Source organism: Arthrobacter sp. NPDC058130 (genome assembly GCF_042884475.1).
Classification (GTDB): Bacteria; Actinomycetota; Actinomycetes; order Actinomycetales; family Micrococcaceae; genus Arthrobacter.
Genome location: NZ_JBHVTV010000010.1, coordinates 57,672 through 115,342 on the forward strand (window position 1 = coordinate 57,672; position 57,671 = coordinate 115,342).

Genomic DNA, 57,671 nt, shown 5'->3' on the forward strand with positions numbered 1-57,671 from the left:
TGGCCACCGGGTCAAGGGCCATGCCCGAGACGGAGCCGGCACCGGTCGGAACCTGGGCCGCGTAGGCTGCGCAGCCGGGGCCGACCAGGTTGGCGGCCGGATCCATGGCTGCGGCGGAGGCGCTCGTGGACGGGGACGGTGCCATGCTGGATTCCGACGGCGCGGCGGACGGTGCCGCAGAAGACGGTGCCGAAGAAGCGGAGGAACCGCCACAGGCGGTGAGGCCGAGCATGGCGGCAGCTGCGATACCTGCGACGGCGAACGTGGTGCGCTTGATGTTCTGCATTTTGGTTTCTCCTTTATTGTGCCGATTGTTGCCTGCGGCGAACATTGCCGCTGTGGCCCTTTCCCGACTGTTGGGCACCGACCCTTGGTTGGTGTCTCAATGGGTATTCGGCTGCTCGGAGGAAGCGGATGGGTGGGGAATTGAAATTCTTTTTGAACCCCGATGAATCCCTGGAAACCGCTGGAAAACACGAGAACCCCGGTCCGAAGACCGGGGTTCTCTCTGTGTGTGCGCAAGGGGGGACTTGAACCCCCACGCCCGAAGGCACAGGAACCTAAATCCTGCGTGTCTGCCAATTTCACCACTCGCGCGCGGCGCCGTCGTCGTCCGGGGATGGAACCCCGGCGGCTGACGCCAGGCTCCATTGTACCTATTACCGCACGGTTTGCCGGTACGACGCACGGCGGGAAATCAGGCGTCGAGCTTCAGGTCCCGGCGGAGTTTGGCGACGTGCCCGGTGGCCCGGACGTTGTACTGCGCGACGGCGACACGGCCGTCCCCGTCGACGACGATCGTGGAGCGGATGAGGCCCTGGTAGGTCTTGCCGTAGTTCTTCTTCTCGCCCCAGGCCGCATACGCCTCGGCGACCGAGTGGTCTTCGTCCGAGAGCAGCGGGAAGGTCAGGCCTTCGGCGGCCGCGAACGCGGCAAGCTTCCCGACCGGGTCGGGGGAGATGCCGACCACGTCATAACCGGCGGTCTGCAGCGAGGCGAGGGAATCCCGGAAATCGCAGGCCTGCTTGGTGCAGCCGGGCGTGGAGGCCGCCGGGTAGAAGTAGACCACGGTCTTCCGGCCCCGGAAATCGCGCAGGCTGACGTCCTGTCCTTCGGCATTCTTGAGGGTGAAATCCGGTGCTGTGGCACCGGCGATGAGTCGCTCAGGCACGGGGGTCTCCTTGATGGGGTGGGCGCGATACGGTCTGACTATCCAGCGTAGTGAGGCGATCGGCCCACGACGAATCCGCTGCTCGCTATACTCTTGGGTATGCCTGATATGGATCGCTGGCCCACGGGCCGCCTATTGTCCACGGCAGCACGTCTCGTAGAACACTCCTGGAACGAAAAATTGGGGGCCATTGGCCTAACCCATGCCGGGGTGATCGCCATGGAGGTGCTCTCGGCGAATGGGCCGATGACGCAAGCCCAATTGGCCCAACTCGTGCGGGTCCAGGCCCAGACCATGGGCAAGACGTTGAGTCGTCTGGAAGCGCACGGCCACATTTCGCGGCAGCGCAGCGCCTCTGACAGGCGCAGCCATGTGGTGTCGCTGACTGACCAAGGACGCCAGGCCGTTACCGCGGCCGCCGACATGGAACGCTCAGTGCTCGCCGCGACGCCCATTGACCCCGACGTTCTGCGGCAGGAGCTCCAGACCGTGGTCAGGGTGCTGGCAAACAGGTCCGCCTCCGTGGAGGCCAAGGCCATCGTCACTGCCGCGGACCCTGCCCAGGCTGCCGAGCCAGGCGTCGCCGCCGAGACTGCCCCGCTGAACTAACTGCCCCGCTGAACTAGCCCCGCTGCTGAGGCTGCCGCGCTTAGATTGTCGCGGCCTGGTTCGCCAGTGTGGCCACGATGGCGGACATCTTGAGGCCGGTGAGCACCACGGTGAGCAGGGTGACGCCGATCATGGCCCACACCGGGGCGAGCCCGCGCCGCGGGGCCACCTCGTGGACGATCACGGAGCGGCCAATCACGTAGAGCGCAAGACTGAGGAATACCCACGCCCAGTGGAACGGCCGGATCACGCCGTCCTTGCGCAGCCTGTCCCAGTCCAGATACGCCAGGAGTGCGGACACGCCATAGATGACAAAGCCCATGGACACCAGGAGGAAGTACGCCGGTGTGAAGATCGACGCCGGATCGAGCGTCTGGATCTGACGCGGGCCCACGGTGCGCAGCCGGAACACCGGGTTCCAGAACATGAACAAAACGAGCGACACGAGCGGAAGGGCCACCATGGTCCAGATGTACGCGTTGTAGACCGGTGTCCTGTCACTGATGCGCCTCCGCGGTGCCACCAGGCGCTGGGGCGGCATCGCCTGGAACTGGGGTGCGCTGAACTGTTCCGTCCACGCCGCCCCATTCCACCACCGAAGCCGGCCGGAGCCTGCGGGGTCTTGATACCAGCCGGGGCCTGGGGATGAGGCATTGGGCGGGACGGTCATGGCTGTTCATCCTTTGCGGCGCGGCGCGTTCGCTCATTCAACGCACTCTTCGGTTCTAGGCGTACATCTAGGACAGAGAGTACATGGGAGCGGCTGGGGCAACTGGTGAAAGGCCGCTCACGCGGAAAAGGCCAGCCCCGGAGTATCGACGCGCCACCGCATCGGGAGGACGATTAAAGGGCCACACCATCAAGGAGGTCAATGATGTGCTACCCGTACAACAGGGATTTCCGGCGGGATACCAGGAAGGATGCCGCGCGGGATACTGAGGAACGCCCGGAGCCCCGGGTGGAGGCAAAGGAATCCAGGTTCTGGGACTTCCCGCGCCGCAGCAAGGAGTTCACAGTCGAAGAGCCGGAGACAGTAGTTGACCGGCCCCGCGAGAAGGTCTAAAGACACGATGTGACTCGAACGGCCGCCGAACCACACAGTGAAATGTGAGGTTCGGCGGCCGTTTCACGGCCGGGCCGGCCGGCGGAGGCCGATCGCGGCGGAGAGCCCGATCAGGAGGCCACTTAGCGCCAGCAAGGGTCCGGCGACGCCGATCTGCCCTTTTGGTCCGGGGCCACCCGGGCCGGCGGCGTCCAGCGGCTGCTCTGCTGAGGGGTCCGGGCCCTGCCCGGCGTCCTGGGACGGGGACGCGGACGTCCCCGCCGCTGCGGTGGCCGTGGCAGTAGCCGGGGCAGACTTCGTTGCCGGTTGGGCAGTGTTGCCTTCGCCCGCCGTCGGATCATCGGGACCGGAGGTCGGCGTCGCGGGTACCTCCGTGGGTCGCCCGGCGGACGGTGTCTGTGACGGCGCTTGGGACGGCGCCGGAGGCGGCGGGGCCCCCGAAGGTGACGGCGCGGCACTGCCGGGACCCTTTGGGCTGGGCGCAGGGGAAACGGGCGCAGGGAAGGCGTGCGGCGGGCTCGGCGTCGGTGAAGGTTGGCAGAATTTCACCGGGAGGAGGCCCGCCGGCCCACAAGGATCAGCCACTGCGGGCAACGCCAGGACGAGCGGCGATGCCGCGAGCACCAGAGCCAAGGCGGATGTGTATGAGGCCTTCCGGATGGAGTTCATCCACACCATCGTATGGTTCCACCGCCGGCAGGCAGGGAATCTCAGCCCGGTGAGGCTCCTTTTCGCCAACAAAATAGAACGGCAGAGGCCCGGCCACCACGGTGGTCGCCGGGCCTCGAATGGCGTTGGGCGTCAGCGCTGTCCGGGCTCTCCCGGCGCCGGGTACGGTGGCTGCACTGGCGGTGCCTGGGGCGGGTACTGACCCTGCTGGGGATACTGCCCCTGCTGCGGCGGGTAAGCCTGCCCTTGCTGTTGCCCCGGCTGGGCGTGCTGCGTGGGGTACGGCTGGCTCTGGGCGTAAGGGAACGGAGCCGGTCCCTGGGGCTGCTGTACCGGGGCGTAAGGCGACGGCTGCATGGGCATGGGCATCCGGGCGAAGGCGGCCTTCCTGTCCTCCTCCCGCGCCTTGGCGCGGGCTTCGACGGCCCGCGCGGAGAAGAAGCGCTGGTGCCCGAGGTAGACCACCACGATGAGGCCCACGGCGACGGAGAAGAACGCCACTGCCGTCACCCCGGACGTCAGGCCGCGCATCAGTCCGTAAATGAGGGTCAGCAGGCCGCCCACGAGGAACCCGCCGGCGAACAAAGGCTTCCTCGACTCCGTCCAGATGCTGGCCCCGAGGATCAGGAGAGCCGAGGCGAGCGCCGCGATGGTCACATTGCGGTTGTAGTCGTGCACCGCGGACTGATGGGCATCGATGGCTGCCTGCCGTGCTGCGGAGTCGAGATCAACCATGGAGGACAGCTCCGGCGCCGGATAGAAGGTGGCAATGCCGAGGCCAACGAAGAGCACGATGATGATGCCCAGGCCGATCGAGTAAAGGACGCGCAGGGATTTTTCGGTCATACCCCTATCATGCGTAGGCAATCAGGCGGAGCCCGGAAGGCGCGCCTCTCGCTGGGGCTTCCTTAGTTAGCTGGAAACCAGTAACGACGCCTGGATGAGCGCGGCCCCGACCATTCAGGCGCGGAGCTGAGCTACCGCACGGGAGGCTGCCTGTATACTCAGCCAACCGCGGACGCCGGCGGCGGAAGCCTGCAGCTCGAGGTCGACGCCCTTGTTCTGCAAGATGGCCACCAATGTTGCGTCGATGACATCTTCGCGGAGCTCGGCCGGCCAGGCGCTACGAATGTTCGGCATGACCGGCACTCTGGCGTGGACGGTGATGAAGTGCCCGCCAGCTAGAGCCACGGCGATGCAGACGACGCCGACCAGGACAAGCTTCAGCAGGTTTTCACGATCGGTGGCCACGATGTAGGACGGCAGCGCGATCAGGGCTCCCATCAGGACCAGGCGCAGCATGAGGATCTCCCTGGCGCTCCCGGAGGCCCGGCGCCGTGCCATGGTGCCGGCGAGCTGCTTGTCGCGCACCACCTGCGCCTTCAGCCGCCATTGACGCTGGGAACCCCAGTGAAGCTTGACCAGGGCGCGGGCCGCGTTCAGCTCCTCCGGGTGGTCCTTCCGGAGCCCGGACACGAGTGAGTCGGGGCCGTCCGCCCAGGAACTGGCGAGCCGGCGGTCGATGGCCGCCGCCAAGTCGTCCAGGCCCAGGCGTGCCGCAGCTTCGGCAGTTTCTTCGACCCTGGCCGCATGCTTGAGCCGGGGCGTCGGTGTTGCCTCGGCGTCGGGCACTGTGTTGCGTGAACCGTACCGTGGCGAGCCGTCGGCGAGGTGGTACTCGTTGCTCATGATTCCCCCCGATGTGATGGCCTGGCGTGCTGCAGGTTGGTCGCGCAACCGGACCGGACCGCCCGCCTCGGCCGGCCCGGATTCAGTGTGCAGCATGGCGGGCCGCACAGCGTGAACTAAACGGTTGCGTTACGCGCTGGCCGGGGTGTGGTTGACTGCGGCCGAGGCTGACGGCGCCCGAGCGACTACCCGGCAGACACCAACGGGATTCCTCTCACCTACACGACCGCGCCCGGGGACACCGAGGGCCAGGTAGCGTTCCGGTTCAAAACACCGGACCCGAGATCCGCGAACCGCCCGCTCACCGGCATCTGGTACGACTTCACCGACCTGCCCTCCGGGGAGTCGGCCCCGGGCCAGACCATAAGCCTCGCCCTGGACAAGCCGATCAACAAGACAAGCCGATCAACAAGACAAGCCGATCAACAAATAGGCGCCCCTGGTGTGGGCCGGCCTGCTTAGACGCCGGCCGGGAAATTGAAGGCGGTGGGCAGCGGGTCCGGTGCCGTCCCATGGAGCAGGACGACTTCGTCATGGGCTTTCAGCACAACGTCCCGGACCGGCCCGTCCTGCTTCGCTCCGTTCACGACGACGGACCAGTCCGAAGCGCCTGAATGCGCGGTCCCCGGCTTCTCGGCGCCGTCCAGGACGCCCCATTCGGTCAGAAGCTGGCCAAGCGTGTACGTGTCGCCGACGACCGGCGCCTCAATGTGGATGATGCCTGACTCGTCGTGGGTGTGCAGCGCGGAGATGCCGTCGGGCTGGCCGGTCGCGGAGAAACTGAAACCGATGTTCGCCGGGACAGCGACGGGCCTGCCGTCCACGAAAACGTCCAGATGGGCATGGAAGTGCTCGGCGGCCCCTTCCATGTTGAGGACCGGCAGGCCGGCTGCCTTGATCCGCTCGGCCCCGCCCTTGGTGTTCAGCTCCCAGCCGGTGGTCGGAGCCGCAGCAGCGGATGAGCTCGCGCTCGGAGTCGGAACGGCTGTGCCAGGGCCAGGGGTGGCGGCTGAACACCCGGCAACGGCCAAGACGACAGCGCCGAGTGCGACGGAGCGAGGGAGGAGCTTCTTCACGGAGACATCTTTCATTCGGCATAAGTTCTCAGTGGATGTGTGCGCCAGTCTGAAACGCTCACCGGACGCCAGGTGCGGGGCCCTGAGGCGGCGACGGGCTCACTCAGCCACGAGACGATGCTAACTGACCGAGTCGTTACCGGCGTCGGGCACGAACAACCGCCCAAACAAATAAAAGTGACGACGAACGCGACGGGGATCATGGCAAAACAAAAACCCCGCCTTTACCGGCCGTTAGGCTGGTAAAGACGGGGTTTTTCTGTGGTGCACCCCCCGGGACTCGAACCCGGAACCCATTGATTAAGAGTCAATTGCTCTGCCAGTTGAGCTAGAGGTGCATCTGTTGTTTTCGTTCACCGTGGGCTTTTTATTTCCCGCGTTGTTCTCCGCAACGACATGAAACTCTACACGAGTTTGGCTGTCGTGTGAAATCGAGCGGCGCGGAGTGGGTGCGGCTAGCCGGGAAGGTCCAAAATCAGCGCGAAATCAGGGTTTTGGTTATTGCTGAGGAGCCACAGCCGGCCGTCAGGGGCGAGTGAAACGTTCCGGACCCGGCCATACTTTCGCGTGAAATAGCTCACAGGTTCATCGGCGAATTCGCCCCGGAGGGGAACAACCCACAGTCTTTGACCGCGCAGGGCACCCAGGTAGGCAGTGCTGCCGACAATTTCGAGGCCGCTCGGTGACGAATCCGCCGTCGACGGCCACACCACCTTGGCGTCCAGGAAGCCGGAACGGTGCGGGGCGCCCGTTACTTCCGGCCAGCCGTAGTTGCCGCCGGGCACAATCAGGTTGAGCTCGTCGTTGACGTCGGGGCCGAATTCGCTGGCCCAGAGCCGGCCGGCGCTGTCCCAGGCAAGTCCTTGGACGTTCCGGTGGCCAAGGCTGTAGACCGGGTTATCGCCAAACGGGTTTCCCGGCGCCGCCCGGCCGTCGGCTGTGAGGCGGAGGATCTTCCCGCCGAGCGCCCTGGTGTCCTGCGGCTGCTCGCGGCGCTGGGAGTCGCCCGTTCCCACATACAGGAAGCCGTCCGGTCCAAAGCGGATCCGTCCGCCGTTGTGCGTGCCGGCCTTCGGAATGCCGGTGAAAATTGTCTCCTGGGCACCGAGTTCCAGCCGGCCGCCGCGTTCCTCCAGCCGCATGCGGGCGATCCTGTTGTCCGCCGCCGCGGTGAAGTAGGCGTAGAGGTACCGGTCCGCGGCAAAGTTTGGCGAAAGGGCAAGGCCCAGGAGGCCGCCTTCTCCGCCGGGTACGACGCCGGGCACCTGGCCAAGCGTTCCCAGCTCACCGCCGACGACGGTCCGCAGCAGTGCGGTGTCGCGCTCGGAGATGACCGCGGTGCCGTCGGGAAGGTAGACCGTGGACCACGGCACGTGCAGGCCGTCAATCCGGCCCGCAACCTTGGGCTCGCCCGCTGCCCCCGCTGTGGCGGTCGCGGTGCGGTCTCCTGGCTGAACCACGGGCGGGGAGGAGCCGCCGCCAGTACAGGCACCGAGGAAAAGCAGGGCAACGACCAGGGCAGTCACCCGGGCCGTTGCCCTCACCTGGAGGCTGGGGAGCGCAACCAAACTGCGGAGCGCCTCGGGACCGGACGCCGGCCCGGACCGGCAGCTACTGCCGAGTCCGGCGCGGCGGCCGAAACCCGGCTGCTTCGGCGTGCGCCGCCGAGAGGAACCACACCTCTGCCCGGGTTTCCTCATACGACGGGCTGGTCTCCTCGTGGTAGATCATCGACGATGCGTTGCCCTTGACAGTGAAGCCTTCCGGACCACTTCCATCAGCCGCCGGAGCCGCTGACCCCTCGCCGTAGGGCTGCTCAGTGGCAAGGTGGCCGGTGGGCTCGGCCATGTGGCTGGCCGAGGCCTCGGCCGTTCCAGGGCCAGTGCCCGCGTCCTCGTCTTCGGCCGGTTCCGCGGCTGCCGATTCTGCCCCCGGCAGGGTCGGCGCGTGCGGCTCGGTGTATTCGGGATGGTGGACGGGAAGGCCCTCCGCGGGCGCAGGTTCCGCGACCGCGCCGGGTTCGGCCCCCGCCGCAACGTGTGCGCCGCGGGTCGGATCGACATGGGCCGGGGCGGCATGCGCATCCGACGGCGGCGCCGTCTCGGACCACTGGGTCTCCCACTCGGCATTCTCCGGGGTTCCGGCCGCTTCCGTGGCTGGTTCGGCGGTCGGCTCACTCGCCGTCGCCGGGGCGGATGGGCCCGTCACGGCTGCTTCCGGGGCCACCTCAGGCCCGGGCGCCTGCGCCGCAGCGGGCGCTGCCATGGCCGCCGCGGAACCGGCAGCCGCCGTCGAACCAGCCACGGCTGCAGAACCGGCCGCCGCCGTCGGGCTGGCCGCAGTGCCGGAAGCGGCACCGGTGCCTGCGGCGGATCCGGAGTCTGCGCCCGCACGGCTCTTATTGCGGTTCAACAGCCACCAAACCACGGCGACCACCACGATGATGACGACGAGCCAGACGATCCAGTCCATAGCAGAGCCTTTCAGTCCGTATTCAGTCTGTATTCAATCCGTATTCAGTCCAGATTCAGTCCATGAGGCATGGGTGCCGATGCTTGACGTTACGTCCGGGCGAAGCCGGCTGTCCAGCAACCAACCCGGCTGTCCAGCAATCGACTTTGCCCCGGCGTGTAGCCTCGCCTCATGGATTTCAAGCGACTGCAGATTCTGCGCGAACTCTCAGACCGCGGCACCGTCGGCGCCACTGCCGAGGCCATGAAGGTCACGCCGTCGGCTGTGTCGCAGCAGCTCAAGACCCTGCAGGAAGAACTGGGCGTAGTCCTGGTGGAGAAGTCCGGCAGGGGAGTGCGGCTCACCGAGGCGGGGCTGGCCATGGCCGGAGCCGCCGCCGACGTGTCGACGGCCATGGCGCGGGCCGAGGCAACCATCGACACGTACCGGCGCGGCTGGCAGACGCGGGTGGTGGCGGCTTTCTTTCCCAGCGCCGCGGAGATGTTCCTTCCCGGCATGCTCCACCGGGTCAAGGCCGTCGAGGGACTGCGGTTCGAAGCGCATTTCGAGGATCCGGGCGTTGCCGGGTTCGCCGGGCTGACCGCTGACTACGACATCGTGGTGGCGCACAGCGTGGACGGTCCGGAAGTCTTCGGCGGCCAGGGCCTGACGGTGGTGCCGCTGCTGGACGAGCCGCTGGATGTGGCGTTGCCGGCCGGGCACGCCTTGGCCGGCAAGCCCACACTGTGCGCCGAGGACGTCGTCGGCTTCCCGTGGATGGGAGTTCCCGAGGGCTTTCCCTTCGACACGGTGCTGCGCCAGATCGAGGTGCGGGCCGACTCGCAGGCGCTCCGGGCCCAGCAGTTCCCCGATCTGCGGGTGCTGGAAGCCCTGGTCAGCGCCGGGCACGGGCTGAGCCTGCTGCCGCGGTACACAGCGGTCAGCAACCAGGACCGGGGGTTCGTCCTGCGACCGCTCGAAGGCGTGAAGGCGAGCCGCAGCATCGTTGCGCTGGCCCGTCCCGACGTCGCGGCCCGGACCACCATCCAGCAGGTCCTGGCGATGCTCAGGGCCGAAGCCCAGGGTGTCGCCGAAGCCCCGGAACGGCGTGACGCGGCTCACCAGGCCTGAACCAAACGGGCCCCCGAGTTCATGATGTGAGACGAGAGTCCACTATTTGATCGAAATATTCCCGGTTTTCCGCTTAACGCTCCCCTGCCGGGTCGTTGGCCTCTGCAGCGGAGCCCTAGACTTTGAGCCATGAGTCAGGACACCCAAAAAGCAACAGACACCAAGCCGGACATCAAACCCCGCAGCCGGGTCGTTACCGATGGAATCCACGCCGCCCCCGCGCGCGGCATGTTCCGGGCGGTCGGCATGGGCGATGACGACTTCGCAAAGCCGCAGATCGGCGTCGCGAGCTCGTGGAACGAGATCACTCCCTGCAACCTTTCGCTGAACCGGCTCGCCCAGGGCGCCAAAGAAGGCGTGCACGCCGGCGGCGGGTTCCCCATGCAATTCGGCACCATCTCCGTCTCCGACGGCATCTCCATGGGCCACGAGGGCATGCACTTCTCCCTGGTGTCCCGCGAAGTCATTGCCGACTCGGTCGAAACGGTCATGCAGGCCGAGCGGATCGACGGCTCCGTGCTGCTGGCCGGCTGCGACAAGTCCCTGCCCGGCATGCTGATGGCAGCGGCCCGCCTGGACCTCGCCAGCGTGTTCCTCTACGCCGGCTCCATCATGCCCGGCTGGGTCAAGCTTGAGGACGGCTCCGAAAAGGAAGTCACCCTCATCGACGCCTTCGAAGCCGTCGGTGCGTGCGCCGCCGGCAAGATGAGCCTCGAGGACCTGACCCGCATCGAAAAGGCCATCTGCCCCGGCGAAGGCGCCTGCGGCGGCATGTACACCGCCAACACCATGGCCTGCATCGGCGAGGCGCTAGGCATGTCCCTGCCCGGCTCGGCAGCCCCGCCGTCGGCAGACCGCCGCCGCGACGAATTCGCCCGCAAGTCCGGCGAAGCAGTGGTCAACCTCCTGCGCCTGGGCATCACTGCCCGCGACATCATGACCAAGAAGGCGTTCGAGAACGCCATCGCCGTGACCATGGCCTTCGGTGGCTCCACCAACGCGGTGCTGCACCTGCTCGCCATCGCCCGCGAAGCCGAAGTTGAGCTGACGCTCGATGACTTCAACCGGATTGGCGACAGGATCCCGCACCTCGGCGACCTGAAGCCGTTCGGCCGCTACGTCATGACCGACGTCGACAAGATCGGCGGCGTGCCCGTCATCATGCGTGCACTGCTCGACGCCGGGCTGCTGCACGGCGACTGCCTCACCGTCACCGGCAAGACGGTGGCCGAGAACCTCGCGGCAATCAACCCGCCGGACCTGGACGGCAAGATCCTGCGTGCCCTCGACAACCCGATCCACAAGACCGGCGGCATCACCATCCTGCACGGTTCGATGGCTCCGGAAGGCGCCGTCGTCAAGAGCGCCGGCTTCGACGCCGACGTCTTCGAGGGAACGGCCCGCGTCTTCGAGCGCGAGCAGGGCGCCCTGGACGCACTGGACAACGGCCAGATCCACAAGGGCGACGTCGTGGTGATCCGCTACGAAGGGCCCAAGGGCGGTCCCGGCATGCGCGAGATGCTCGCCATCACCGGCGCCATCAAGGGCGCCGGCCTGGGCAAGGATGTCCTGCTGCTGACCGACGGACGATTCTCCGGCGGAACCACCGGCTTGTGCATCGGCCACGTCGCGCCGGAAGCGGTCGACGGCGGCCCCATCGCGTTCGTCAAGGACGGGGACCGGATCCGCGTGGACATCGCGGCCCGCACCTTCGACCTCCTGGTCGAGGACGCCGAGCTCGAGTCCCGCAAGATCGGCTGGGAGCCGCTCCCGGCCAAGTTCACCAAGGGCGTGCTGGCCAAGTACGCCAAGCTCGTGCACAGCGCCTCCACCGGCGCGTACTGCGGCTGATGCCCATCCGGAGTGGACGGCGCTGACCGCCGTCCACTCCGGGCCCCCGCCGTTCCCCTTATTAAGGAAGCCGAATTAAGCACGCCGTGCGCGGCGTCCGGATATCGGGAACTACGAGGACCAATCCGTGGACAGCGTCGTCCAAATAGTGAGACAGCGGCCGGACTCGTTGACACGTGTCTTACTCAGAGGGAAAACTGAACGCATGATCGAGATCGTTACCGCCGGCATCGTCGTCGTACTTACCAAGCGCGTGGCTCAATAGCCTCACGGTAACGAACCGTCACGCGCAACCCCTCGAAGAGCCCTCCGGCTGAGGGGTTTTTTTATTTCCCGCAGCACCATGCACCATGCACCACGCAGCACCAGCAAAACCAAAGAAGTTCCACGATCACCGAAGATCCACAAAGGAAGAGTCCGATGAGCAAAGGATCGCCGATCAGCCCCTCGCTGATGGCCACCAAGTCCACTGGAGCCCACAAAGCTCCGGAACGCGTCGATCGTCCGGCTGACGCCGGCGTCGACACTGCTGCCGTCTCTCCTGTCCTCGGACCGAACAACGTCGTACCCCCGACCGTTATGACCGGTTCGCAAGCAATCGTCCGCTCGCTCGAAGAACTCGGCGTCCAGGACATTTTCGGTTTGCCCGGTGGCGCGATCCTGCCCACCTACGACCCCTTGATGGCCTCCAAAATGAACCACGTTCTGGTCCGTCATGAACAGGGAGCCGGCCACGCCGCGCAAGGCTACGCCATGGTCACCGGACGGGTTGGCGTCTGCATCGCCACCTCGGGCCCGGGTGCCACCAACCTCGTCACCGCCATCATGGATGCCCACATGGACTCTGTGCCGATTGTGGCCATTACCGGCCAGGTCTCCAGCGGGGTGATCGGCACCGACGCATTCCAGGAAGCGGACATCGTCGGGATCACCATGCCGATCACGAAGCACTCGTTCCTGGTCACCGACCCCAACGACATCCCGCACGTGATGGCCGAGGCCTTCCACCTGGCCTCCACCGGACGCCCGGGTCCGGTCCTTGTTGACGTCGCCAAGGATGCCCAGCAGGGCCAGATGACGTTCTCCTGGCCGCCGAAGGTCGACCTCCCGGGCTACCGGCCGGTGGTGCGCGGCCACAGCAAGCAGGTCCGCGAGGCCGCCCGGCTCATTTCCGCCGCCAGCAAGCCCGTGCTATACGTCGGCGGCGGAGTGGTCAAGGCCCACGCCTCGGCCGAACTGCTTGAACTGGCCGAACTGACCGGTGCCCCCGTGGTGACCACCCTGATGGCCCGGGGCGTGTTCCCGGACTCGCACCCGCAGCACGCGGGCATGCCGGGCATGCACGGCACCGTTTCCGCCGTGACCGCCCTGCAGCAGTCCGACCTGCTGATCACCCTCGGCGCCCGGTTCGATGACCGCGTGACCGGCATCCTGAAGTCCTTTGCCCCGAATGCCAAGGTCATCCACGCGGACATCGACCCGGCGGAAATCTCCAAGAACCGCACGGCCGACGTCCCGATCGTTGGCTCGGTCAAGGAGATCATCCCCGAGCTGACCGAGGCCCTGCGCCTGCAGTTCGAGGCCTTCGGCACCCCGGATCTGACCACCTGGTGGGCGTTCCTGAACAACCTCAAGGAAACCTACCCGCTCGGCTGGACCGAACCCGAGGACGGGCTCAGCGCCCCGCAGCGCGTCATCGAACGCATCGGCGCCCTGACCGGACCCGAGGGCATTTACGTCGCCGGCGTCGGACAGCACCAGATGTGGGCTTCGCAGTTCATCAAGTACGAACGCCCGCACGCCTGGCTCAACTCCGGCGGCGCCGGCACCATGGGCTACGCCGTGCCGGCGGCCATGGGCGCCAAGGTGGGCGAACCGGACCGCGTGGTCTGGGCGATCGACGGCGACGGCTGCTTCCAGATGACCAACCAGGAACTGGCGACCTGCGCGATCAACAAGATCCCCATCAAGGTCGCCGTCATCAACAACTCTTCGCTGGGCATGGTCCGGCAGTGGCAGACCCTGTTCTACGAGGGCCGCTACTCCAACACCGACCTCAACACTGGGCACGACACCGTCCGCATCCCGGACTTCGTCAAGCTGGCGGATGCCTACGGCTGCGCTGCCTTCCGGTGCGAACGCGACGAGGACATCGACGCCACCATCCAGAAGGCACTGGAAATCAATGACCGCCCGGTGGTCATCGACTTCGTCGTGAGCCCGAACTCGATGGTATGGCCGATGGTCCCCGCCGGAGTCAGCAACGACCAGATCCAGGTTGCCCGCAACATGACCCCGGAATGGGAAGAGGAGGACTGAACATGACCCGCCACACATTGTCCGTTCTGGTCGAAGACAAGCCCGGTGTGCTGACCCGCGTCGCCAGCCTCTTCGCCCGCCGGGCCTTCAACATCAATTCTCTGGCCGTCGGCCCCACCGAGGTCCCGGGCATGTCCCGGATGACCGTCGTGGTCGACGCCGATGGAGAGCTGATCGAACAGGTCACGAAGCAGCTGAACAAGCTGGTCAACGTGATCAAGATCGTCGAGCTCACCTCCGAATCTTCCGTACAGCGCGACCACATCCTGGTCAAGGTACGTGCGGATGCCGCAACACGCCTGCAGGTCACCCAGGCCGCAGACCTGTTCCGCGCTTCAGTGGTCGACGTCTCCACAGAGTCGGTGGTCATTGAGGCAACGGGCCACCCCGAGAAGCTCACGGCACTGCTCTCAGTGCTTGAGCCATTCGGCATCCGCGAAATCGTGCAGTCCGGCACCTTGGCCGTTGGACGGGGATCCCGCTCCATGAGTGACAGGGCCCTGCGCTCCGCGTAAGCGACGGCGCAAGGCATAGGGCGGGACGCAAACCCGCCCAGTACCGCAGCACCACAGACAACATCGAAAATCCACTCAAGAGGAGTTACGCAAGTGACTGAAATGTTTTACGACGACGACGCAGACCTGTCGATCATCCAGGGTCGCAAGGTAGCCATTGTCGGCTATGGCTCCCAGGGCCACGCCCACGCGCAGAACCTGCGCGATTCCGGCGTCGAGGTTGTCATCGCGCTCAAGGAGGGCTCGAAGTCGATCGCCAAGGCCGAGGACGCAGGCTTCACGGTCAAGACCGTTGCCGACGCCGCCGAATGGGCCGACGTCATCATGATCCTCGCACCGGACCAGCACCAGCGCTCGATTTACACCGAATCCATCAAGGACAAGCTGACCCCCGGCAAGGCCCTGGCCTTCGCCCACGGCTTCAATATCCGCTTCGGCTACATCGAGGCGCCGGAGGGCGTTGACGTCATCCTGATCGCCCCGAAGGCTCCCGGCCACACCGTGCGCCGCGAGTTCGAAGCTGGCCGCGGCATCCCGGACATCATCGCCGTCGAGCAGGACGCTTCCGGTTCCGCCTGGGACCTGGCCAAGTCCTACGCCAAGGCCATTGGCGGCACCCGTGCCGGCGTCATCAAGACCACCTTCACCGAAGAGACCGAAACGGACCTCTTCGGCGAGCAGGCCGTGCTGTGCGGCGGCGTGTCCCAGCTGATCCAGTACGGCTTCGAGACCCTGACCGAGGCCGGCTACCAGCCGCAGATCGCCTACTTCGAGGTGCTGCACGAGCTCAAGCTCATCGTTGACCTCATGTGGGAAGGCGGCATCGCCAAGCAGCGCTGGAGCGTCTCGGACACCGCAGAGTACGGCGACTACGTCTCCGGCCCGCGCGTCATCACCCCCGAGGTGAAGAAAAACATGGAGGCAGTCCTGAAGGACGTCCAGGATGGCGTCTTCGCCAAGCGCTTCATCGACGACCAGGACGCCGGCGCTCCCGAGTTCAAGGAACTGCGTGCCAAGGCAGAGTCGCACCCGATCGAGGCCGTCGGCCGCGAACTGCGCTCCCTGTTCGCCTGGCAGCAGCAGGATGCGGACTACGTAGAGGGCTCCGCAGCCCGCTAGCCAAGGCCCGGCAGGGGAGCCGGACACCATTATTTTGGGGTCCGGCTTCCCTGCTGTCCAAGCACCACCCGCACCACCAGCACCACCCGATTCACCAAAATCCCCACCAGATACACAAGAGAGCTAAAGAGGTCACCGGTGACAAGCACCAAACCTGTCGTACTCCTCGCTGAGGAACTTTCGCCCGCCACCGTCGAGGCCCTCGGCCCGGACTTTGAAATCCGCCAGACTGACGGCTCCGACCGTTCCCAGCTGCTCTCCGCGATCGCTGACGTCGACGCGATCCTGGTCCGCTCCGCTACCCAGCTGGACGCCGAGGCCATCGCCGCCGCCAAGAACCTCAAGGTCATCGCCCGCGCCGGCGTCGGCCTGGACAATGTGGACATCAAGGCGGCCACGCAGGCCGGTGTCATGGTGGTCAACGCGCCGACCTCGAACATCGTCTCCGCCGCGGAACTGACCGTCGGCCACATCCTCAGCCTCGCCCGGCACATCCCGCAGGCCAGCTCCGCCCTCAAGGACGGGGAGTGGAAGCGCTCCAAGTACACCGGCATTGAGCTCTTCGAGAAGAAGATCGGCATCATCGGCCTGGGCCGCATCGGCGCCCTGGTGGCAGCTCGCCTGAAGGGCTTCGACACCAAGATCCTCGCGTACGACCCCTACATCACCTCCGCCCGGGCCGCCCAGCTCGGCGTCCAGCTGGTGACGCTCGACGAGCTCCTTGCGCAGTCGGACTTCATCACCATCCACATGCCCAAGACCCCGGAAACCGTCGGTATGCTCGGCGCCGACGCCTTCAAGAAGATGAAGAACACGGCGTACGTCATCAACGTCGCCCGTGGCGGCCTGGTGGACGAGGAAGCCCTCTACACCGCGCTGCAGGCCGGTGACATCGCCGGCGCCGGCATCGACGTGTTCCATAAGGAACCCAGCACCGACCTGCCGTTCTTCAAGCTCGACAACGTCGTGGTGACCCCGCACCTCGGTGCCTCCACCGACGAGGCCCAGGAAAAGGCCGGCGTTTCGGTCGCCAAGTCCGTCCGCCTGGCACTCGCCGGCGAACTGGTCCCCGACGCCGTCAACGTCGCCGGCGGCGTCATCGCACCGGACGTCCGTCCCGGCATCCCGCTGATTGAAAAGCTGGGCCGGATCTTCACCGCGCTGACCCACGCCTCCCTCACGCAGTTCGACGTCGAGGTGGCAGGGGAGATCTCCTCGCTCGATGTCAAGGTTCTGGAACTCGCGGCGCTCAAGGGCATCTTCGCCGACGTCGTGACCGAGCAGGTCTCCTACGTCAACGCCCCCGTGATCGCCGAGCAGCGTGGCATCAACGTCCGCCTTATCACCACCCCGGACACCGAGTCGTACCGCAACGTCCTGACGCTGCGCGGCGCCCTCAGCGACGGGAGCCAGATCTCCGTCGCCGGAACCCTGACCGGCCCGAAGCAGATCCAGAAACTGGTCGGCGTCAACGGCTACGAGGTGGAGATCCCGATCAGCGAACACCTCGTGGTGGTTGCCTATACGGACCGCCCCGGCGTGATCGGCACGATCGGCCACATCCTGGGCATGAACAACATCAACATCGCCGGCATGCAGGTGGCACGCCAGGCAGAGGGCGGCCAGGTGCTGGCCCTGCTGACCATCGACAGCTCCGTTCCCCAGCAGGTCCTTGACGCGATCAAGGCCGGGATCGGTGCTGACATGGTCCGCGAGGTCGACCTCGAGGACTAAAAGTCCTGCCCCCAGGGCCCCGGCGGCGGCATGACCGCCGCCGGCGGCCACGAGCGGGCGGCCGGTCTGCGTACAATGGCTAGGACCGAATTTCGGGTCTTGGCCGGCAGACCGGCCTTTACTTTTGCACGCCCGGCACGGGACGCCTTCAATTCCGCAGGAAATGAACTGCGGCGTGCGCACGCAATCCAGCTTTCAGGAGCCCAATGAACGCCGTCCAGAGGTTCATCAGAAGCAGAGTGCTTTTGCTGACCGCGTCCATTTTGATCGTGGCCATGTGCCTGTCCGTGCTCGTCCAGGGTCAGTCCCAGGCGGCACTGAGCAGGACCGTGGACCAAAATTCCCGGGGGCTCTATGACGTCCTGGTGCAGGCCAAGGCCGATGATAACGGCGGCCTGATGCAGCCGGACATCGCCACCGGCCAGGGCGGCATCAGCTTCGAGCAGCTGGATTCGATCCGCAAGCTCTCCGGCACCTCGGTGGCCGCGCCCATCAGCCTGGTCTCGCGCGTGACGCAGAACCTTGAGTCGCCGCGGCTTGACGCCACCGACTACCTCGGCTTCAACGCGGGCCTTGCGGGAACCGCCGGCGACCCGACCGCCACCGACCCGAGCAAGTGGCCGGCCGCGGAATCGGTCCTGAGCGACACGCCGAAGAAATACCGCCTCACCGCCAGCGCGGTCAGCTCTGACGGCCACTCCGACCAGACGCTCTTCAAGACCACGGCAGAGGGTTCCCTCGGCAAGGCGAGGCTGGTCCAGGAACAGGTCGAGGGCGGCCAGAACGTCCGCATCCAGGGCCCGGAGGGCGAGACCGGCATCAAGTTCCCCACCCCGGCCGGCGGCTCCGAGCACAACCTCTTCAACCTCTCCGTATCCCTGCCCATGGCGCCGCAGGTCACCGAGTCCGTGGTCGCCGTCGACCCCGTCTCCGAACGCGCGCTGCTGGGCACGGCCGGTGACTTCCTGTCCCCGCTGGAGAAGGCCCCGCCGGCCGACGCCCGCAACGCCGGCGCGATCGGCAGGCACTTCGAAAGCCTCTTCACCAACGGCATCAGCATGGACGAACTCAAGGAAGGCCCGGATTTCCTCGGCGTCAAGCTCAAGTACTGGGCACCGCTGATGACCCAGTACCAGCAGGCCAAGCGCGACGGCCAGCTCACCGCCGATTCGCAGGCCATCCCGCTGATCGTGCGCTCGGGCACCGCCGTTGACCTGAAGTACTCGGTCAAGATCGAGGAAATCGACGACTCCGGCAACGTCACGAAGGACGTCGGCACGGTGTCCCGCTCGCTGGACAAGGACTACCTGCCGTTCGTTTCCAAGTCCCCGTTCGCCCTCGCCTGGCCCGGGTCCAAGGACCTCTCGCAGCTCATGGGCGACACCGGATCCTTCAGTCAGGGCCTCTACAACCCGGCCACCTGGACCACCAACTTTGCCGCCGCGCCCGCCTACAAGGACGGCGACGCCGCCGCCAACGGAGCCGCGAACAAGAGCGCCACACCCGGTGACTGGGTTACCGTAAACCGGCTGCCGGACAAGGCCGCAAACGGTGCCGCCGTCGACCAGACGCAGCGCAACCCCGTGGACGAGCGCTCCTACCGGCAGAACCTCGAAACCGGCAAGAAGCTGGCCACCCCGCTGGCCATGGTCTACGGCACGTTCGACCCCGCACAGGTCAAGGAAGCTGCCGGCGACGTCAACCGGCTGCCCCTGGGCGGCTATGACCCCGCGCCGTTCACCCTGACCAAGGACGCGTCCGGTGACACCGCCAACACCGAACTCAAGCCCTCCCTGAGCGCCACGGGCCTGGTCAGCCAGTCCGCCGGCGCCATCACCGACTTCTATGGCCTCGCCGCCGCCCGCGGCTACGAGCAGAACGCCTCCGTAATCGACGCCGTGCGCGTCCGGGCCAAGGTCCCCGGCAGCTGGAAGCAGGCGCAGCCCGAGGTGGAGAAGCTCGCCAACGAGATCCGCGACATGGGCCTGCAGGCCACCGTGGTGGCCGGTTCGGCCCGCGAGGACGCCAACATCGCCGTTCCCGGCTACTCCAAGGACGACGCCGGCAAGGAATCGCCGCTGGGCACCGTGCAGCAGTCGTGGGTCCGACAGGACGCCGCGGACGCCGTCTCCGGCTCCCTGACCGCCACGAACGTGACCCTGCTGTTCCTGACCCTGTGCGGCGCCGCCCTGCTGACCGGAGCATCCACGGTCAGCTACATCCGCAAACGGCGCAGCGAGGCCGGCACCCTGCGTGCCATGGGCTGGACACAGCGCAAGATCCGCTCCTGGGTGCTCGCCGAATTCGGCGTCGGCGCCGCGCTGCTGGCCGTCGCCGGCACCGCGCTGAGCCTGATCAGCTGGAGTACCGCCACCGCGGTGGTCTCGGCGTCGGTCCTGGTGTTGTACGTGGGTGCGGCGTTCATCGCTGCGCAGCAGCTGCGCCACCGCGACGAAGTGGACCAGGAGCCGCAACACGATGAACGGCTTATCGCGGTCGATTCCCCGCTGACCTTTGCCAACCGGCAGCTGAGCACCAACAAGTTCAACACCATCTCGCTCGCCGTGGCCGTCGGTGTGTTCGCCGCCGCCGTCGGCGGACTGGTCGCCCTGCTGATCGACATTCCCCGGGCCGCGGGCGCCAGTGCACTCAGCGGGCTGGCCGCGGCGAGCATCGCGCTTCCGAGTATCATCCTGGCCGTGTCCGGTGTGGCCGTCGGCCTGCTCCTGACCATGGTCACCGGGCGCTTCGAGCTGCAGGCCAAGCGCCAGTACCTCGGCACGCTGCGGGCCATGGGCTGGAACCCGGACATGCTGGGCCAGGTCCGATTCTTTGAAAATGCCATGGTGGGAACCGTCGCGCTGCCGCTGGGTGTCGTGGGCGCCCTCGGCATCGGCCTTCTCCTTGCCCCCTATGCCGCACTGTGGGCCGCAATTGCCGGTCTTGTGGCTGTACTTTGCTGGATTCCGATTGCAACGAAAGTGGTCCAATGACTAACGAGCTGAACCTTGACCGGGAGGCACACGACCGGATGACCGCCAGCACCCGTCGCGGTGCGCACAAGACCCGCGCCAACACGATCCTGAAGGCCACGGACCACGCCACCCCGCTGGAACTGAGCAACATCACCATCCACTACGGCGGCGGCAAGGGCGGTGCCGAGGCCGTCAACGTCGTGGACGACTTCAACATGACGCTGCATGCCGGCGAGATGCACTGCGTAGCCGGCCGCTCCGGCTCCGGCAAGACCAGCATCCTGACCGTCGGCGCGGGCCTGACCCTGCCGACGTCGGGCCGGGTGTTCTGGGAAGGTGACTCGCTCGAGACCATGGGCGACGACGAGATCTCGGACCGCCGCCGGGCCCTGATCGGCTACGTCGACCAGGGCGGTGCCCTGATCGACGGGATGAGCGCGCTGGAGAACGTGCTGCTGCCGGCCGTGCCCGACGGCGAGGTGGAGAAGCGCCGCGACATGGCCAAGGACCTCCTGGACCTGGTGGGCCTGGGCCGGCGCATGCGCCACCGCCCGGCCCAGCTCTCCGGCGGTGAACGCCAGCGCGTGGCGATCGCCCGGGCGCTCATCCTTGGCACCCGCGTCCTGGTGGTCGACGAGCCCACCGCCAGCCTGGACCGCGCCGCCGCCAACCGCATCATCAGCATCCTCAAGGACACCACCTCGGACGGCATTGCCGTGCTGGTCGCTTCACATGACCACGAACTCGTCCGCCAGAGCGATACCCTCACAGAACTGATCTAGATTTAGACCGTGACTTCTTCTGAAAAAACCCCGTTCTACATCACCACGGCCATCACGTACCCCAACGGCGTGCCGCACATCGGCCACGCCTACGAGTACATCGCCACCGACGCGATGGCCCGCTTCAAGCGCCTGGACGGGTATGACGTCTTCTTCCTGACCGGAACGGACGAGCACGGCATGAAGATCGCCCAGACCGCGGAGAAGGAAGGGCTGACGCCCAAGGAACTCGTGGACCGGAACGCCGAGATCTACAAGGCGGCGCACGCCGCCCTGGGGGTTTCCTACGACCGCTTCATCCGCACCACGGACGCCGACCACTACGCGGCGTCGCAGGCCATCTGGAAGAAGATGGAAGCCAACGGGGACATCTACCTGTCCAAGTACGAGGGCTGGTATTCGGTCCGTGACGAGGCGTTCTACGTCGAGGACGAGACGGTCGTGAAGGACGACGGCGTCCGCTACTCGCGCGAATCGGACACCGAGGTGACGTGGACGGCCGAGGAAAGCTACTTCTTCCGGCTCTCCGCCTACCAGGACAAGCTGCTCGCGCTCTACGAGGCCCACGCCGAATTCGGCGCACCGCAGTCGCGCTTCAACGAGGTCATCAGCTTCGTCCGGCGCGGGCTGGAGGACCTCTCCATCAGCCGCACCACGTTCGACTGGGGCGTACCGGTGCCCGGCAACGACAAGCACGTCATGTACGTGTGGGTGGACGCCCTCACCAACTACCTGACCGGCGTCGGCTACCCGGAGGTGGATTCGGAGTCCTTCAAGAAGTTCTGGCCGGCCGATGTCCATGTGATCGGCAAGGACATCTCCCGCTTCCACGCCATCTACTGGCCCGCGTTCCTCATGAGCGCCGGGCTCGAACTGCCGAAGCGGATCATGATCCACGGCTTCCTGCAGAACAACGGCGTCAAGATGTCCAAGTCGCTGGGCAACGTGGTGGCGCCCGCGGACTTCGTGGCCCAGTACGGCCTGGACCAGGTGCGCTACTTCTTCCTGCGCGAGGTCCCCTTCGGGGCGGACGGCAACTACAACCACGAGGCAATCGTGGGCCGGATGAACTCGGACCTGGCCAACAACTTCGGCAACCTGGCCCAGCGGTCCCTGTCCATGGTGGCCAAGAACTGCGAGGGCCGTGTGCCGGCGCCCGGCGCGTTCTCCGCCGAGGACACCGCGCTGCTCGAGCAGGCCAACGGACTGCTGGACGCCGCCCGCGCCGCGTTTGAGAAGCAGGAGTTCAGCCGCGCGCTGGAGGCCATCTGGACCGTCCTCGGGGACACCAACGCCTACTTCGCCGAGCAGGCCCCGTGGGTGCTGCGCAAGACCGACGTCGAACGCATGAACACGGTGCTCTACGTGACGCTCGAGGTGCTCCGGATTGTCGCAATCCTTGCCCAGCCGGTCATGCCGACGGCGACGGCGGCGATCCTGCACACGCTCGGCCAGCCCGAGGGCGGGCCGCGCCAGTTCACGGCCGTCGGCACGCCGATCGTTGCCGGCACCGAACTGCCGGCCCCGGCTCCGGTGTTCCCGAAGTACGAGGAACCCGCCGAGGGCTAGCCGCCGGACCCGCACAGTAACGCCCGCCCGCACCGCCCCCACCGGCGCCGCGGGCGGGCGTTCTTCGTCCCGGCTGGAGTTCGGATAGTGAGACGACTTGACCAGAATGTGGATGACTTGGCTACGCTGAAATCATGAGCGCATCCACGATTGATCTGGCAGTCATCCCGGGCGACGGCATCGGCCCGGAGGTCACGGCCGAAGCCCTGAAAGTCCTCGAGAAGGCCGCGGCCGCCGAGGGGATCGTGCTCCAGCAGACCCACTACAAGCTGGGTGCGGAGCACTGGCTCGAGACGGGGGAGACCCTGCCCGCGGCCACCCTCGCCGATCTGCGCACGCGCGACGCCATCTTGTTCGGCGCCGTCGGGGCGGCCCCCGGCGACACCCGGATTCCTTCCGGCATCATCGAGCGCGAACTCCTCCTGAAGCTGCGCTTCAGCCTGGACCACTTCGTCAACCTGCGGCCCTCCCGCCTGTACGGCAGCGTCGGAAGCCCGCTCGCCAACCCCGGCAAGATCGATTTCATCGTGGTCCGCGAAGGCACCGAAGGCCCCTACGTGGGCAACGGCGGCACCTTGCGCGCCGGCACCCCCCACGAGGTGGCCACCGAGGTGTCCCTGAACACCGCCCACGGCGTGGAGCGGGTGGTCCGCGACGCATTCCGCCGGGCCAACGAACGCCCCCGCAAGAAGCTCACCCTCGTGCACAAACACAACGTCCTGGTCTTCGCCGGCCAGCTCTGGAAGCGCACCGTCGAAGCCGTGGCGCAGGAGTTCCCCGAGGTCACCCACGACTACCTCCACGTCGACGCCGCCACGATCTTCATGGTCACCGATCCGGCCCGCTTCGATGTGATCGTCACCGACAACCTGTTCGGCGACATCATCACGGACCTCGCGGCAGCCGTCACCGGCGGGATCGGCCTGGCCGCCTCCGGCAACCTCAACATGGACCGCACCGCGCCGTCCATGTTCGAGCCCGTCCACGGGTCCGCCCCGGACATCGCCGGCCAGCAGAAGGCCGACCCCACCGCCGCCATCCTCTCCGCAGCGCTGCTGCTCGACCACCTCGGCTTCGCCGCCGCCGCCCGGAAGATCGAGGCCGCCGTAACGGCCGACGTCGAAGCCCGCGACGGCGCCTTCCGCAGCACCAGCGCGATCGGCGACGCCATCGCGGCGGCGCTGTAGGCGCTGGTCTCCAGGGTGCGCTGTAGCGTGCCCTGCCGGCGGCGCCGTGGGGTGCCCCGCGGGGACGCAAAACCCCGCTGCCAACGGGCGTAAGCTTGTTTCGAATCACCAATATGCTGCCGTGGTCCGAGGGTGAACCACGTTCCCACACCAGGCAGCCGATCGTGGAGGAACCATGACTCAGACTGCCCATGGCGTCGAATTCACCCAGCACCTCTCGGAGACCCCGAAGTCTGCTGAAGAGCGTGCAGCCATCCTGGCGAACCCGGGATTCGGCGACTATTTCACCGACCACACCGCCATTGTCGACTACAGCGTCGACGCCGCAGGCAACGGTGGCTGGCACGACGCACGGGTTGAGCCCTACGGCCCGATTTCCCTGGACCCGTCCGCCGCAGTGTTGCATTACGGGCAGGAAATCTTCGAGGGCCTCAAGGCCTACCGCCACGCCGACGGCTCGATCTGGACCTTCCGGCCCGAGGCCAACGCCGCCCGGCTGAACAGGTCCGCCCGTCGCCTGGCCCTGCCCGAACTCCCTGAAGAATACTTCCTGGGCGCAATCCGCGAACTCGTGGCGGCCGACAAGGAATGGGTGCCCTCCGGCGACGGCGAAGCCCTGTACCTGCGGCCCTTCATGATCGCCACCGAGGCCTTCCTGGGCGTCCGGGCAGCGCGCGAGGTCTCCTTCCGCGTGATCGCCTCCCCGGCCGGCAACTACTTCGGCGGCGAGCTCAAGCCCGTCTCCATCTGGATCTCGCGCGAATACGCCCGTGCCGGCCGCGGCGGAACAGGCGCCGCCAAGTGCGGCGGCAACTACGCCGCCTCCCTGATCGCCCAGCAGGAAGCCGAGGCGCACGGCTGCAAGCAGGTCCTGTTCCTGGACCACTTCAACGACAACGCGGTCGAGGAACTCGGCGGCATGAACGTTTTCTTCGTCATGAAGGACGGCTCGCTGGTCACCCCCGCGCTCAGCGGAACCATCCTCGAAGGTGTCACCCGGATGTCCGTGATGCAGGTGGCCAAGGACATGGGCCGGGAAGTCACCGAACGTAAGATCACCCTGGATGAGTGGCGCGACGGCGTTGCCTCCGGTGACATTGCCGAGGTCTTCGCCTGCGGGACAGCCGCGGTCATCACGCCCATCGGAGTGCTCAAGGACGCCACCGAGTTCATCGGCTCCGAGGACGCCACTGCGGGGGAGACCACCATGGCCATCCGCGCGCAGCTGCTCGGGATCCAGACCGGCACCGTGGAAGACACCCACGGCTGGCTGACCCGCCTGGCCTAGAGACTGAAAATACGGCACGACGGCGGTCCCCACCCTGCGGTGACGGGCCGCCGTCGGCGTCTGCAGTCCCAGACCCGGACCCCTTTGGGCCCTTTTCACCCGTCCGCCCGCAGTGCACAATGGGCACATGACGGGGCTGATCCAAGTTCTGGGCGTGGTCTTCGGCGTCCTGCTCATCAGTGTCGGCGTCATGGAATCCTTTTTCATCCGCGACCAGCGCCTGCACCGCCTCTTCCTCGTCAAACCGGACGACGTCGAAACGGTCCGGCTGTGGACGTTCAACCTCGGCTTCTACAACGTCATCTGGGGGATCGGTGCCATTGCGGGCGCCATTGTCCTCGGCGGAGCGGACGCCGCAGCCGGCGAGGCGCTCCTGATGTTCACGTGCGCGGCCCACGTGGCCCTTGGCCTGATCCTGTTCCTCTCCGAACGGCGGCTCTGGGGAAATGCCATTGCCGAGGCCGCCCTGCCGCTGGTCATCACCGTCCTGCTGCTCGTCTGAGGATGACGGACAGACCAGGACCCCGGTGCAAGGCTGGGTTCAGTGCAAGGATGGAGAAGTGACTTCCGAGAACTCCAGTGGCATTGTCCGCAGCAGCGAACTGACCCGGTTCCGCCTCGCCCCGAACCCGGGCCCCATGAGCCTGGCCGGAACCAACTCCTATCTCATTGCCGCGCCGGGGGCGGCGGGCAGCGTCGCCGTGGACCCCGGGCCCCTCGACGAGCCGCACCTGCAGGCGCTGGCCGGCGACGGGCCGGTCGAACTCATCCTGATCACGCACCGGCACGCGGACCACACCGCGGCGGCAGCGAGGTTTTCCGAGCTGACGGGGGCGCCGGTCCGGGCCGCTGATCCCGCCCACTGCCACGGCGCGCCCCCGCTGCAGGACGGCGAAACCATCCGGGCGGCCGGAACCGAGATCAGGGTCCTGGCGACGCCGGGCCACACCGCGGATTCGCTGTGCTTCCACCTGCCGCATGACGGCCCGCACGGCTCGGTGCTGACCGGGGACACGATTCTGGGCTCCGGCACTACAGTGCTGGACTACCCCGACGGAACCCTCCGCGACTACCTCGAGTCCCTTGAGACCCTGGAGCGCCTGGGCCCGGCCACGGTGCTGCCGGCGCACGGGCCGGGGCTGCCCGCGCTCGACGCCGTCGCCCGCGCCTACCGGGACCACCGGCAGGGCCGGCTCGAACAGATCCGGGCGGCTCTCGCGGCGCTGGGCGAAGACGCCGGCGTCGCCGCCGTCACGGACGTGGTCTACGCCGACGTCGACCCGCCCGTCCGCCGCGCCGCGGAACTCTCCGTCGCTGCGCAGCTGGACTACCTGCGCAGCTGAATTGCCTGTGAAGCGGGCAGCGCTGGATCCGGGGGAGGCAGTCGCAAACGCCCCGGTGGCTGACGGGACGGTAGGGTAGGAACCATGCGTATCGCCCGGTTTGTAGTCGATTCTGATCCCCTCTACGGCGTCGTGGAAGGTGAGCCCGGCAGTGAGGAAGTCACTGTCATCAAGGGCGACCCGTTCTTCCACGGCGTGGAACGAACCCCCATGAAGCACAAGCTGGAGGACGTCCGCCTGCTGGCGCCGATCATCCCGCGCAGCAAGGTCATCGGCGTCGGCCGCAACTTTGCGGAGCACGCCCGGGAACTGGGCAACGAGGTCCCGGCCCAGCCCCTGCTGTTCCTCAAGCCCAATACCTCCGTGATTGGGCCCAACGATCCCATCGTCCTGCCGGAGTTCTCCGAGGACATCTCCTTCGAGGCCGAGCTGTGCGTCGTCATCGGCCGGATCTGCAAGGACGTGCCCGAGGACCGGGTGGACGACGTCATCTTCGGCTACACCTGCGGCAACGACCTCACCGCCCGGGACGTCCAGAAAACGGACCTGCAGTGGGCCCGGGCCAAGGGCTTTGACACCTCTGCCCCGCTCGGCCCGTGGATCGAGACCGAGCTGGACACCGAAGACCTGCAGATCCAGGGCCGGCTCAACGGCGAACTGCGCCAGGACGGCAGCACCAACCAGATGATCCGCGGCGTCCGGGAGCTCGTCTCCATCGTCTCGCAGGCCTTCACGCTGCTGCCCGGCGACGTCATCATGACCGGCACCCCGGCCGGCGTCGGCGCCATCCAGGCAGGCGACCGCTACGAGGTGGAGATCGAGGGCATCGGCCGCCTCTCCAACCCGGTGGTCCGCCGCTAACTGCTTTTCGCACCAATTTCAGCTTTTCGCGGCGCTATCGGACAGCCGCACCGTGGATCCACGGTGCGGCTGTCCGTTTTCGTAGCGGTGTTCCGGGCGAGTAGCGATGGCAGGGATTGGTAATGTTGGTACCACTATGACTACTGCTTCCGCGTCCGACGCCGTTTCCAGCTCCGCCCTTGCTGCCCCCACCGGTGAAGTCACCGCTGACACCCCGGTCCGTGTCCGGTTTTGCCCGTCGCCCACGGGCACCCCGCACGTCGGCCTGATCCGCACCGCCCTGTTCAACTGGGCCCACGCCCGGCACACCAAGGGCACCTTTGTGTTCCGGATCGAGGACACGGACGCCGCACGCGACTCGGAGGAGAGCTACCAGCAGCTGCTGGAGGCCCTCAAATGGCTCGGCATCACCTGGGAAGAAGGCGTGGAAGTCGGCGGTCCGCACGAGCCCTACCGCCAGTCCCAGCGGCTGGAGCTCTACAAGGACGTCGTGGCCAAGCTGATCGAGGCCGGCTACGCCTACGAGTGCTACTCCTCGCCGGAGGAAGTCGAGGCCCGCCACCGCGCCGCCGGCCGCGACCCCAAACTCGGCTACGACAACTTTGACCGGGAGCTCTCCGAGGACCAGCTCGCCGCGTTCAAGGCCGAGGGCCGCCTGCCCGTTCTGCGGGTCCGCATGCCAGATACCGACGTCACGTTCACGGACATGGTCCGCGGCGAGATCACCTTCAAGGCCGGCAGCATCCCGGACTACGTCATTGTCCGCGCCGACGGGTCCCCGCTGTACACCCTGGTCAACCCGGTGGACGACGCCCTGATGGGGATCACCCACGTGCTCCGCGGCGAGGACCTGCTCTCCTCCACCCCGCGCCAGGTGGTCCTGATCCAGGCGCTCATGGACATCGGCGTCGCCAGCTACATGCCGGTCTTCGGACACCTGCCGTACGTCATGGGCGAGGGCAACAAGAAGCTCTCCAAGCGCGACCCCCAGTCCAACCTGTTCCTGCTCCGGGACCGCGGCTTCATCCCCGAGGGCCTGCTGAACTACCTGTCGCTGCTCGGCTGGAGCCTGTCCGCCGACGAGGACATCTTCACCGTGGAGCAGCTGATCGAGCACTTCGACGTCAACGATGTCCTGGCCAATCCGGCCCGCTTCGACATCAAGAAGGCCGAGGCCATCAACGGCACGCACATCCGCATGCTCGACCCGGAGGACTTCCGCGGCCGCCTGGTGCCCTACCTGCAGGCCGCCGGCCTGGTCGGGGAAAGCCTGACTGCCCGCGAGGAGGAGATCCTGGCCGAGGCCGCCCCGCTGATCCAGGAGCGCATCTCGCTGCTGGGCGAGGCCCCCGAGATGCTTGCGTTCCTGTTCAAGGCCGACGACGCGATCGACGTCGCCGACGACGCCCGCAAGGGCCTGCCGGAGAACCTCACGGAGGTGCTCGACGCCGCCCTGTCCGCACTGGAGCCGGTGGCCGACTGGACGGCCGAGAACATCCAGGCCGCCCTGAAGGAGGCGCTCGTGGAAGGCCTCGGCGTCAAGCCGCGCCTGGCCTTCGGCCCGGTCCGCACGGCCGTCTCGGGCCGGCGGATCTCCCCGCCCTTGTTCGAATCCATGGTCATCCTGGGCAAGGATTCCTCCCTCGCCCGCCTGCGGGCCTTCCGCGGCTGACGTGGTGGCAGCAGGCCTGGGCGCAGGCGATGTCCGAGGGATCCTCTTCGACATCGATGACACCCTGGTGGACCTCGAATTCTCCATGACGTCCGCCCTCCGCGACGTCAGCGAGCATCTCCTGCCCGGCCTGGACGAGGCCGGGTGGGAGAAGTTTGGGAGGATCTTCACGCACGAGACCACCCACTTCTACGACCGGTACCTGGCCGGTGAGATCACGTTCAACGAGCAGCGGCTGCTCCGCGGCCGGGCGGCGCTGGGGTACTTCGGCGTCGAACTTGCCGACGGCGAACAGGCCCACCACTGGGTGAGCTCCTACGCGAGCCGCCAGCACGGCTACATCCGGGCGTTCGACGACGTCGGCCCGCTGCTGGATGCCCTCGACGCCGCCGGCATCCCGTACGGTGCCGTAAGCAACAACGTCCACGACTACCAGCGCGTGAAACTGGACGCCGCCGGACTGGAACGGATCACCGTCCTGGTGGGCACGGACACCGTCGGCGTCGCGAAGCCGGATCCGGCCATCTACCTCGAGGGTGTCCGGCGGATCGGCACCGGACCCGGCGAAACGCTGTACGTCGGGGACAACCGGCTGCTCGACGCGGAAGGCTCGACGGCGGCCGGCCTCCTGGGAGTCTGGCTGAACCGCGGCGGGGAGCCGGCCCCGGGCTTCGTTGGCCGCGAGGTCGGCTCCCTGCTGGAGCTGCTGGCGTAGCCGTTCCGCACGGAACGGGCACCAGAACCTACGGGGCGACTGCCTGCTTTTTACGCAGCGCCAGGAAGGCACCAACGGAGCCAAGTGCCAGCACCCCTACGAGTCCCAGTGCCGCGGCGGCGTCGGACTGCCGGACCATGCTGGTAGGCGACACCGCGGCGGCCCCGGAATACAGGGTGCCCGTGCCGTCGGCAATCCGGGCGTTGCCATCGGCGAGTTTGTCCGCCCCCGTGGCCAGCTGCGAGGAGCCGGACGCCAGCTTAGTGTTGCCGGCCGAGAGCTCGGCGGCGCCGGACGCCAGCGCCTGGGAGCCGCCGAGCAGGCCCGGGCTGGCCGGATCGCCGGGAACGCCCTTGATGCCGGCGTTCAGCGCCGCGGTTCCGTCGGCAAGCCGTGAACTTCCGTCGGTCATCCGGGCGGACGCCTTCAGCAGGCCCGGGTGCTCGGGATCGCCGGGCACGCCGTCCATCCCGACACGGATCTTGGATGTGCCCTCGGCCAGGAGCCGGGTGCCCAGCACGACGCCCGGGCTGGCGGGGTCCTGGCTGTTGAGCTTTCCGGCCAGCGTGGCGAATCCCGCCGTGAGCTTGCCCGTTCCCGCGTGCAACTGGCCCGCGCCATCCTGCAGCCGCTGCGCACCGGCCTGCAGCTGGCTGGCGCCGGCGTCCAGCTTGTGCGCGCCCGCGGTGATCTTGGCGATCTTGTCCTTCACCACAGAGAGCGGCACCAGGCCCTGGACCGGGTCATTCGCCGCGGCCTGCAGCAGGTCCATGGCCTGTGCCAGTGCCGCAGTCCCGGTCCCGGCCTCCGGGTTCGCGTTGGCGCCCCGGTAACCCTTCAGCTGCTCGGTTCCGCCTGCCAGCGCAACGGTGCCCGCGGCCAGCTGGGCGGCGCCGCCGTCGAGCTGCGTGGCTCCGTCTGCGAGGTTGTTCTCGGCGTTGCCCGCCGGCGTCGGGGTCAGCGCTGCGGAAAGCTGCACGGCCCCCGCCGCGAGCTTCTGCGCCCCGTCGTCGACTTTGTAGACACCCGGGGCCAGCTTGCTGTTCACATCGGCTTGGATCTTGACGGCACCAGCGGCCAAGTCGCCGGCACCGGCCTGAAGCTTGTCCGCCCCGGGCGCCAGCTTGGTGCTGATGCCCGAATAGATCTTGTCCGCCCCCGCGGAGAGTTTGCCGGCCCCGGTATCGGCCAGGCCGGCACCGTTGGCGAGTTTCCCGGCGCCGTCCTCCAACTGGCTGGCTCCGGCCGAGGCCTGGGCCGCCCCATCCTTGAGTTTCGCAGAACCGTCCGTGATGCGGCCTGTGACGAGGGTATAGAACCCCAGCAGGGCGATGAGCAGCAGCGCCAGGGTGGCGATGGCGAATTGCTGCGCGCGGGTCCGGGTCTTGCTGACGGCGGCACGACTCTGTGACACAGATGGTTCCTCTCGACGTTCTCGCCAGCAGCGGCTCTGCTGCCGGCCACCCCGGCCGTTGTGATGCAGCTAACACTGAAAAATGAACGCAAAGCTGCCCTCAGCGACGTGGGGGAGGGGTGGTTACTCGTTGGTAACTTACCGAGCGTAAACTTGTTTCGCCCGGATTGGCAAGGGTGGGCCAGGATTTCGCGGCGGTCGGATTGGGGTTCGGCCCGCCCGGGCTACTCCACCCCGCCGTCGGTGACCCGATTTGTGCAAGCGAAAACTCTCGGGTAAAGTAATTACTCGTGCTGAGGCGCCGGGAGCGAAGGTTTAGACCTAAACATCCGGTCCTGAAGTGCCATTGGGATATGGTGTAATTGGCAACACTACGGTTTCTGGTACCGTCATTCTAGGTTCGAGTCCTGGTATCCCAGCTCTGAAATCCGCGAATTTCCGTAGGTGTTCGGAAGTTTCAAAGCGGTTCGTCCGATTTGGAACAACGGCCAAATGTATGAAACAATCATTTGGCTTGAACGGCAGAAATGCTGTTCTGGAGAGTACGCGGCCCCATCGTATAGCGGCCTAGTACGCTGCCCTCTCACGGCGGTAACGCGGGTTCGAATCCCGCTGGGGTCACAACGGAAACGGTCCCGGGCATTAGCCCGGGGCCGTTTTGCTATGCCTGGATTTTGTATTGCCTGGATCCACGCCCGGTTCCAGCGGCGCGTTGCGTGGATCCCGCTGCGCCCCCTCGGGCGGTCCTGCCCCGGCTAAAGCCCGATCGCGGCGTCGCGGACCTTGACCATGGTGCGAAGGTTGCGGGTGGTGGTGGTTGCCTTGTACCTGGCCTTCGAGGAGAGCTTGCTGAAAGGGCTCTCCAGGGTCCCGCCGGTGGGGGCCAGCCAGGCTAGGGCTTCCGGGCCCAGCCGGGTGAGCTCGGCCCCCTTCAGGGCGCTGCCTGCCTCGAAGAGCTCCGAGAGCGAGGCCTCATCCGAGGCGAGCGTCAGGTAGGTGTGGGTGGACGCGTCGTCGGCCGGGTAGGGGCACGCCTCCACGAGTGCGGCCACGCGGTCCGAGGTCAGGACCACCACCCAGGCGTCGTAGCCGAAGGATTCCCTCAGGCAGGCCTCAAACTCCCGTTTAACGCCGGCGGGGTCCAGTTCGCTGGCCAGCACGACGTTCCCGCTGGCCAGCAACGTCTTAACGTCCGAGAACGGCCGCGACTTCAGTGCGACCTTGAGATCGGCCATCTTGATGTTGATGCCGCCCACATTGATGCCCCGCAGGAATACCGCATAGCTCTTCATGGGCACAGCATACTTAGTCGTTGGTCTTGCGCAGCGCCTCGGTCAGGATGCGGCCGGCGTTGCAGACCACTTCGGCGTGCAGCCGCCCCGGCTGGCGGGTGAGCCGCTCGATCGGGCCGGAAATGGACACCGCGGCAATGACGCGTCCGGACGGCCCGCGGACCGGCGCCGAAACGGAGGCGACCCCCGGCTCGCGTTCGCCCAGGCTTTGGCCCCAGCCCCGGCGTCGTACTCCCGCCAGGACGGTGGGGGTGAAACGTGCGGACTGGAGGCCTTCCAGGAGGCGGTCGTGGTCTTCCCATGCCAGCAGCACCTGGGCGGCCGAGCCGGCCTTCATGGACAGCTGGGTGCCGACGGGAATCGTGTCGCGCAGGCCGATGGGTCGTTCGGCGGAGGCCACGCAGACGCGCCAGTCGCCCTGGCGGCGGAAGATCTGGGCGCTCTCGCCGGTGGCGTCGCGCAGTTGCATCAGCACTGGGCCGGCGGAGGCGATGAGGCGGTCCTCGCCTGCTGCGGAAGCCAGTTCCACCAGGCGGCTTCCGAGTACAAACCGGCCCTGGATGTCGCGGCTCACGAGCCGGTGGTGCACCAGCGCGAGAGCCAGCCGGTGCACGGTAGGCCGAGCCAGCCCCGTGGCGGCCACCAGCTGCGCCAGGGTGGTGGGGCCGGCCTCAAGTGCGTCAAGCACATGGGCCGCTTTATCGATAACACCGACTCCACTAGAATTGTCCATGTAATGATATTGACGTCTCATTATCTGAGATGCAAGTCAGCGCGCTGGCGTATTACTTGGCTGTGCTGGTTCAGTGGAAGTAACAGCCCACGTAGGGACGCACATTTACTTACCGCAGTGAAGGGAGCAGGCCGTGGCAAAGACACTGGCCGAGAAAGTCTGGGACGCGCATGTAGTGCGCAAGGGGGACGGCGAAGGAGCCAACGCCCAGCCGGACCTCCTTTTCATCGACCTCCACCTGGTGCACGAGGTGACGTCGCCGCAGGCATTTGAAGGCCTGCGGCTCGCCGGCCGCAAGCTGCGCCGGCCGGACCTCACCATCGCCACCGAGGACCACAACACTCCCACGCTGGACATCGACAAGCCAATTGCCGATCTCACGAGCCGGACCCAGATCCAGACCCTGCGCAACAACTGCCAGGAGTTCGGTGTCCGCCTGCACTCACTCGGCGACGCCGAGCAGGGCATCGTCCACGTGGTCGGACCCCAGCTGGGCCTCACGCAGCCGGGCATGACCGTGGTCTGCGGTGACTCGCACACCTCCACCCACGGCGCCTTCGGCGCGCTCGCCATGGGCATCGGCACCTCCGAGGTGGAGCACGTCATGGCCACCCAGACGCTGTCCCTGAAGCCGTTCAAAACCATGGCCATCAACGTCGAGGGCACGTTGCGCCCCGGGGTGACGGCCAAGGACATCATCCTGGCCGTCATCGCCAAGATCGGCACCGGCGGCGGGCAGGGCTACGTGCTGGAGTACCGCGGCTCGGCCATCCGTGCCCTGTCCATGGAAGCCCGGATGACCATCTGCAACATGTCCATCGAGGCCGGCGCCCGCGCCGGGCTGGTGGCTCCGGACCAGACCACGTACGACTACATGTACGGCCGCCCGCACGCGCCCCAGGGCGCCGAGTGGGATGCCGCCGTCGAGTACTGGAACACGCTGAGCACCGACGACGGCGCCGCGTTCGACGTCGAGGTGGACCTGGACGCCAACACCCTGGAACCGTTCGTGACCTGGGGGACCAACCCGGGCCAGGGCGTGTCCCTGTCCGCGAAGGTGCCCTCGCCGGACGACTTCGGCGACGAGAACGCCAAGGCCGCCGCCGAACGCGCCCTGCAGTACATGGGGCTCGAGGCTGGCACGCCGATGAAGGAGATCCGGGTGGACACAGTGTTCCTGGGCTCCTGCACGAACTCCCGCATGGAGGACCTCCGGGCCGCCGCCGACATCGTCCGGGGACGGACCAAGGACCCGGCCGTGCGCATGCTGGTGGTGCCCGGCTCTGCCCGCGTCCGGCTCGAGGCCGAAGCCGAGGGCCTGGACAAGGTCTTCAAGGACTTCGGCGCCGAGTGGCGTTTTGCCGGCTGCTCCATGTGCCTGGGCATGAACCCGGACCAGTTGGAAGTGGGGGAGCGCTGCGCCTCCACGTCCAACCGCAACTTCGAGGGACGCCAGGGCAAGGGCGGGCGCACGCACCTCGTCTCGCCTGTTGTCGCAGCGGCGACGGCGGTCCGCGGCACACTGAGTTCGCCGTCGGATCTGGACCCCGCCCCGGAGGCCGCGGCGCTCCGGGTCGACGCCGCGTAGCCCCGGCCGCGCAGACTTGTTGCCCCGATCCGCACAGCCTCACTTAGCTCGATCCACTTAGCTCCGATCCATACAGTCCCGAAGGATCCGCCATGGAAAAGTTCACCACCCACACCGGAATCGGTGTCCCGCTGCGCCAGAGCAACGTCGACACGGACCAGATCATCCCCGCCGTGTACCTCAAGCGCATCACGCGCACCGGCTTTGAGGACGCGCTCTTCGCCGCCTGGCGCAAAGACCCGTCCTTCATCCTGAACCAGGCGCCGTTCAACGCGGGGTCCGTTCTGGTGGCAGGCCCCGACTTCGGCACCGGCTCGTCCCGCGAGCATGCCGTCTGGGCGCTGAAGGACTACGGCTTCAAGGCGGTCCTGTCCTCCCGCTTTGCCGACATCTTCCGCGGCAACTCCGGCAAACAGGGCCTGCTCGCCGCCGAGGTCGCCCAGGATGACATTGAGCTCATCTGGAAGGAGCTTGAGAACGCCCCCGGCACCGAGGTTACGGTGGACCTCGTGTCCAAGACCGTGCAGTGCGGCAACATTGTGGCTCCGTTCGAGATTGACGATTACACACGGTGGCGCCTCCTGGAAGGCCTGGATGACATCGGGCTGACGCTGCAGCACGAATCCGACATCACGGCGTACGAGGCCACCCGGCCCTCCTTCAAGCCCAAGACGCTGCCCGCCCGGTTGTCCTGAGGCTCCCTCCCAGGGCTACCAGCCTGGGGTAACGGGGCGAGAACCGAGAACCCCGGGCCCCTTGGGCTTCGGTCTTTGGCGTACTTATGACGTGCCGCCGTCGAGTTGAAAGACTCGACGGCGGCACTCGCTTTTTTGCGGGTCTGGTGCTCGCAGCTCTCATGGGCTGGCCCTCCAACACGAAGTTCACCCGTCCTATGCCACCGCAGCCGCAGGCCGTTAACCGAGCTTGAGTGCCTTCGCCCGATGCCGGAGCAGGCTCCGGTATCGGGATTCGGGGAGGCCCGTCCCTCGGGGAAACGGTGCCAACAGGCTTGCCGCGGACAGCGCGTTCCCCACCGGGAGAATGCCGGAACGCGCGCCAGCTGCAAGCGGTGTTCCGGGCAGGGGCGGGGCGGTGGATTTGTAGGTGTGGCCGGTGGGGGTGGTGAGTTCGATGGCGTGCCTACCCGTGCCGGTTCCGCTGGCCGACCCTGGTGTGGTGACGGGGCGTGCGGTCCAGCCGGGGGCTTCCTTGGTGTGGTTGCAGGCTTCGCAGAGTCCGGCGCCGTTGCTCTGGGTGGTTTGGCCGCCGTGGTGCCAGGGGGTGATGTGGTCCAGGTGGCGGATCGGCGCGTCGCAGTATGGGGTGCGGCAGGTGTCATCCCGGGCCTGGATGAAGCGGCGGAGCCCGGGCGGGAAGATCCGGGCGCGGGAGTCCATCGCGACGAGCTCCCCGCTGCCGGGGTGGGTGTAGAGCCGTCGGAGCCAGACTTTGTACGCGGTGTCATCGGCGGGAGCTCCGCCCATGTCACCGGGTCTCTCTGGACGCCCGGCACCCGGGCAATCACCGGCTGCGCCGCCGGGTCTATGCGGACTCGCGGGCCCCGGGCATCCGTCGGCGGTGGCGCCCGGCGCACTGGCAGGGTCGGGGTTGGGGCCTTTGATGAGGGTGCGGGCCCAGCCGGCGGGGACGGTGCCGTAGCCCGGGAGCCGGGCGGGTTCGGAGTCGGCCTGGAGGAGGCTCCGGTCGGTGATGACGACCTGGATCTCGACCCCGGTGATCCCGCCCGGGGTGCCGGTGGCGCGTTCGACCAGGGTGTCGGCCATCAGCTGCCCCCGGCCCCTCGGGTCGCCGGCGTTGCGGAGGGTCTCGGCGTGCCGGGCCAGGGCGGTGTAGACGGCGACGCCCTGGGCGACCGGGAGCAGGGCGCTGAGCCGGCACATGGTGTCCGGGGCCGGGCGGAGGCTGACGTGCCGGTCGGTGGCGGCGTGCGCGGCGCGCTGGGTGACGGTGCGGGGGTCGAGCCGGTACGCGGCGGCCCGGGCGGTGGCCACCAGGGACCGGTCGCCTACGCCGTCGAACGTGCCGGTGTCGGCGGCGAGCTGTTCGTCGACGGCGGCCCGGTCCGCCGCGGCCAGGCCCGCGGTCTCGCGCACCAGCAGGGTGGCGCGCCATTCGTTCAACATCCCGGTTTCCAGGGCGGTAAGGGCGTGCGGCATCTCGGTCACGAGCGCTTTGGCCAGGCCGAGGAGCCGGCCGCCTTTGGCGGGGGATTCGCGCCGGGCGAGGGCGATCTGCGCGCCGATCCCGGCGCCGAGATCCTTGGCGGGCATGCCGGCGTCGGCCTGGGCGCGGCGCTGGAGCAGGTCGAACTCCACGGCCAGGCGGGCCTGTTCAGCCGCCGCCGCCGATTTCACGTCCTCCAGCACCCGGATCCGGTCGATGATCCAGGCAGCGTCCGCAGACGCGGGGACGGCGGCAGACACGGCGGGGACGGCGGTGTCGGCCGTGAAGGACCGGCCGACACGGCGCGCCGCCGCCGGCCCGGAAGCAGCAGCGCGTCCGGCGGCACTGAAGCGAGTGTCGCCGTGTCCTGCCGGAACCACTTCGGGCCCCTGATTGCCGTCCATGAATCAAGTGTCCCTGCGACCTACGACATTTTTGGGTGCAGAGTCCCGAGGCCCGGTAATTGCCTTGCGGAAACCTAAATGCCCTGCAGATAATGGCCTGCAGATGCCGTTGGCCGTGGGCACGGCTGCCCTGTACGTGGTACTGAAGCCGCGCATCCTGCCTGGTACTCGGACGGTGAGGTCATCACATGTGTGGCCATCGGCGTCAGTATTGTTGCGCCTCAGACTTAGGCGCCGGGCGCGCCGCGCCGTCCGACGCCGCAGGCCCTACCTTTTGACGCCCCCATCAGGAATCATCGTGGCGACGCAAGGCGTGAGCCGAGTCCTCCCGCCACAGGGGCAGGGGGACTACACCCCGGCTGCGCCCCGACTCATCCAACAGATGTCCGAGCCGTTTGTAGGTGCGCACCACAGCCTGCCGGGTGATCACCGTGCTTCCCGGCGCCCGGGCTGCCAGTTCCCGCTCGTGCCCTTGGACTTCGAGATAGTCGCGGACCCAGAGGGTCACCAAGAGGTTCTGGGTACCCAGAACCTGTGCGCTCAAGCGGCAACTTGGCAGTCCGGCGAAGTATCGGCCAATGGAGTCCACATGGGTCGCAGGAACGTTGAGACTCAGGCTCACCTCCCGCAGGCCCTGCTGGCCGGCGACGGAAGTATCGCACCTCATCGTCATGTAGCCGGACGCCAGAAACCGTTCCACCCGCCGTCGGGCCGTCTGGGGCGACACCCCGGAGGCAGCGCCCAGCTCTGCCCAACTGGCCCGCCCATCGCGAGCGAGCTCCTCCAGCAGGGCGGCGTCAAGCCGGTCAGGGGCGTAGGCGGGTGGTGGCGGGGCGGACTCCTTCGCCATGAGCCGCGCCCGAGCTGGTTCCAGTGTCCCGCTGCGCCACTCCGAGGCCTGCCGATAAAGCTGCGTGACGAAGACGACCTCCCTGCGCGTCAGACCCGGCAGGTCCGCGAAAGCGCCCGTGACAATCGCCATAAGTTCTTCATGGCTTGAAGCGAAGCAGTCCACGAACAAGTCGTGAGCTCCTGACACCAGGGATACCGTCCCAAAGGCGGGTTCTGCGCAGAGCCGCTGGATGAGGGCCTCGTGCTCGCCCGGCACCGAGGACAGAAAGACAAACGCGGACCAGCCGGCACTGAGGTACCGCGGCCCTGGAGACGGGGTGATCCACGCGAGTCCCTGTTCCGCGAGCGCGTTCCAGCGTCGGGCGACGGTGGGTCCGGAGAGGCCGAGGACGTCCCCCACTCGAGCCCAGTCGGCCCTCGGGTTGATCTGCAGGGCATTTACGATTTCGAGATCCAATTCGGAGATCATGGCTGATTGTTTCAGATTTTTCGATGCATTGGTGTTTTAGATCAATATCGGGGCCAGGGATGGTGCCGAGGATAACGTTGTGACTCGCATCACCCCAGGCGAAGCGCCCCGAATCCCAAGGAAGAACATGACAAGCAAAACAGCCCCACCGACGACGGCGGCCGTCACCCGCCGGGCAATCACCGGCATGGTCGTGGCGATGGCCGTGATCGAATCGCTCAGCGGCGTCACCCAGGGGTACTTGAACCCCATCCTGCCCGCCCTCGGGCCGGTCTTGTCGATCGATGATCCGACCATCAACGGTATCTTCCTGATCTCCAACGTCAGTTTCGCCGTGCTCACGCCCATCATCGCCCGGCTCGGAGACAATTACGGCTACCGGCTGGTGCTCCGCTGCTCAACAGCGGTAGTCGCTGCGGGAGTTCTCATGATGGCACTGTGGCCGTCCCTGGCGACCGTGACCGTGGGCGTCGTGCTGCTCACCTGCGTCGTGGGCTTCATCCCGCTGATGATGGGAATCCTGCGGGTCAGCAGCCCAGCTCACACCCGTACCGGGGTCAGCGTGATGATAGGCATGCTCATGATCATGGTCGGCGCAGGCGGACTGTTGGCGGGGATTGTGGGGGTCAGCGATCCCACGCTCGGCTTCTGGGTGGCGGTTCCGTTCGCCGTCGCGGCCCTTGTATGTTCGTTCCTGCTGCCCGACGCCGGAACTCCCACCCGAGAGGGCATTGCCCTGGTGCCCCTGCTGGCCTGTTCCGTCGGCCTGATCGGCTTTGTCGTCGCCCTTTCGATGGGGCCGGACTGGGGCTGGCTCGATGCGCGGACGCTCGGATCCGGTCTGGTTGGACTCGTACTGCTGGCTTTCTGGGCCCTGACAGACGCCCGGAGCTCAGAGCGCGGCAAAAGGTTCGTGGATCTGCGCATGCTTGCGAACCCGCGTATCCGCGCAGTCTCGCTGGCCACCTTTTTCTTCGGCTTCGCGTCCATCAGCTACTTCGGAACCAATGGCATTTTCCTGCACGCCAACCCGGACAAGACCGGCTATGGATTTGCTCTCAGCCCACTCATGATTGCCATTGTCCTTGCCGCCGCATCCGTACTCTCATTCGTGTCGTCGTTGTTGACCGCACGGGCCCTCAAGGTGTTCGGCGAGCGTGCCACGCTGGTCTTCGCGGGCTTGCTGCTGGCCGGTGGTTTTGTGGCGATGATCGCGGCGCACGCCTCCCTGACCGGGTACTGTGTCGGGTTCGCCATGTTCAACCTGAGCCTTGGCATGTACCAGGCCGGGACCCGCTCGCTGTCTGTCGAGGGTGTGGCACTGGAGGAAACCTCGACGGCGGCAGGAGTCAACGAGCTGGCCCTCTCGGTCGGCATTGCGGTGGGCGCCGCCGTCGTCAAGCTCCTCTCGTCGTCGTCAGCGGAGTCCGGGCGCATCACTGAGGGCGGCCTCCTATCCATCTGGGGAGCGCTCGCAGTGGCTGCATTGATCGCTGCGGCGGCCTCCGCACGCTACCCGAAGCGTCAGCCAGCGGAGGTCCTCCCGTGAGCCCGGCAATGCTGACACAGGCAGGCCTTGCCCCTGCCTGCGGGGATGGGATCCACGGCCGCATCTCCGCGGCATTGGAGCGCTGGCAGCCCAAGATTCTTCGTCTGAGCCATGCGATCCACGCCGATCCGGAACTCAGCGGCGAAGAGTTCCGGGCCGCCAAACGGGCCGCCGTGCTGTTGCGGGCCGCCGGCTTCAGTTTTGACGGCCCCCAGCCTGCATTTCCGACCGCTTTCAGTGCCCGGTACGGAAGCGGTGAGCTGGTGGTTGCCCTCTGCGTCGAATACGACGCCCTGCCGGCCATTGGACATGCCTGCGGACACAATGTGAACGCCGCCAGTGCCGTGGGGGCGGCGCTGGCACTGGCCGCCGTGGCGGACGACCTCGGCATCACCGTCAAGGTGCTCGGCACCCCCGCCGAGGAGACGACAGGGGGCAAAGTGGATCTCATCGAGGAGGGCTTCTTCGACGACGTGGCTCTGGCGATGATGGCCCATGCCGGCGCCGAGGACGTCATCGGCGGTTCATCCTTGGCCATGTGCATGTGGGATGTGCTGTATGAGGGGCGGCCGGCACACGCTGCGGCGGCACCGGCGGGAGGGATCAACGCGCTGGACGCACTGGTGGTCGCGCAAACGGCGATTGCCCTGGCCCGGCAGCAGCTTCCGCCAGGCTCCATCGTGTCGCTGATCGTCACGGAAGGCGGGAGCGCCGTCAACGTTATCCCTGAGCGGGCGCGGGCCAGCGTGGAAATGCGCTCGCCGAGCATTGCGACGCTCCGGGTGATCGAGGAAAAAGTGCGGCGCTGCCTCGAGGCCGGTGCCCTTGCCAGTGCCGCCACGGTTACGGTCACACCTGCCGGTAACGCGTACGCCGAGCTGCGGCAGGACAGTTTCCTCTCCGAGGCCTACCGCGCGGCGATGGCCGTCCGGGGGAGGGACGTCACTTCCGACGCCAAGCCGGTGGCTTCCACGGACATGGGCAACGTCTCTCAGCTGGTGCCGAGCATCCACCCGCTACTCGGCTACGACGTGGGCGGCGCAGCCCACCACACAGCGGAGTTCGCCGCCTACGGGTCATCCGCTTCTGCAGACCGGGCGGTGCTGGACGGTGCGTTTGGTCTGGCCGTGGCGGCCTGTACAGCGGCGGAAGATCCACAGCAGCGTGCCCGCCTGCTCGGCGGCAGCCCTCGCTGACACCGCGGTCCGTGCGGCGCCACATGCCGCGCCGCACGGGCCCGTATATCCGCCCAGGCAAACCCAACACGAGGCCAGTCGAACCGCTCTGTATTTCAGATCGGTAACGGATGCTCCTATGCTTAGCTGGAGCCTTTGTAAGGATTTGGGGGCGAGTAGTCGTGAGGAAACCGGTATATGAGTAGTGTTCTGACAATCCGCGGAGGCGTCCCGCTAACTGGCCGCGTCACCGTTCGCGGGGCCAAGAATCTTGTCCCCAAGGCCATGGTTGCCGCCCTTCTGGGCAACGAACCGTCGGTGTTGCGCAACGTGCCTGAAATAAAGGACGTCGAGGTTGTCACAAGCCTGCTCCAGCTCCACGGCGTCAGGGTCGACAAGGACCCCGTCACCGGCGACCTGACTCTTGACCCGAAGGGCGCCAAGACCGCCTCCAGCACGGCCATCGATGCCCACGCCGGCGATTCGCGTATCCCGATCCTGCTGTGCGGGCCACTGATCCACGCCATCGGCGAGGCCTTCATCCCGGACCTGGGCGGCTGCAAGATCGGCGACCGTCCGATCGACTACCACCTGAATGTCCTGCGCCAGTTCGGCGCCGTCGTGGAAAAGCGCCCCGGCGGCATCCACATCTCCGCGCCGAACGGGCTCAAGGGCGCCAAGATTGCCCTGCCGTACCCGTCCGTCGGCGCCACTGAGCAGGTCCTGCTGAGCGCCACCCGCGCCGAAGGCATCACCGAGCTCTCCGGCGCGGCCACCGAGCCGGAAATCGTGGACCTCATCGCGGTGCTGCAGAAGATGGGCGCGATCATCAGCGTCCAGACTGACCGCACCATCCGCATCGAAGGTGTCCGGGACCTCGGCGGGTACAACCACCGTGCCCTCTCGGACCGCAATGAATCGGCCTCCTGGGCTTCTGCCGCCCTGGTCACACGCGGCGACATCTTTGTCGAAGGCGCCACGCAGCGCGACATGATGACGTTCCTGAACACCTACCGCAAGGTCGGCGGCGGAATGGACATCGGCGACGACGGCATCCGCTTCTACCACCGCGGCGGCAAGCTCAACCCGCTGGTCCTCGAAACGGATGTGCACCCCGGCTTCATGACGGACTGGCAGCAGCCCCTCATCGTCGCACTGACCCAGGCCGAGGGCGTTTCGATCGTCCACGAGACCGTTTATGAGAACCGGTTTGGCTTCACCGACGCGCTGATCCGCATGGGTGCCAACATCCAGGTCCACCGCGAGTGCCTCGGCAGCGTGCCGTGCCGCTTCGGCCAGCGCAACTTCCTGCACTCCGCCGTCATCTCCGGACCGGCGCAGCTCAAGGGCACCGACATTGATGTCCCGGACCTGCGCGGCGGGTTCAGCCACCTCATTGCCGCGCTGGCCGCCACCGGCACCTCGCGCGTCACGGGAATCGACATCATCAACCGCGGCTACGAGCGCTTCACCGAGAAGCTCGCGGGCCTGGGCGCCGATTTCGACATCACGTCAGCCAAGTAGCGGGGGCCTGGTGAAGGAATCGGCCAAGAGCCACGCCACGTTTGTGGCAGTCGCCGGGATCGTCCGGCCGCTGATGAACCTGTTGATGAACAAGAAGTGGGAAGGCCTCGAGAAACTCCCCGCCGGGGGCTTCATCGCCGTGCCCAACCACTGCACGGAGATCGACCCCCTGGTGGTGGGGCACATGCTCTATAACCAGAAGCGGATGCCGCACTTCCTTGCTAAGGCCGGCCTGTTCAAGGTGCCTGTTGTGGGCGCGGTCCTGCGGTCCACCAAGCAGATCCCGGTGGAACGCTCGACGACGGGGGCGAACCGTTCGCTGCAGCTCGCCAAGGAGATCGTGAACGAAGGCGGGGCAATCGTCATCTACCCCGAGGGAACCCTGACCCGGGACCCGGGGCTGTGGCCGATGAAGGGTCACACCGGTGCCGCGCGCATGGCGCTGGAGAGTGGCATTCCCGTGGTGCCCATGGCCCATTGGGGCGCCCAAGAGGTCTTCCCGCGGTATGCGAAGCGTCTCTACGTCTTCCCCCGCAAGACCTCCCGCCTGGTGGTGGGGGATCCCGTGGACCTGAGCGCCTTTGCAGGCCGCCCGCGGGACAAGGCGACGCTCACGGCGGCCACGAATGTCATCATGGACGCCATTACGGCCCTCCTGGCGGAGCTGCGTGGCGAACAGCCGCCCGCGCAGCGCTGGGATCCGGCCGCGCACAACCAGTCCACGCACGGCCGTATGGTCGAGCTGGGCAAAACGCCGGGCACTGCCACCATTGCCGGCGCTGACGCCGGCGCAGGTAACGACGCCGGCGCTGACGCCGCGCCGGAGGCGGCCGCCGGCACCAAGACGGACAGCAACTCCAGCACAGCCGAAGGCACCGGCACAGGCCCCAGCGCCGACCTGGGCGCCGGCAAGAACACGGGCACGACTGCAGACACGAGCGCCGCCACGGGAACTGACCCGGACGGCGTCGCGTGACGGCGGCCAGCGGCGGATCCGATTCCGCCACCACCGTGGCCGTCCTGGGAGCAGGCTCCTGGGGCACGACCTTCGCCAAGGTCGTCGCCGACGCCGCCACCGCCTCCGGGGTCGAACGAAACATCCGCCTCTGGGGCCGGCGCCCGGAAGTCGTGGCGCAGATCAACACCCTGCACCGCAATGAGCAGTACCTGAAGGGGATCACGCTTCCCTCCAGCATCACCGCGTCCACAGACGTCGCGGAGGTCCTGGCCGGCGCGGAAGTGGTCATCCTGGCCGTTCCGGCGCAAACCCTGCGGCCCCAACTGCAGGCCTGGAAGCAGCATTTGGCGCCCGGCGCCGTCGTCGTTTCCCTGATGAAGGGCCTCGAACTGCACACCGATGCCCGCATGAGCGAGGTCATCTGCGAGGAACTTGAGCTGCCCGCCAACCGGGTGGCCGTGGTGTCAGGCCCCAACCTGGCCATGGAGATCGCCCGGGAAGAGCCGACGGCCTCCGTCGTGGCCTGCACGGATCCGGTCACGGCTGGCTGGATCGCCCGCAGCTGCACCGCGCCCTACTTCCGCCCGTACACCACGAACGATGTGGTCGGCGTCGAAATTGGCGGGATCGTCAAGAACGTCATCGCCCTGGCCGTGGGAATCTGCGAGGGCAAGCAGATGGGGGACAACACCAAGGCCTCCGTCATCACCCGGGGCCTGGCCGAGACGTCCCGGTTGACGCTCGCCCTGGGTGGGGAGGCCCGGACCATGGCGGGACTCGCCGGACTGGGTGACCTCGTGGCCACGTGCTCCTCCCCGCTGTCCCGAAACCACACGGCCGGCAGGCTGCTCGGCAAGGGGCTGACCCTCGAGCAGGTCACCGCCGAAATGAAGCAAACGGCTGAAGGCATCAAGTCCAGCCAGGCGGTTCACGAACTCGCCGGCAAGCTTAGCGTCGACATGCCCATCACGGCAGCGGTCGTCGCTGTATTGGCCGGAAAATTGTCCGTAGACGAACTGGGTCCGCTGCTGCTGTCCCGGGACCTGAAACCCGAAGGCGATTACTGAGCGTGTCAGAGAACAACATGAGCACTGAAGGCCGTACGGGCCAGTCCAAACCCCGCGTGGCGGTGCTGTTCGGCGGCCGTTCCAGCGAGCACGCCGTCAGCTGCGTGACAGCCGCCGGCGTCCTGGGCGCCATCGACAAGGACAAGTACGACGTCATCCCCATCGGAATCGCCAGGACCGGCCAGTGGGTTTTGGCGTCCGGCGCCACGAGCGAGTGGTCGCTCTCGGCGTCGTCGCTGCCTGAAGTGGCGCCGTCGGCACAGACCGTGGCACTGGCCGAGATCGGCGGCGAGCACCAGCTGATCGTCGCCTCCCCGAACACTGTCCCGCAGGAGCTCGGCGCAGTGGACGTCGTCTTTCCGCTGCTGCACGGGCCGTTCGGCGAAGACGGCACCATCCAGGGACTCCTGGAACTGTCTGACACCCGCTACGTGGGTGCCGGTGTGCTCGCGTCCGCGGTCGGCATGGACAAGCACTTCATGAAAGTGGTCTTTGAGTCGGCCGGGCTCCGCGTGGGACCGTACATCGCCGTGACCGACCGCCAGTGGCGCAATGATCCGGAGTCCGTGCGCAAGCGCGTGGACCAGCTGGGCTTCCCGGTGTTCGTGAAGCCGGCCCGGGCGGGCTCTTCCATGGGCATCTCCAAGGTGGATTCCCTCGGGGGCCTGGACGCCGCAATCGCGGCGGCCCGCGAGCACGATCCCAAGCTGGTCATCGAGGCCGGCATCACGGGACGCGAAATTGAATGCGCCGTGCTGGAGGGCAGGGGAACCGATGCTCCCCGGACATCCATGCCGGGCGAGATTTCCGTGGCCGGCGGCGGGCACGAGTTCTATGACTTCAACGCCAAATACGTGGACGACGCCGCCGCGCTCAGCTGCCCGGCCGACCTCCCCGAGGAAGCGATCACCCGGGTCCGGGAACTGGCCGCCGTCGCCTTCGACGCCGTCGGCGGAGAGGGACTGAGCAGGGTCGACTTCTTCTACACGCCTGAGGGCGAACTGATCATCAACGAGATCAACACGATGCCCGGGTTTACGCCCAAGAGCATGTACCCGCAGATGTGGAAGGCCTCAGGCCTGGGGTATGCGGAGCTGATCGACGAGCTGATCCACCTCGCACTGCACCGCAAGACCGGCCTGCGCTAGTCCCCACCGGCACCCTAACCTCGCTCCGCTTCGGTCAGGGAACCCTGCCGGCGGGGGCCCACCCACCGGCACCCTAACCTCGCTCCGCTTCGGCCAGGGAACCCTGCCGGCGTGGGCCCACTCGCGGGCGCCAGGCCTATTTACTGGACGGCAGGTTCTGGAGGTCTTCCTGGCCTACGCAGTTACGGGTTGCCGGGATCTTCTGCGCGGCGTTGGCGAGGTCTGCCAGGACGGTGGCCGAACTGATCTTGTCCGGATCCATCAGGATCTCCGTGGCCGGTTCGCGGCCGAACGTCGTCAGCGTCCACACCGGATTGCCCTCCTTGATGACCCAGTCGACGCCGTTCACGCTTACGCAGCGGTCCGTGGTGGGTCCCGGTACATTGACCCCGCAGCGAAGGATCACCGCGGATGGATCGCCCCACGCCGCCGTGGCCTGGGCATTCGTCTTGCGCAGCTTGGCATCGCCGATTGCGTCCGGAAGGGCCAACATCATGGGCGCGCAGGCCGCGTTCGCGGCATCCTTCGCGGGTGTTACGTCCACCACCGGCGAGCATGACGTCATAGTCAGGCCGGTCGCGGCGGTCGCCGCAACCAAGGCAATGCGGGCGGAAATACGGCGGCTGAACGGGAGCATTCATCCAGCCTAACCCGGTCCGCGTGGCGCTCTGGCCACACTTTCGGGAGTGCGGGTAGCATCACAATGAACAGCCTGACTCTTACCTTCGAGTAGACTGGGACCTCGTGCATCACTGGGGCTCTGCCGACAAGGACGTTAGTGTTGGCCGCATAACGCACACCTGATTCAATCTCGCACTGTGGGGGAGGGACTGTCGATGACGTCGTGCAGCCGAAAGAAGTCCATACGGACCGGGCTGGGAGCACTGCTCCTGGCCGCTTCAGTGATGGGCACGGCAACAGCCGCCAGCGCCGATGACTTGGTGATCCCTAGCCCGTTGGCGACGGCGATTTCACCCTCCCCGACGCCTGCCGAACCGGGGCCAGCCCCTACGCCGACTACGCCGGCCGAACCCGTCTTCACTCCGCCTCCGGTGGAAACCCCGCCGCCGGCCGTTGAGACACCGCCCGCGCCGGTGGCAACCATCCCGGCGCCCGTGGTCCCGCCGGTAGCGCCGCCCGTTGTGGCTCCCGTAGTCCCGGCCCCAGTCGTCGAAACACCGCCGGTCGTGGCCCCCGTGGTCCCGGCGCCCGTGGAACCCGTGCAGGAAACCCCGTCTGAGACGCCGACCCCCTCGCCCACTCCGACGCCGGCGCCCTCCACAGCCCCCGCCGTCATCGCAACGCCCACCGAACCTCCCGTGATGGTGAAGTCAGAGGTCCAGGCTGCAGTTGCCGTAGCTACCGGCAGCCCCTTGGCCGTCCAGGCCATCACCGTGCTGGTCCTGCTGGGCCTGGGCTTTGCCTACTTCCGGTTCATCGGCTCCAAAAAAGCCACCGGCGTTCCCCGCACCGGTAAGTCCTGACCTCCATGCAGGATGAAGCCCTCGTGGAGTCAACTGCGCCGAAGTCCGTGAGAGACAAACTGCAGATCACGCTCATCACGCACTCCTACTGGCCTGAACAGAGTCCTCCGCAGCGGCGCTGGACCGCCATGATCAAGGAGTTCGCCCACTCCGGCTGGGGCGTCGACGTCGTGACTCCGGTGGCGCACTATCCTTTCGGCCGGCGGGCCCTCCCGCGTTGGATGGCCGGCAGGCCGTTTCGCCTCCGCAACGGCCAGTTCACCGAAAAGATCCTCCACGTCCCGTACCTGCGCCACGGCAACTCCAGGGCGGCGCGGTTGTTGGACCAGTGTTTTTCGGCCGTGTTGTCGATTCCCGCCGGAATGATGGTCCGCAAGCCCGACCTCGTTATTGTCACCGCCCCCGGCCTTCCCTCCCTTGCTGCCGGCTATGCCGTCGCCAGGTTGCGACATGTCCCCCTCATCGTTGAAATGCGCGATGCCTGGCCAGACCTGGCCCGCGACGCCCGCCTGGTCCAGGGCAGCGTCAAGAGCGTAGTGGAGCATGTGGTGGACTTCGTCCAGCACCGGGCGGACCTCGTAGTCACAGTGACCGAAGGATTCGCCGCCACGCTGCGCTCGCGTGGGGTCCGCAACGTGGCGACGGTCAGCAACGGTGTGCACCTGGACGCCATTCCCGTGGTGGGGCCGCCCGAACCGGTCCGGGACGTCTTCGAAGCCCTGTACCTGGGCAACCACGGCGAGAGCCAAAAGCTCGACGTCGCCATCCGCGCGAGTGCCCTCGTGGGCGACTCGATGCACCTGCACATGGTGGGCCACGGCACCCAGCGGCCGGCCCTGGAGAAGCTGGCCCGTGAGCTGAATGCTCCTGTCACCTTCCACCCGCCCCTGACCGGTGACGCCATGCTGGAACGCTACACATCGGCGGACACCTGCATCGTCTCCTTGCGCGACGACTGGAAGTCCTTCGAGACCACCGTGCCGTCCAAGACCTATGAGGTACTGGCGGTCGGCCGGCACATCACCGCTGTGGTGAAGGGGGAAGCCGCACGCATCGTCACTGACGCCGCGGCCGGCGACATCGTGGCGAGTGACCCGGAGGAACTGGCCACCTTGTGGCGCGAGCTGGCAGCGGACCGCGGGCGCCTGGTCCGCAACGGCGACAGCCGCCAGTGGGTCAAAGCGCACGCCGAATACGACCAACTCGCCGGCCGCTACATGGAACTCATCACCGAACTGCTCGCGGAAACCAGCCTTCGTCGATGATGCAACTGATCAACAACGTCCGGCTGGCCCAAAGCGTCGTGCGCCAGCACCTGACGGACGATCCCGTCATCCTGTTCCTGCAGCTTTCGCGCAGGCTGCCCTCGGCGGTGCTTCCGCTCGCCAAGCGCCTCTGCCAGCTGGCTCCGAAGAACTCCACGTCCGCGGCCGTGTTGTTCGCGGCACTCGCCGCCGGTGACGACGCCGACGTCGAACGTCGCCTCCGCATCGCCGCCGACGGATCCGTCGAGGGGGACAAGGCGCGTCGCCTGGCCGACGTCGCCCTCGCGGCAAACCTCCCCGCGGTCTCGGATGCCTTCCTTGCCAAGGCGGGCACCGCACGGCACGCGAAGCAGGCCCGGGCACGGCGCCTGTGGTACGACGGCGACGTCAGCGAAGCCGTTGCAGCACTCGACGGCTCGGGCCCTGCAGGGCAGCGGCAGCGGGCCCGCCTCGCGGCCGAAGCGGCGATCCTGGCCGATGCATCGCTGTCGCTGGAGCGCCGGCCCTATGCACCGGTTCCCGGCCGGATCCTTCATCTGCTGACCAACTCCCTGCCGCACACCGCCAGCGGCTACGCCCAGCGGTCCCACTCCACCCTGCTGGCGCAGCGGGCGGCCGGATGGGACGTTTTGGCGGTCACGAGGATCGGCTATCCCGTGCAAGTCGGGAAGCTCCTCGCCAAGACCACCGACACAGTGGACGGCATCCGGTACCAGCGGCTCCTGCCCGCCAAGATGGCCCAGACCATAGACGCCCGGCTGCAGCAGCAGGCGGACGAACTGCTCGCCGTGGCCCTGGATTTCAAACCCAGCGTGCTGCACACCACCACGCACTACGTCAACGGACTCGTGGTGCGGGCCGTGGCCGAGGCCCTCGGGATACCCTGGGTCTACGAAGTCCGCGGCCAATTGGCTGACACCTGGGCCTCTACCCGTGGATCCGGGGCGCGCAGCAGCGAGAAGTACAGGCTTTTTCAGAACCGGGAAACGGAAGTCATGCAGGCCGCCGACCTCGTTCTGACCCTCGGGACGGCCATGAAGGCCAATATCGTCGCTGCTGGAATTCCGGCCAGCAAAGTCTTGATTGCCCCGAATGCCGTTGGCGGAAATTTCCTCGCCGAGCCTCTGGATAAGGCCAGCGCCCGGCGCGAACTCGGTCTCGCAGAAGACGCGCAATTTATTGGCACCGTGAGCAGCTTGGTACCCTATGAAGGGATCGAGGACCTCCTGGCCGCATTTGTGCGGCTTGCGGGAGACCTCCCTCGGCTCCGTCTCCTGATCGTGGGCGACGGGTCCTCCATGCCATCGCTGCAGATTCAGGCGCAGCGCAGCGGGTATGCAGACCGGATTATCTTCACCGGCCGCGTGCCCCGGAGCCGGACGGCACTGTACCATCAAGCGCTGGATGTTTTCGTTGTCCCGCGCAAGGACTTGGAGGTGACTCGTTCCGTGACGCCCCTCAAACCTGTGGAGGCCATGGCTTGCGCCCGGCCCGTGGTGGCCAGCGACCTGCCGGCCCTGGCGGAAATCGTCGAGGACCGGGTGACAGGTCTCCTGGCGGAGGCGGGGGATCCTGACTCGTTCGCGGGCGCGGTCCGGGAGCTGCTCACGGACCCGTCGCTCGCAGCAAGGTTTGGGGCGGCGGGCAGGGAGCGTGTGTTGCAGGACAGAACGTGGGCCGCCAACGCGGTTGCCCTGGCAAGAGAGTTGGAAATGCTGGGAGTAACTATCTGATGAGCATCAAAGAGCAGGCCCAGGCGGAGGAGATCCACGCGGAAGAGACCAAGACGCCCACCGTCTCGGTGCCCGTGAACCTTGTCCGCTTGAGCAAGGTGGGGCAGCGGCCCGATTTCCTGGACTATCTGGTCCAGCTGTGGGACCGCAGAAGCTTCATCTTCTTCGACGCCCGGGCGCGGGTGCAGAGCGGCCAAGACAAGAACCATCTGGGGATAGCCTGGCTGGTTTTGACGCCCGTACTGAGCGGCCTGAGTTTCTACTTGATTTTCGGTGTGTTCCTGGGCACCAGCAAAGGCATCGACAACTTCATCGGCTATCTGATCATTGGCGTCTTCACCTTTTCGATGACCACCCGGTCCATCCTGGGCGGGGCGAAATCCCTTACCAGCAACACGTCCATGATCCGGGCCTTTCAATTTCCCCGTGCATCTCTGCCCATCGCCCTGAACGTGCGCGAACTGCTTTCCAACATTCCCGTCACGATCGTAATGCTGCTGTTCATTATCTTCACGGCGCCGGCCGAGGAGATCACGTGGCGGTGGTTGCTGATCATTCCGGCCATCCTGCTGCAATTCCTGTTCAATTTGGGAATCGGCATGTTGCTGGCTCCCGTGCTTCTCAGGATCCCGGACCTAAGCCACTTGCTCTCATTTATTATCCGTTTCCTGATGTATGCCTCGGCGGTCTTCTTTGCCGAGGACCGCTTCGGGAAGTATCCGGTTATGCGCACCATCATGGACTTCAACCCGGTGTTCCAAGTCATCAAGATCATCCGCGACTCGGTTCTGTACGACACCACACCGTCTTGGCGGTCCTGGGCTGTCTTGAGCCTGTGGGCGTTGGGATCGGTGGCCGCCGGGCTCTTTATCTTCTGGCGCGGAGAGGAAAGCTATGGACGTGTCTGAGATAACAAACGGCCACATCAACGAGCCGACAGTAGTGGTGGACGACATTTCGGTCGTCTACCGGACCAAAAACAAAACCGAAGGAAGGACCAACGCCCGGACCTCCGTTCTGAAGAACCTCCGCGGGCTCCGCCGCGGCGAAAGCACCGTGCGCACAAAGGCGTTAAGCAAGATTTCCTTCGTGGCGAACCAGGGCGATTCCATCGGCATCATCGGCCGCAACGGTTCCGGCAAGAGCACCCTGATGAAGGTCCTAGCCGGGCTGATCATCCCCGATACCGGCAATGTCTATGCCTCGAGCACCCCCATCCTGCTCGGCGTCAACGCGGCCCTGATCAGCTCCATCTCGGGTGCGCAGAACATCCGGCTCGGCTGCCTGGCCATGGGCATGAGCCACGCCGAAATCGATGCGAAGTTCGATGACATTGTGGAGATGTCCGGCCTGGAGCACGAGGTCTACCACCCGATGAACTCCTATTCCTCGGGCATGGGTGCGCGCCTGCGGTTTGCCATTGCCGCGGCGGTGGATCCGGAAATCCTCCTCATCGACGAGGCCCTCAACACCGGCGACGCCCAGTTTAAGGAACGCTCCAAGAAGCGGATGGAGACGGTCACGAACCAGGCTGGAACGGTGTTTGTGGTCAGCCACAGCCTGGGAACCATTACGTCCATGTGCAACCGCGCCATCTGGATCGACAAAGGCGACTTCATCATGGACGGCACCCCGGACGAAGTTGCCAAGCAATACCGCGACTTCATTTGGCGCATGAACGAGGGCAACGCCGACTACGGCCGCAAGATCCGTGCGGAGTTGATGGCGAGCCTGCCCGAAATGCGGACCACCCTGCTGCCCAATGGCTGGAAGCGGTCCCGGTAACGATGAGTTTTCGAGACAGGGCGGCCTACTGGCGCCGCGCGCTGTGGCACGCCCGCCAGGGCGGCATGGGACAGGTCAAAAGCTATCTGCACCGCAGCACGGCCGAGCGCGATGAGGCCAGCCTGGCCGGGGTCCGCGGCGCAGAAGGCGCCTGGCGCGGCTTGGGCCGCGGCCGGCACCTGATCTTCCGGGAAGCGGCCGTTGGCATTGCCGAGCCGCGTAATCCGCAACTGCGCGTGGGCATCATCATGGATGACTTCTCCGCGGCGGCGTTCTCCGCGGAGTGGTCGGTCGTGGCGCTCAGGCCGGACAGCTGGGAACAGCAACTGCGCGACGAACCGCTGGACTTCGTCGTCGTCGAATCCGCCTGGGCGGGCAACGCCGGGCTCTGGCGGGGCAAGATCACCGGCCCTGCCGGCCCTTCGGCGGTCTTCCGCGAACTCGTTGACGGATGCCGGGCAGCCGGGCTTCCTGCGATCTTCTGGAACAAGGAAGACCCGCCCCACTACGAGGACTTCCTGCCCGCCGCGAAACTGTTTGACCACGTCTTCACGACCGACGCCAACATGCTTCCCCGCTACCGGGCGGACCTGGGCCACAACCGGATTTCCGTGCTGCCCTTTGCCGCGCAGCCCCGCATCCACAACCCGGCCCGGCCCCGGCACGGCTGGCACGCCCGCGAGATCGCCTTCGCGGGAATGTACTTCGCGCATAAGTACGAGGACCGCCGGCGGCAGATGGAGTACCTTCTGGGCGCTGCCGTGGACGCGACTGCGGGCAAACGCCCCGGCTTTGAAATCTTTTCGCGGCAACTCGGCAGGCAGCCGCAGTATCAGTTCCCCGGAATCCTCAAGAAGCACGTCGTGGGGTCCCTGTCCTACAAGCAGATGCTCACCGCGTACAAGGCCTACAAGGTCTTCCTCAACGTCAACTCCGTCACGGACTCGCCCTCGATGTGCGCCCGGCGGATCTTCGAGATCACCGCTGCCGGCTCCTGTGTTGTCTCCACACCGAGTGCTGCCATTACGGAATTCTTCCCCGGCAACGAAATTCCCACGGCAGAGCACCGCGACGACGCCGCGCACCTGCTGAGGGCGCTGACCGCCAACCCTGACTATGCCCAGCGCCTGGTCCACAAGGCCCAGCGCAGGATCTGGTCAGAGCACACCTTCAGCCACCGGGCACAGTCCATCGCGGCGGCGGCGCGTCCCGCGTTGGCTGCCCAGGCGCCCAAGGCCCAGGTGTCGGTCCTGGTTTCAAGTTTCCGCCCGCAGCAACTGGACCACGTCATTGCTGGCGTGGCTGCCCAGCAGGGCGTGGACGTCCAGCTTGTCTACCTGGCCCACGGCTTTGAGATTGACGAAACCGCATTCCGTCGAAAGTGCCTGGAAGCCGGGATTCCCGACGTCGTGGTTCTGCAGGAACCGCAGGAGACCCTGCTGGGGGAGTGCCTCAATGCCCTCGTGGCACGGGCAGACGGCGGGTTTGCCACCAAATGGGACGACGACGATATCTACAGCCCGCTGTACCTGGGTGACCAGGTCCACGCCATGATGTACTCCGAGGCCGAGGTAGTGGGAAAGCGGGCGCATTACATGCACCTTGCCGGGGCTGGTGCTACGATCCTTCGCAACCCTCAATTGGAACACCGTTACGTGGAAGCAGTCTCCGGACCCACGATTTTCGCCTCCACGGACACCTTCAGGCGCTTTCCATTCCAGCAGCTGCAACGTGGAGAGGACTCGCGCTTCCTCAGCGACGTCATTGAGGCAGGCGCCCGGATCTACTCGGCGGACCGCTTCAATTACTGCCAAATGCGCGGCGCCAACGTGTCCTCGCACACCTGGCCCATCACCAATGAAGAGCTTCTGGCTACTTCAAAGATTCAGTTCTTCGGCTCGCCCGAAGACCACATTTTAGTTTAGGGAGACATGGACGAGACGATTTTTGATGTTGCCGTCATCGGACTTGGCTACATCGGCCTGCCCACCGCCGCCAGCTTCGCCGCCAAAGGCAAGCGCGTGGCCGGCGTCGACGTAAAGCAGTCGACCGTCGACGCCGTCAACCGCGGAGAAGTACCCTTCGTAGAACCCGACATGGGTGTGGTGGTCTCAGGCGCGGTCAGCCTGGGCAACCTCGTCGCCATGACCACGGTGCCCGCGGCCGACGCGTTCATCATTGCCGTGCCCACCCCGCTCGCGGAAGGCAACGGCGCAGACCTCTCCTACCTCCGCAGCGCCGTCGAGGCCCTGGCGCCGAAGCTCCGCGGCGGCGAACTCGTGGTCCTGGAATCAACGTCGCCTCCGGGCACCACGGAACGCCTGGGCGCCTACCTCCTGGAACTTCGGCCGGACCTCTCGCTTGAAGCAGCCCCCGGACAGAACCATGTCCACATAGTGCACTCCCCGGAGCGCGTCCTGCCGGGCCGAATCATGGTCGAAATGGTCACCAACGACCGTGTGATCGGCGGCCTCACCGAGGAAGGTGCCCAGCTGGCCAAGCGGCTGTACGAGGTGATCTGCCAGGGGAAGATCCTGCTCACGGACGCCACCACGGCCGAGATGACCAAGCTGGTGGAAAACACCTTCCGGGACGTGAACATCGCCTTCGCCAACGAGCTCTCGCTGATCTGCGACAACCTGGGCATCGACGTTTGGAAGCTGATCGAACTCGCGAACCACCATCCCCGCGTCAACGTTCTTCGCCCCGGCCCCGGCGTGGGAGGACACTGCATCGCCGTCGACCCGTGGTTCATTGTCGACGCCGTCCCCGAGCACTCGGGCCTGATCCGCACGGCCCGCGAAGTGAACGACTCCAAGCCGCACCACGTAGTCCGGCAGGCGGTTGAGACACTGGCCAGCCAGCCGGGCGCCACAGTGGCTGTGCTGGGACTGGCCTTCAAGGCCAACATCGACGACGTCCGCGAGTCGCCGTCCGTGACGATCGTCCAGGAACTGGTCCGGCAGCTGCCCGGGAGCACGATCCTGGTGGTCGACCCGAATGTCGAAGAACTCCCCACGGCACTGACAGCATCCGGCCTCACGAAGCTCCACGGCATGGAGGAAGCCGTAGCCGCTGCAGACCTCGTGATGCTCCTGGTGGACCATGATGAATTCCTGACACTGGACTCCGCGTCCCTGGAAGGCAAACTGGTCATCGACACCAAGGGCATCTGGAACCAGGAGCCCGCCGAATCCAGCCGGCCGCACACGCCAGTCGGGGCCAGCGCCGGTGGATAGGGGAACCCAGGCAGTGCCGGCGTCCTTTGAAGAAGAGCTGCGCCATGCCGGCTTTGCGCTCAAGGCCCTGCACACGCCGCGGCGCGAGACTCCGCTTCTCCGGATCCTGATCCGGACCACGAAGTCCACGGATCTGGAGATTGCCGGAACCGTCGCATCGCTTTTTGGCTCCGCTTGCCAGGACTTCGCCGTCGACATTGTGGTGGAGGACGGCAGCCGGCCCAAGCTGGAGGAGTGGCTTGCCACTGACCGCCGCTTTTCGTTTCTCCGGACGGACGGACAACAGCTTGCCGCGTCGGTCTACACACTAGTGCTCAGCGCGGGCACGGCAGTTGGCCTGCACTCACTGGAAGCCATGATCGACACCTTGCGGCAGACGCAGGCGCTGGTCCTCAGGGCGCTGGTGGACGGACGGCCCGGCGCGATGGAACTGTGGCAGACGTCGACCCTTCGGGAGCTCTCGGTTGCCGGTGACCCGGAGAAGTCCGCGCGCAGCGCCGGCGGCGAACGCTGGGTTTCCGGCAGCGCCCTGGGCCTGCACGATTTCCGGCGGCCCAAACCGAAGTTGCACCTGCGCAAGGGCGCCGCGGCAACCCTTGACCTCAATATCGTGGTCCGGGACCTGGCCGACAGCGCCACGCGCCTGGACTACGAGCAGAAGATCCGGCTCCTCGAGGCCCGGCTGAAGAAGTCCGAAATCGAGCGACGCCGCCTGGAACAGGGCCTTGCCCCGAACCGCGGCGTCTCACGCGCCCGCGCTATTGCCCGCAAGGGTCCGGCTTACATCCTTGGCCGGCTCAAGGCCCGCTCAGGCCGGGCGGGGAGCTAGCAGCATGCAGATCAAGAGCGTCGTCGTTGGCTCCGCCGGGCATTCCATGGCGGAGCTGGCGTTGGATCTTGGGCTGGACTACGCCCGCACGGACTGGGAGCACCGCGATCCCCGGAACGCGTCCCACTGGGAACACGCCGTTCCCGCCGACCAATTGTGGTGGGACCACTACGTGGTGCAGGCGGAGTCGCTCGCCGAGGCCCGGGCGATGCTCCCATTGTTCCGCAGCGAAGGACGGGCGCAACGCTTCGTGCTGGTCATCCGCGGACTGTTCCCCGCCGCCGACCTGCCGGTTTGGACGCCACGCAGCCTCCAGACCAAGGCCGGCACCTCGGCCATGACAGTGCCGGGGCTCGGCTTCGCCGTGGTGGTCGAAGGCGGCAAATGGGTGACCGTGCATGCTGCGGCCGTGGCCGCCCTGGGCTGCTGTTCACCCGCTGCGCCGCGGCCCGTGCTGGGCGGACTGCGTGTGGGCATCACCGAACCCGCCGCCAGCGCCTGGCTCGCCGGGGACGCACTGGGCAGCTTCATGACCCAACCGCTCCTGCAGCCCGAGCCGGATGACATCTATTCCGTCGATGTCCTCATCGGGCCCGGCGAGCTCACAGAGCAGCTCAGCCGGCAAGTCGCAGACCAGCCAGCACGGGTCACGCCGCCGGTCTGGACCCCGCCGGGAACCGTGCTGCCCCCTGTCGACACCGCCGTCGTATCGCCCATGGGGTTCCTGCCGTACCCGAACAAGCCCACTCGGGCGCTCGAGCCGATCGAGCTCAGCCGCGGGGGAGAACTCAGCGAAGCCGGGCTCGCGGCCCTCCGGCCGCACGACTACGTTGAGGTCAATGGCGAGCTCTTTGGCGGCTTGGACTGGCAATTGGCGCGGCGCCTCAGCCAGCTGGCCGTCGCCGGCGTGCCGCTGTTGGCGCGGGCGCTGCCCGCCCCCGTCCGGTCCCTGCTCGGCGAACAGCTGTTGGACCGCATTCAGGCCTTCGACGCCGGCGATCCCGCGGTACTGCGGGAATCGAAATCGATCGAGCTTCGACGGACGGCCTTGGACCTCTACAGCCCGCGGGCCGTCTGGAACGGGCTGCTGGGCCAGCTGCGCAAGCCGGCCCTTCCCGTGCCCTCCGTGAGCGTGGTTCTGGCCACCCGCCGGCCCGAGAAGCTGGCGTCCGCCCTGGACCAGCTGGCAC

At 66.8% G+C, this 57,671-nt stretch carries 48 protein-coding genes, 4 tRNA genes and 1 pseudogene (2 of these 53 cut by a window edge); 37 read left to right on the forward strand and 16 right to left on the reverse strand.

Annotated features, from left to right (window positions below):
- The 3 genes from ACFVTM_RS16365 to bcp form a co-directional block, all read right to left on the reverse strand.
- Positions 1–286, reverse strand: the beginning of a protein-coding gene (locus tag ACFVTM_RS16365; protein WP_390204677.1) for a fasciclin domain-containing protein. The gene continues 395 nt to the left of window position 1, outside the view; 286 of the gene's 681 nt are visible here — the first part of the coding sequence; it begins with the start codon at positions 284–286; its stop codon lies beyond the left edge, outside the window.
- A 229-nt stretch (positions 287–515) separates the two neighbouring features.
- Positions 516–597 (reverse strand) — tRNA-Leu (locus tag ACFVTM_RS16370).
- A gap of 100 nt (positions 598–697) precedes the next feature.
- A complete protein-coding gene (gene bcp, locus ACFVTM_RS16375) occupies positions 698–1,171 on the reverse strand; it encodes a thioredoxin-dependent thiol peroxidase (RefSeq protein WP_390204678.1) in 474 nt (157 codons plus the stop codon).
- A 99-nt stretch (positions 1,172–1,270) separates the two neighbouring features.
- Here bcp and ACFVTM_RS16380 point away from each other — a divergent pair, with 99 nt between their 5' ends.
- Positions 1,271–1,780 (forward strand): MarR family winged helix-turn-helix transcriptional regulator, encoded by a 510-nt coding sequence (locus ACFVTM_RS16380; RefSeq protein ID WP_390204680.1) that lies wholly within the window; start codon positions 1,271–1,273, stop codon positions 1,778–1,780.
- Positions 1,781–1,820: 40 nt separating this feature from the next.
- Here ACFVTM_RS16380 and ACFVTM_RS16385 read toward each other — a convergent pair whose 3' ends face one another.
- Entirely contained in the window at positions 1,821–2,450 is a 630-nt protein-coding gene (locus ACFVTM_RS16385; RefSeq protein WP_390204682.1) for a DUF2510 domain-containing protein, read from the reverse strand.
- Between the two features lie 201 nt (positions 2,451–2,651).
- Here ACFVTM_RS16385 and ACFVTM_RS16390 point away from each other — a divergent pair, with 201 nt between their 5' ends.
- Positions 2,652–2,843 (forward strand): hypothetical protein, encoded by a 192-nt coding sequence (locus ACFVTM_RS16390; protein WP_390204683.1) that lies wholly within the window; start codon positions 2,652–2,654, stop codon positions 2,841–2,843.
- An 801-nt stretch (positions 2,844–3,644) separates the two neighbouring features.
- Here ACFVTM_RS16390 and ACFVTM_RS16395 read toward each other — a convergent pair.
- From ACFVTM_RS16395 to ACFVTM_RS16420, 6 genes are all read right to left on the reverse strand, one after another.
- A complete protein-coding gene (locus tag ACFVTM_RS16395) occupies positions 3,645–4,358 on the reverse strand; it encodes a hypothetical protein (RefSeq protein WP_390204685.1) in 714 nt (237 codons plus the stop codon).
- A 114-nt stretch (positions 4,359–4,472) separates the two neighbouring features.
- On the reverse strand, positions 4,473–5,201 hold the full coding sequence (locus ACFVTM_RS16400; RefSeq protein WP_390204687.1) for a hypothetical protein: 729 nt from the start codon (positions 5,199–5,201) through the stop codon (positions 4,473–4,475).
- 458 nt (positions 5,202–5,659) lie between these two features.
- Complete coding sequence (locus ACFVTM_RS16405) at positions 5,660–6,277, reverse strand: hypothetical protein (RefSeq protein ID WP_390204688.1); 618 nt, start codon at positions 6,275–6,277, stop codon at positions 5,660–5,662.
- A 262-nt stretch (positions 6,278–6,539) separates the two neighbouring features.
- Positions 6,540–6,615, reverse strand: a tRNA-Lys gene (locus ACFVTM_RS16410).
- A gap of 117 nt (positions 6,616–6,732) precedes the next feature.
- A complete protein-coding gene (locus ACFVTM_RS16415; RefSeq protein WP_390204689.1) occupies positions 6,733–7,803 on the reverse strand; it encodes a PQQ-dependent sugar dehydrogenase in 1,071 nt (356 codons plus the stop codon).
- Between the two features lie 85 nt (positions 7,804–7,888).
- A complete protein-coding gene (locus ACFVTM_RS16420) occupies positions 7,889–8,749 on the reverse strand; it encodes a hypothetical protein (RefSeq protein ID WP_390204690.1) in 861 nt (286 codons plus the stop codon).
- Between the two features lie 171 nt (positions 8,750–8,920).
- Here ACFVTM_RS16420 and ACFVTM_RS16425 point away from each other — a divergent pair, with 171 nt between their 5' ends.
- From ACFVTM_RS16425 to ACFVTM_RS16500, 16 genes are all read left to right on the forward strand, one after another.
- The gene (locus ACFVTM_RS16425) at positions 8,921–9,859 is read left to right on the forward strand and encodes a LysR family transcriptional regulator (RefSeq protein ID WP_390204692.1); all 939 of its coding nucleotides are present in this window, start codon (positions 8,921–8,923) and stop codon (positions 9,857–9,859) included.
- Positions 9,860–9,988: 129 nt separating this feature from the next.
- On the forward strand, positions 9,989–11,710 hold the full coding sequence (ilvD, locus tag ACFVTM_RS16430) for a dihydroxy-acid dehydratase (RefSeq protein WP_390204693.1): 1,722 nt from the start codon (positions 9,989–9,991) through the stop codon (positions 11,708–11,710).
- Positions 11,711–12,130: 420 nt separating this feature from the next.
- Complete coding sequence (locus ACFVTM_RS16435; protein ID WP_390204695.1) at positions 12,131–14,029, forward strand: acetolactate synthase large subunit; 1,899 nt, start codon at positions 12,131–12,133, stop codon at positions 14,027–14,029.
- Positions 14,030–14,031: 2 nt separating this feature from the next.
- On the forward strand, positions 14,032–14,544 hold the full coding sequence (gene ilvN / locus ACFVTM_RS16440) for an acetolactate synthase small subunit (RefSeq protein WP_018773531.1): 513 nt from the start codon (positions 14,032–14,034) through the stop codon (positions 14,542–14,544).
- A 93-nt stretch (positions 14,545–14,637) separates the two neighbouring features.
- Complete coding sequence (gene ilvC / locus ACFVTM_RS16445) at positions 14,638–15,663, forward strand: ketol-acid reductoisomerase (RefSeq protein ID WP_390204697.1); 1,026 nt, start codon at positions 14,638–14,640, stop codon at positions 15,661–15,663.
- Between the two features lie 138 nt (positions 15,664–15,801).
- Positions 15,802–17,397 (forward strand): phosphoglycerate dehydrogenase, encoded by a 1,596-nt coding sequence (serA, locus tag ACFVTM_RS16450; RefSeq protein ID WP_390204698.1) that lies wholly within the window; start codon positions 15,802–15,804, stop codon positions 17,395–17,397.
- A gap of 206 nt (positions 17,398–17,603) precedes the next feature.
- The gene (locus tag ACFVTM_RS16455) at positions 17,604–20,390 is read left to right on the forward strand and encodes an ABC transporter permease (protein ID WP_390204699.1); all 2,787 of its coding nucleotides are present in this window, start codon (positions 17,604–17,606) and stop codon (positions 20,388–20,390) included.
- A complete protein-coding gene (locus ACFVTM_RS16460; RefSeq protein WP_390204700.1) occupies positions 20,387–21,154 on the forward strand; it encodes an ABC transporter ATP-binding protein in 768 nt (255 codons plus the stop codon). The genes ACFVTM_RS16455 and ACFVTM_RS16460 overlap by 4 nt, the downstream gene beginning before the upstream one ends.
- A 9-nt stretch (positions 21,155–21,163) precedes the next feature.
- Positions 21,164–22,723 (forward strand): methionine--tRNA ligase, encoded by a 1,560-nt coding sequence (gene metG / locus ACFVTM_RS16465; protein ID WP_390204702.1) that lies wholly within the window; start codon positions 21,164–21,166, stop codon positions 22,721–22,723.
- Positions 22,724–22,857: 134 nt separating this feature from the next.
- Positions 22,858–23,910 (forward strand): 3-isopropylmalate dehydrogenase, encoded by a 1,053-nt coding sequence (locus ACFVTM_RS16470; protein WP_390204705.1) that lies wholly within the window; start codon positions 22,858–22,860, stop codon positions 23,908–23,910.
- 175 nt (positions 23,911–24,085) lie between these two features.
- Positions 24,086–25,198 carry a branched-chain amino acid aminotransferase gene (locus ACFVTM_RS16475; RefSeq protein WP_390204707.1) on the forward strand — a complete coding sequence of 371 codons (1,113 nt, stop codon included), beginning with the start codon at positions 24,086–24,088 and terminating at the stop codon, positions 25,196–25,198.
- Positions 25,199–25,325: 127 nt separating this feature from the next.
- Positions 25,326–25,700, forward strand: coding sequence for a DUF1304 family protein (locus ACFVTM_RS16480; RefSeq protein WP_390204709.1), 375 nt, complete (start codon positions 25,326–25,328; stop codon positions 25,698–25,700).
- Positions 25,701–25,758: 58 nt separating this feature from the next.
- Positions 25,759–26,541 carry an MBL fold metallo-hydrolase gene (locus ACFVTM_RS16485; protein WP_390204711.1) on the forward strand — a complete coding sequence of 261 codons (783 nt, stop codon included), beginning with the start codon at positions 25,759–25,761 and terminating at the stop codon, positions 26,539–26,541.
- 84 nt (positions 26,542–26,625) lie between these two features.
- A complete protein-coding gene (locus ACFVTM_RS16490) occupies positions 26,626–27,402 on the forward strand; it encodes a fumarylacetoacetate hydrolase family protein (RefSeq protein ID WP_390204714.1) in 777 nt (258 codons plus the stop codon).
- Between the two features lie 136 nt (positions 27,403–27,538).
- Positions 27,539–29,074 carry a glutamate--tRNA ligase gene (gene gltX, locus ACFVTM_RS16495; protein ID WP_390204717.1) on the forward strand — a complete coding sequence of 512 codons (1,536 nt, stop codon included), beginning with the start codon at positions 27,539–27,541 and terminating at the stop codon, positions 29,072–29,074.
- A gap of 1 nt (position 29,075) precedes the next feature.
- Positions 29,076–29,789, forward strand: a complete 714-nt coding sequence (locus ACFVTM_RS16500; RefSeq protein ID WP_390204720.1) for an HAD family hydrolase — start codon at positions 29,076–29,078, stop codon at positions 29,787–29,789.
- Between the two features lie 28 nt (positions 29,790–29,817).
- Here ACFVTM_RS16500 and ACFVTM_RS16505 read toward each other — a convergent pair whose 3' ends face one another.
- Entirely contained in the window at positions 29,818–31,203 is a 1,386-nt protein-coding gene (locus ACFVTM_RS16505) for a hypothetical protein (RefSeq protein WP_390204722.1), read from the reverse strand.
- A 347-nt stretch (positions 31,204–31,550) separates the two neighbouring features.
- Between ACFVTM_RS16505 and ACFVTM_RS16510 the strand changes: the two genes are divergently transcribed.
- Both ACFVTM_RS16510 and ACFVTM_RS16515 read left to right on the forward strand, forming a co-directional pair.
- Positions 31,551–31,622, forward strand: a tRNA-Gln gene (locus tag ACFVTM_RS16510).
- A 129-nt stretch (positions 31,623–31,751) separates the two neighbouring features.
- Positions 31,752–31,824: transfer RNA gene (locus tag ACFVTM_RS16515), tRNA-Glu, on the forward strand.
- Between the two features lie 134 nt (positions 31,825–31,958).
- Here ACFVTM_RS16515 and ACFVTM_RS16520 read toward each other — a convergent pair.
- Together ACFVTM_RS16520 and ACFVTM_RS16525 are read right to left on the reverse strand one after the other, a co-directional pair.
- Complete coding sequence (locus tag ACFVTM_RS16520) at positions 31,959–32,495, reverse strand: DUF1697 domain-containing protein (protein ID WP_390204724.1); 537 nt, start codon at positions 32,493–32,495, stop codon at positions 31,959–31,961.
- 13 nt (positions 32,496–32,508) lie between these two features.
- Positions 32,509–33,228, reverse strand: a complete 720-nt coding sequence (locus ACFVTM_RS16525) for an IclR family transcriptional regulator (RefSeq protein ID WP_390204725.1) — start codon at positions 33,226–33,228, stop codon at positions 32,509–32,511.
- Between the two features lie 133 nt (positions 33,229–33,361).
- Here ACFVTM_RS16525 and leuC point away from each other — a divergent pair, with 133 nt between their 5' ends.
- Entirely contained in the window at positions 33,362–34,816 is a 1,455-nt protein-coding gene (gene leuC, locus ACFVTM_RS16530) for a 3-isopropylmalate dehydratase large subunit (protein WP_390204727.1), read from the forward strand.
- 92 nt (positions 34,817–34,908) lie between these two features.
- The gene (gene leuD / locus ACFVTM_RS16535) at positions 34,909–35,511 is read left to right on the forward strand and encodes a 3-isopropylmalate dehydratase small subunit (protein ID WP_390204729.1); all 603 of its coding nucleotides are present in this window, start codon (positions 34,909–34,911) and stop codon (positions 35,509–35,511) included.
- A 219-nt stretch (positions 35,512–35,730) separates the two neighbouring features.
- Here leuD and ACFVTM_RS16540 read toward each other — a convergent pair whose 3' ends face one another.
- Positions 35,731–37,404, reverse strand: coding sequence for an HNH endonuclease (locus ACFVTM_RS16540; RefSeq protein ID WP_390204731.1), 1,674 nt, complete (start codon positions 37,402–37,404; stop codon positions 35,731–35,733).
- A 286-nt stretch (positions 37,405–37,690) separates the two neighbouring features.
- The gene (locus ACFVTM_RS16545; protein WP_390204732.1) at positions 37,691–38,725 is read right to left on the reverse strand and encodes an Lrp/AsnC family transcriptional regulator; all 1,035 of its coding nucleotides are present in this window, start codon (positions 38,723–38,725) and stop codon (positions 37,691–37,693) included.
- A gap of 127 nt (positions 38,726–38,852) precedes the next feature.
- Here ACFVTM_RS16545 and ACFVTM_RS16550 point away from each other — a divergent pair, with 127 nt between their 5' ends.
- The 6 genes and pseudogenes from ACFVTM_RS16550 (at position 38,853) to ACFVTM_RS16575 (ending at position 46,146) form a co-directional block, all read left to right on the forward strand.
- Positions 38,853–40,274 (forward strand): MFS transporter, encoded by a 1,422-nt coding sequence (locus tag ACFVTM_RS16550; protein WP_390204733.1) that lies wholly within the window; start codon positions 38,853–38,855, stop codon positions 40,272–40,274.
- Positions 40,275–40,282: 8 nt separating this feature from the next.
- On the forward strand, positions 40,283–41,470 hold the full coding sequence (locus ACFVTM_RS16555) for an amidohydrolase (RefSeq protein WP_390204734.1): 1,188 nt from the start codon (positions 40,283–40,285) through the stop codon (positions 41,468–41,470).
- A 177-nt stretch (positions 41,471–41,647) separates the two neighbouring features.
- Positions 41,648–42,973, forward strand: a complete 1,326-nt coding sequence (gene murA / locus ACFVTM_RS16560) for a UDP-N-acetylglucosamine 1-carboxyvinyltransferase (RefSeq protein WP_028278332.1) — start codon at positions 41,648–41,650, stop codon at positions 42,971–42,973.
- Positions 42,974–42,983: 10 nt separating this feature from the next.
- A pseudogene (locus ACFVTM_RS16565) lies at positions 42,984–43,721 on the forward strand (lysophospholipid acyltransferase family protein); the annotation flags it as partial.
- Between the two features lie 224 nt (positions 43,722–43,945).
- The gene (locus tag ACFVTM_RS16570) at positions 43,946–44,998 is read left to right on the forward strand and encodes an NAD(P)H-dependent glycerol-3-phosphate dehydrogenase (protein WP_390204736.1); all 1,053 of its coding nucleotides are present in this window, start codon (positions 43,946–43,948) and stop codon (positions 44,996–44,998) included.
- A gap of 17 nt (positions 44,999–45,015) precedes the next feature.
- Positions 45,016–46,146 (forward strand): D-alanine--D-alanine ligase family protein, encoded by a 1,131-nt coding sequence (locus ACFVTM_RS16575; protein ID WP_390204738.1) that lies wholly within the window; start codon positions 45,016–45,018, stop codon positions 46,144–46,146.
- Positions 46,147–46,282: 136 nt separating this feature from the next.
- Here ACFVTM_RS16575 and ACFVTM_RS16580 read toward each other — a convergent pair whose 3' ends face one another.
- Positions 46,283–46,783, reverse strand: coding sequence for a DUF3515 family protein (locus tag ACFVTM_RS16580; RefSeq protein WP_390204739.1), 501 nt, complete (start codon positions 46,781–46,783; stop codon positions 46,283–46,285).
- A gap of 457 nt (positions 46,784–47,240) precedes the next feature.
- On the opposite strand from ACFVTM_RS16580, the gene ACFVTM_RS16585 reads away from it, so the two are divergent.
- The 9 genes in view from ACFVTM_RS16585 to ACFVTM_RS16625 are tightly spaced (at most 23 nt apart) and all read left to right on the forward strand, a layout consistent with a single transcriptional unit that may run on beyond the window.
- Positions 47,241–47,630 (forward strand): hypothetical protein, encoded by a 390-nt coding sequence (locus ACFVTM_RS16585; protein ID WP_390204741.1) that lies wholly within the window; start codon positions 47,241–47,243, stop codon positions 47,628–47,630.
- 23 nt (positions 47,631–47,653) lie between these two features.
- Positions 47,654–48,895: a glycosyltransferase family 4 protein gene (locus ACFVTM_RS16590; protein ID WP_390204742.1), complete on the forward strand. Its 1,242-nt coding sequence runs from the start codon at positions 47,654–47,656 to the stop codon at positions 48,893–48,895.
- Positions 48,892–50,628 carry a glycosyltransferase family 4 protein gene (locus tag ACFVTM_RS16595; protein ID WP_390204743.1) on the forward strand — a complete coding sequence of 579 codons (1,737 nt, stop codon included), beginning with the start codon at positions 48,892–48,894 and terminating at the stop codon, positions 50,626–50,628. Before ACFVTM_RS16590 ends, ACFVTM_RS16595 begins: the two co-directional genes overlap by 4 nt.
- A complete protein-coding gene (locus ACFVTM_RS16600) occupies positions 50,568–51,536 on the forward strand; it encodes an ABC transporter permease (protein WP_390204744.1) in 969 nt (322 codons plus the stop codon). The genes ACFVTM_RS16595 and ACFVTM_RS16600 overlap by 61 nt, the downstream gene beginning before the upstream one ends.
- The gene (locus tag ACFVTM_RS16605; RefSeq protein WP_390204746.1) at positions 51,523–52,413 is read left to right on the forward strand and encodes an ABC transporter ATP-binding protein; all 891 of its coding nucleotides are present in this window, start codon (positions 51,523–51,525) and stop codon (positions 52,411–52,413) included. Before ACFVTM_RS16600 ends, ACFVTM_RS16605 begins: the two co-directional genes overlap by 14 nt.
- Before the next feature lie 2 nt (positions 52,414–52,415).
- Positions 52,416–54,338 (forward strand): glycosyltransferase, encoded by a 1,923-nt coding sequence (locus ACFVTM_RS16610; protein ID WP_390204748.1) that lies wholly within the window; start codon positions 52,416–52,418, stop codon positions 54,336–54,338.
- A 6-nt stretch (positions 54,339–54,344) separates the two neighbouring features.
- Positions 54,345–55,652: a UDP-N-acetyl-D-mannosamine dehydrogenase gene (gene wecC / locus ACFVTM_RS16615; RefSeq protein ID WP_390204749.1), complete on the forward strand. Its 1,308-nt coding sequence runs from the start codon at positions 54,345–54,347 to the stop codon at positions 55,650–55,652.
- The gene (locus ACFVTM_RS16620; protein WP_390204750.1) at positions 55,645–56,481 is read left to right on the forward strand and encodes a hypothetical protein; all 837 of its coding nucleotides are present in this window, start codon (positions 55,645–55,647) and stop codon (positions 56,479–56,481) included. The genes wecC and ACFVTM_RS16620 overlap by 8 nt, the downstream gene beginning before the upstream one ends.
- 4 nt (positions 56,482–56,485) lie before the next feature.
- Positions 56,486–57,671 carry the 5' portion of a glycosyltransferase gene (locus ACFVTM_RS16625; protein ID WP_390204751.1) on the forward strand. It continues 737 nt past the right edge of the window, so only the first 1,186 of its 1,923 coding nucleotides appear in the window; its start codon is at positions 56,486–56,488; its stop codon lies beyond the right edge, outside the window.

Bases quoted from the DNA above. Each gene is read 5' to 3' on its own strand.
- ACFVTM_RS16395 (WP_390204685.1), bottom strand. From the start codon at position 4,358: ATGACCGAAAAATCCCTGCGCGTCCTTTACTCGATCGGCCTGGGCATC.
- ACFVTM_RS16460 (WP_390204700.1), top strand. From the start codon at position 20,387: ATGACTAACGAGCTGAACCTTGACCGGGAGGCACACGACCGGATGACC.
- ACFVTM_RS16550 (WP_390204733.1), top strand. From the start codon at position 38,853: ATGACAAGCAAAACAGCCCCACCGACGACGGCGGCCGTCACCCGCCGG.
- ACFVTM_RS16390 (WP_390204683.1), top strand. From the start codon at position 2,652: ATGATGTGCTACCCGTACAACAGGGATTTCCGGCGGGATACCAGGAAG.
- ACFVTM_RS16575 (WP_390204738.1), top strand. From the start codon at position 45,016: ATGAGCACTGAAGGCCGTACGGGCCAGTCCAAACCCCGCGTGGCGGTG.
- gltX (WP_390204717.1), top strand. From the start codon at position 27,539: ATGACTACTGCTTCCGCGTCCGACGCCGTTTCCAGCTCCGCCCTTGCT.
- ACFVTM_RS16580 (WP_390204739.1), bottom strand. From the start codon at position 46,783: ATGCTCCCGTTCAGCCGCCGTATTTCCGCCCGCATTGCCTTGGTTGCG.
- ACFVTM_RS16380 (WP_390204680.1), top strand. From the start codon at position 1,271: ATGCCTGATATGGATCGCTGGCCCACGGGCCGCCTATTGTCCACGGCA.
- ACFVTM_RS16540 (WP_390204731.1), bottom strand. From the start codon at position 37,404: ATGGACGGCAATCAGGGGCCCGAAGTGGTTCCGGCAGGACACGGCGAC.
- ACFVTM_RS16525 (WP_390204725.1), bottom strand. From the start codon at position 33,228: ATGGACAATTCTAGTGGAGTCGGTGTTATCGATAAAGCGGCCCATGTG.
- ACFVTM_RS16470 (WP_390204705.1), top strand. From the start codon at position 22,858: ATGAGCGCATCCACGATTGATCTGGCAGTCATCCCGGGCGACGGCATC.
- ACFVTM_RS16420 (WP_390204690.1), bottom strand. From the start codon at position 8,749: ATGGACTGGATCGTCTGGCTCGTCGTCATCATCGTGGTGGTCGCCGTG.
- ACFVTM_RS16610 (WP_390204748.1), top strand. From the start codon at position 52,416: ATGAGTTTTCGAGACAGGGCGGCCTACTGGCGCCGCGCGCTGTGGCAC.
- ACFVTM_RS16385 (WP_390204682.1), bottom strand. From the start codon at position 2,450: ATGACCGTCCCGCCCAATGCCTCATCCCCAGGCCCCGGCTGGTATCAA.
- ACFVTM_RS16545 (WP_390204732.1), bottom strand. From the start codon at position 38,725: ATGATCTCCGAATTGGATCTCGAAATCGTAAATGCCCTGCAGATCAAC.
- wecC (WP_390204749.1), top strand. From the start codon at position 54,345: ATGGACGAGACGATTTTTGATGTTGCCGTCATCGGACTTGGCTACATC.
- ACFVTM_RS16490 (WP_390204714.1), top strand. From the start codon at position 26,626: ATGCGTATCGCCCGGTTTGTAGTCGATTCTGATCCCCTCTACGGCGTC.
- ACFVTM_RS16520 (WP_390204724.1), bottom strand. From the start codon at position 32,495: ATGAAGAGCTATGCGGTATTCCTGCGGGGCATCAATGTGGGCGGCATC.
- ilvN (WP_018773531.1), top strand. From the start codon at position 14,032: ATGACCCGCCACACATTGTCCGTTCTGGTCGAAGACAAGCCCGGTGTG.
- ACFVTM_RS16425 (WP_390204692.1), top strand. From the start codon at position 8,921: ATGGATTTCAAGCGACTGCAGATTCTGCGCGAACTCTCAGACCGCGGC.
- ACFVTM_RS16455 (WP_390204699.1), top strand. From the start codon at position 17,604: ATGAACGCCGTCCAGAGGTTCATCAGAAGCAGAGTGCTTTTGCTGACC.
- murA (WP_028278332.1), top strand. From the start codon at position 41,648: ATGAGTAGTGTTCTGACAATCCGCGGAGGCGTCCCGCTAACTGGCCGC.
- ACFVTM_RS16555 (WP_390204734.1), top strand. From the start codon at position 40,283: ATGCTGACACAGGCAGGCCTTGCCCCTGCCTGCGGGGATGGGATCCAC.
- ACFVTM_RS16605 (WP_390204746.1), top strand. From the start codon at position 51,523: ATGGACGTGTCTGAGATAACAAACGGCCACATCAACGAGCCGACAGTA.
- ACFVTM_RS16475 (WP_390204707.1), top strand. From the start codon at position 24,086: ATGACTCAGACTGCCCATGGCGTCGAATTCACCCAGCACCTCTCGGAG.
- ACFVTM_RS16480 (WP_390204709.1), top strand. From the start codon at position 25,326: ATGACGGGGCTGATCCAAGTTCTGGGCGTGGTCTTCGGCGTCCTGCTC.
- leuD (WP_390204729.1), top strand. From the start codon at position 34,909: ATGGAAAAGTTCACCACCCACACCGGAATCGGTGTCCCGCTGCGCCAG.
- ACFVTM_RS16400 (WP_390204687.1), bottom strand. From the start codon at position 5,201: ATGAGCAACGAGTACCACCTCGCCGACGGCTCGCCACGGTACGGTTCA.
- ACFVTM_RS16435 (WP_390204695.1), top strand. From the start codon at position 12,131: ATGAGCAAAGGATCGCCGATCAGCCCCTCGCTGATGGCCACCAAGTCC.
- ilvD (WP_390204693.1), top strand. From the start codon at position 9,989: ATGAGTCAGGACACCCAAAAAGCAACAGACACCAAGCCGGACATCAAA.
- ACFVTM_RS16595 (WP_390204743.1), top strand. From the start codon at position 48,892: ATGATGCAACTGATCAACAACGTCCGGCTGGCCCAAAGCGTCGTGCGC.